Annotated in this window: 41 protein-coding genes, 2 tRNA genes and 1 pseudogene; 25 read left to right on the top strand and 19 right to left on the bottom strand. The window is 50.5% G+C overall.

Going from position 1 to position 44651, the window contains the following annotated elements; genetic code table 11:
* Positions 1-234: 234 nt before the first annotated feature.
* Positions 235-801: a hypothetical protein gene (locus tag BLW97_RS10945; protein ID WP_077218381.1), complete on the bottom strand. Its 567-nt coding sequence runs from the start codon at positions 799-801 to the stop codon at positions 235-237.
* Positions 802-1040: 239 nt separating this feature from the next.
* Here BLW97_RS10945 and BLW97_RS10940 point away from each other — a divergent pair, with 239 nt between their 5' ends.
* Entirely contained in the window at positions 1041-1802 is a 762-nt protein-coding gene (locus BLW97_RS10940) for a 2OG-Fe(II) oxygenase (protein ID WP_075323656.1), read from the top strand.
* Positions 1803-2009: 207 nt separating this feature from the next.
* Here the strand turns inward: BLW97_RS10940 and BLW97_RS10935 are convergent, their stop codons facing one another.
* A complete protein-coding gene (locus BLW97_RS10935; RefSeq protein ID WP_226852578.1) occupies positions 2010-2537 on the bottom strand; it encodes a YfgM family protein in 528 nt (175 codons plus the stop codon).
* Here BLW97_RS10935 and BLW97_RS20215 point away from each other — a divergent pair.
* On the top strand, positions 2493-2624 hold the full coding sequence (locus BLW97_RS20215) for a hypothetical protein (RefSeq protein ID WP_264318633.1): 132 nt from the start codon (positions 2493-2495) through the stop codon (positions 2622-2624). The genes BLW97_RS10935 and BLW97_RS20215 overlap by 45 nt on opposite strands.
* 275 nt (positions 2625-2899) lie before the next feature.
* Positions 2900-3439 (top strand): Slp family lipoprotein, encoded by a 540-nt coding sequence (locus BLW97_RS10930; protein ID WP_075323655.1) that lies wholly within the window; start codon positions 2900-2902, stop codon positions 3437-3439.
* A gap of 389 nt (positions 3440-3828) precedes the next feature.
* On the opposite strand, the gene BLW97_RS10925 is transcribed toward BLW97_RS10930, so the two are convergent.
* A complete protein-coding gene (locus tag BLW97_RS10925; protein ID WP_075323169.1) occupies positions 3829-5310 on the bottom strand; it encodes a trypsin-like peptidase domain-containing protein in 1482 nt (493 codons plus the stop codon).
* An 870-nt stretch (positions 5311-6180) separates the two neighbouring features.
* On the opposite strand from BLW97_RS10925, the gene BLW97_RS10915 reads away from it, so the two are divergent.
* From BLW97_RS10915 to BLW97_RS10895, 5 genes and pseudogenes are all read left to right on the top strand, one after another.
* A complete protein-coding gene (locus BLW97_RS10915; RefSeq protein WP_275077610.1) occupies positions 6181-6993 on the top strand; it encodes a peptidylprolyl isomerase in 813 nt (270 codons plus the stop codon).
* A gap of 116 nt (positions 6994-7109) precedes the next feature.
* Positions 7110-7337, top strand: a complete 228-nt coding sequence (locus BLW97_RS19790; RefSeq protein WP_024894618.1) for a hypothetical protein — start codon at positions 7110-7112, stop codon at positions 7335-7337.
* Between the two features lie 257 nt (positions 7338-7594).
* Complete coding sequence (locus tag BLW97_RS10905) at positions 7595-8062, top strand: phosphate-starvation-inducible PsiE family protein (protein ID WP_024894617.1); 468 nt, start codon at positions 7595-7597, stop codon at positions 8060-8062.
* A gap of 167 nt (positions 8063-8229) precedes the next feature.
* A complete protein-coding gene (locus tag BLW97_RS10900; protein WP_065968042.1) occupies positions 8230-9321 on the top strand; it encodes a L,D-transpeptidase family protein in 1092 nt (363 codons plus the stop codon).
* 139 nt (positions 9322-9460) lie between these two features.
* Positions 9461-9622, top strand: a pseudogene (locus BLW97_RS10895) (IS110 family transposase); the annotation flags it as partial.
* Between the two features lie 529 nt (positions 9623-10151).
* On the opposite strand, the gene sppA reads toward BLW97_RS10895, so the two are convergent.
* Positions 10152-11975: a signal peptide peptidase SppA gene (sppA, locus tag BLW97_RS10885; RefSeq protein ID WP_075323166.1), complete on the bottom strand. Its 1824-nt coding sequence runs from the start codon at positions 11973-11975 to the stop codon at positions 10152-10154.
* Positions 11976-12198: 223 nt separating this feature from the next.
* Between sppA and BLW97_RS10880 the strand changes: the two genes are divergently transcribed.
* Genes BLW97_RS10880 through BLW97_RS10870 form a run of 3 tightly spaced genes read left to right on the top strand, consistent with a single transcriptional unit; the run spans position 12199 to position 14428 of the window.
* Positions 12199-13158, top strand: coding sequence for an AAA family ATPase (locus BLW97_RS10880; RefSeq protein ID WP_024894613.1), 960 nt, complete (start codon positions 12199-12201; stop codon positions 13156-13158).
* Positions 13159-13162: 4 nt separating this feature from the next.
* Positions 13163-13387, top strand: coding sequence for a DUF4224 domain-containing protein (locus BLW97_RS10875; RefSeq protein WP_024894612.1), 225 nt, complete (start codon positions 13163-13165; stop codon positions 13385-13387).
* A 9-nt stretch (positions 13388-13396) separates the two neighbouring features.
* Entirely contained in the window at positions 13397-14428 is a 1032-nt protein-coding gene (locus BLW97_RS10870) for a site-specific integrase (RefSeq protein ID WP_024894611.1), read from the top strand.
* Between the two features lie 47 nt (positions 14429-14475).
* On the opposite strand, the gene BLW97_RS10865 is transcribed toward BLW97_RS10870, so the two are convergent.
* The 7 genes from BLW97_RS10865 to BLW97_RS10835 form a co-directional block, all read right to left on the bottom strand.
* Positions 14476-14552: transfer RNA gene (locus BLW97_RS10865), tRNA-Pro, on the bottom strand.
* 34 nt (positions 14553-14586) lie between these two features.
* Entirely contained in the window at positions 14587-14946 is a 360-nt protein-coding gene (locus BLW97_RS10860) for a YtxH domain-containing protein (protein ID WP_010640391.1), read from the bottom strand.
* Positions 14947-14961: 15 nt separating this feature from the next.
* Positions 14962-16593, bottom strand: coding sequence for an alpha-D-glucose phosphate-specific phosphoglucomutase (locus BLW97_RS10855; RefSeq protein ID WP_075323165.1), 1632 nt, complete (start codon positions 16591-16593; stop codon positions 14962-14964).
* An 8-nt stretch (positions 16594-16601) separates the two neighbouring features.
* A complete protein-coding gene (locus tag BLW97_RS10850; protein WP_075323164.1) occupies positions 16602-16883 on the bottom strand; it encodes a hypothetical protein in 282 nt (93 codons plus the stop codon).
* 30 nt (positions 16884-16913) lie between these two features.
* Entirely contained in the window at positions 16914-17804 is an 891-nt protein-coding gene (locus BLW97_RS10845; protein ID WP_075323163.1) for a diiron oxygenase, read from the bottom strand.
* 18 nt (positions 17805-17822) lie between these two features.
* On the bottom strand, positions 17823-18788 hold the full coding sequence (locus BLW97_RS10840; protein WP_075323162.1) for an NAD-dependent epimerase/dehydratase family protein: 966 nt from the start codon (positions 18786-18788) through the stop codon (positions 17823-17825).
* Complete coding sequence (locus BLW97_RS10835) at positions 18788-19873, bottom strand: LLM class flavin-dependent oxidoreductase (RefSeq protein ID WP_075323161.1); 1086 nt, start codon at positions 19871-19873, stop codon at positions 18788-18790. The genes BLW97_RS10840 and BLW97_RS10835 overlap by 1 nt, the downstream gene beginning before the upstream one ends.
* A gap of 15 nt (positions 19874-19888) precedes the next feature.
* Between BLW97_RS10835 and BLW97_RS10830 the strand changes: the two genes are divergently transcribed.
* Positions 19889-20137 carry a hypothetical protein gene (locus BLW97_RS10830; RefSeq protein WP_010640400.1) on the top strand — a complete coding sequence of 83 codons (249 nt, stop codon included), beginning with the start codon at positions 19889-19891 and terminating at the stop codon, positions 20135-20137.
* Between the two features lie 6 nt (positions 20138-20143).
* Here the strand turns inward: BLW97_RS10830 and orn are convergent, their stop codons facing one another.
* Entirely contained in the window at positions 20144-20707 is a 564-nt protein-coding gene (gene orn / locus BLW97_RS10825; RefSeq protein WP_010640402.1) for an oligoribonuclease, read from the bottom strand.
* A 532-nt stretch (positions 20708-21239) separates the two neighbouring features.
* Between orn and BLW97_RS10820 the strand changes: the two genes are divergently transcribed.
* Together BLW97_RS10820 and BLW97_RS10815 are read left to right on the top strand one after the other, a co-directional pair.
* Complete coding sequence (locus BLW97_RS10820; RefSeq protein WP_075323160.1) at positions 21240-21923, top strand: response regulator; 684 nt, start codon at positions 21240-21242, stop codon at positions 21921-21923.
* Positions 21920-23215 (top strand): sensor histidine kinase, encoded by a 1296-nt coding sequence (locus BLW97_RS10815; protein ID WP_010640407.1) that lies wholly within the window; start codon positions 21920-21922, stop codon positions 23213-23215. The genes BLW97_RS10820 and BLW97_RS10815 overlap by 4 nt, the downstream gene beginning before the upstream one ends.
* A gap of 102 nt (positions 23216-23317) precedes the next feature.
* Here the strand turns inward: BLW97_RS10815 and BLW97_RS10810 are convergent, their stop codons facing one another.
* From BLW97_RS10810 to BLW97_RS10790, 5 genes are all read right to left on the bottom strand, one after another.
* Positions 23318-24697 (bottom strand): alkaline phosphatase D family protein, encoded by a 1380-nt coding sequence (locus tag BLW97_RS10810; RefSeq protein ID WP_010640410.1) that lies wholly within the window; start codon positions 24695-24697, stop codon positions 23318-23320.
* A gap of 98 nt (positions 24698-24795) precedes the next feature.
* A complete protein-coding gene (locus tag BLW97_RS10805) occupies positions 24796-25512 on the bottom strand; it encodes a TonB family protein (protein ID WP_242947797.1) in 717 nt (238 codons plus the stop codon).
* Positions 25509-25904: an ExbD/TolR family protein gene (locus BLW97_RS10800; protein ID WP_075323159.1), complete on the bottom strand. Its 396-nt coding sequence runs from the start codon at positions 25902-25904 to the stop codon at positions 25509-25511. Before BLW97_RS10800 ends, BLW97_RS10805 begins: the two co-directional genes overlap by 4 nt.
* A 3-nt stretch (positions 25905-25907) precedes the next feature.
* Positions 25908-26585, bottom strand: a complete 678-nt coding sequence (locus BLW97_RS10795) for a MotA/TolQ/ExbB proton channel family protein (protein ID WP_024894603.1) — start codon at positions 26583-26585, stop codon at positions 25908-25910.
* A gap of 67 nt (positions 26586-26652) precedes the next feature.
* Positions 26653-28854 (bottom strand): TonB-dependent receptor, encoded by a 2202-nt coding sequence (locus BLW97_RS10790; protein ID WP_143214878.1) that lies wholly within the window; start codon positions 28852-28854, stop codon positions 26653-26655.
* 325 nt (positions 28855-29179) lie between these two features.
* Here BLW97_RS10790 and BLW97_RS10785 point away from each other — a divergent pair.
* From BLW97_RS10785 to BLW97_RS18740, 11 genes are all read left to right on the top strand, one after another.
* Positions 29180-29266 (top strand) — tRNA-Leu (locus BLW97_RS10785).
* A gap of 74 nt (positions 29267-29340) precedes the next feature.
* Positions 29341-29856: a DUF3568 family protein gene (locus BLW97_RS10780; protein ID WP_024895376.1), complete on the top strand. Its 516-nt coding sequence runs from the start codon at positions 29341-29343 to the stop codon at positions 29854-29856.
* Between the two features lie 101 nt (positions 29857-29957).
* Positions 29958-31358: an MFS transporter gene (locus tag BLW97_RS10775; RefSeq protein WP_075323158.1), complete on the top strand. Its 1401-nt coding sequence runs from the start codon at positions 29958-29960 to the stop codon at positions 31356-31358.
* 136 nt (positions 31359-31494) lie between these two features.
* Positions 31495-32304, top strand: coding sequence for a winged helix-turn-helix transcriptional regulator (locus BLW97_RS10770; RefSeq protein ID WP_024895378.1), 810 nt, complete (start codon positions 31495-31497; stop codon positions 32302-32304).
* Positions 32305-32371: 67 nt separating this feature from the next.
* Positions 32372-33055: a MotA/TolQ/ExbB proton channel family protein gene (locus tag BLW97_RS10765; protein WP_031571231.1), complete on the top strand. Its 684-nt coding sequence runs from the start codon at positions 32372-32374 to the stop codon at positions 33053-33055.
* Positions 33055-33453, top strand: coding sequence for an ExbD/TolR family protein (locus BLW97_RS10760; RefSeq protein ID WP_010642344.1), 399 nt, complete (start codon positions 33055-33057; stop codon positions 33451-33453). Before BLW97_RS10765 ends, BLW97_RS10760 begins: the two co-directional genes overlap by 1 nt.
* A gap of 35 nt (positions 33454-33488) precedes the next feature.
* Complete coding sequence (locus tag BLW97_RS10755; RefSeq protein ID WP_075323157.1) at positions 33489-35891, top strand: TonB-dependent receptor; 2403 nt, start codon at positions 33489-33491, stop codon at positions 35889-35891.
* 118 nt (positions 35892-36009) lie between these two features.
* Positions 36010-36747, top strand: coding sequence for an energy transducer TonB (locus tag BLW97_RS10750; RefSeq protein ID WP_075323156.1), 738 nt, complete (start codon positions 36010-36012; stop codon positions 36745-36747).
* A gap of 33 nt (positions 36748-36780) precedes the next feature.
* Entirely contained in the window at positions 36781-37587 is an 807-nt protein-coding gene (locus tag BLW97_RS10745) for a ribonuclease T2 family protein (RefSeq protein WP_075323155.1), read from the top strand.
* A gap of 41 nt (positions 37588-37628) precedes the next feature.
* The gene (locus BLW97_RS10740; protein ID WP_242947796.1) at positions 37629-39203 is read left to right on the top strand and encodes an alkaline phosphatase family protein; all 1575 of its coding nucleotides are present in this window, start codon (positions 37629-37631) and stop codon (positions 39201-39203) included.
* A gap of 171 nt (positions 39204-39374) precedes the next feature.
* Positions 39375-41693, top strand: coding sequence for a TonB-dependent receptor (locus BLW97_RS18740; protein WP_077218379.1), 2319 nt, complete (start codon positions 39375-39377; stop codon positions 41691-41693).
* A 74-nt stretch (positions 41694-41767) separates the two neighbouring features.
* Here BLW97_RS18740 and BLW97_RS10725 read toward each other — a convergent pair whose 3' ends face one another.
* Entirely contained in the window at positions 41768-43645 is a 1878-nt protein-coding gene (locus BLW97_RS10725; protein ID WP_075323153.1) for a DUF3857 domain-containing protein, read from the bottom strand.
* Positions 43646-43662: 17 nt separating this feature from the next.
* Positions 43663-44651: DUF3858 domain-containing protein (locus BLW97_RS10720; protein ID WP_143214918.1), on the bottom strand; the 989-nt coding region annotated here is incomplete at its 5' end.

The following is a 44651-nucleotide window of genomic DNA, read 5'->3' as shown; positions in this document are numbered from 1 at the left end:
ATTACGGTGAGACCAAAAGCAACGTAGTAAATGCACTGGCGACATAAGAGCGTGGACATAGCACCTTCCTGGTATAGGAAAATGCCCCGTGACGTGGGGCTGAATCCGTCAAAACAGCAACGAATTCACGGCAGATGCCTGATTCCAAGATGTCCTTGGAGTATTCGCCGACATCATCTGCTGCTCGTGTTCAGACACCGCGAGCTGGTCTTTGGGGTATATCTCGTAATGCTATCAAATAGGCAATTTAGGATGATCTATTTTCTCAGGATGCTTCCAGCGTACTGACAGGATCTCGTGACTGGCCAAGGGATTTATGGGGGCTGCCAGTACATGGGGTGTCTGAATGGGCGTCCTCATCTCCGTTCCAGGCAAAAACAATCGGGTCATCATGACCGGTTCAGGGAAGTTGAAGGCTGGACCGATGAAAGGACCAAAAGATACCCGCATGAGCTGATTCATTTGAGCGATCTGTCGATCCATTGCCACCTGCATGGAGCGCATCTGCCACAAACTCCGATTGATCAGCGCTTGCGCCTGTACCGGAGAGAGATGGCTGGCAGTCACCTGCAAATGTCCGGGATGACCTTGTGCCCCCCAAGTGACCGTTTGTATTCGGATGACACCACCGGGAATATGAATGGTTTTGTTTTCCGCAGAAACGGGAATCGAATGGCCATCCACTGAAACATAAGCTGTCGCCGCATGGGCGAGGGGTAAGGCCATAGTCGCACCGAGAAGGGGCAAGCTCGCCAAGGCAAGCCACTGGCGTTTTGTTTTCGAGAGAGGGTTTCTTTTCATGGCTATCCTCCTTGCTGTAAAAAACCCTGGGACCAAAACAATCGGATGGAAGTGTCCTTCCATCCGAAAAGACCGGAGTTCCTATCAGAAAGTTCCCTGCCAGTCGGGGTCGAACTTGACGAGGCGATGATTGTTCACGGTTTTGTTTGAAGCCTTTCACTGCAGAATCTCCTGGAATTTGCTAGCGATATAATGGTCTTAGGCGGGTGAGCAATAGCAGATCATTTCGGATGGCATTTATGGATGTAATCAACAAATCGGTTATGGACAGGCTGGGCGCCCAATCCCAAGAATTTCGACATACGCAGCCTTACCCATGGATCCGTATTTCGGATTTTCTTTATCCGGAAAAGTTTGACCAGCTCTGCAAGGATCTTCCTGATCCCGTTCTTTTTGAATCCCAAATGGGTTACAAAAGGGCGCACGGGCAAGCAAGCCATGATCGTCTCGCATTACAATATCGACCAGCGCTGGAGAAAGTCTTGGCACCCAGCTGGAGAAATTTTATTCACGAATTGCACAGTGAGGCTTACAAGGATTTCTGGCGCGAGATGCTCGGTTTAACATCCAGGACACCGGTTATCCTGACCATGCACTGGCATTATGCGCCATCCGGTGCCTCCATTTCACCCCATACGGATGCCCGGCGGAAAATAGGTTCGCATATTTTTTATTTTAATACGCCAGAAGACTGGGAAGAAGCCTGGGGCGGACAGACGCTGGTTCTGGATGATGGTGGCAAATGGCCACGTCATTCGGCGCCGGTCTATACGGATTTGCGCGAGGCCGGGGCCTCACAGGTACTGGGGAACCGGAGTTTTCTCTTTGCGCAAACTGATCATTCCTGGCATGCCGTCAAAGCCGTGCAGTGTCCGTCAGGTCATTTGCGTAAGGTTTTTATTGTCGTTGCCAACCGCCTCACCCCGCAGGTCATCTGGCGACGCGTCCGGGGCAAAGACGCTGACGGCTACCGTCTGGCTGGTGGTGTTCAAAAAAACTAACCGTTAATAGATGATGCATATATTATGCAAGGAGAAATCCTTGCACCCACTTTTTGCTGCCCCGATTACGGATTCTCAGGTGAGGTACCTTGTCCTCAGTAATGTTGCCTTGTCGATCTGATTAACTTCAACTTTGGGATGATGACGCCGGAACACTGTGGCAATTGATTCTATGCAAATTTTCCACGTGGTTTAACATTCTTATTATCATGGCACGACTCCAATATTCGCCTCTTTTAATTGTAGGTAACGGCGATATGGGCTGGTCACCGGAAGTGCGGTGATGGCCGATTTGTAAGCCTGTTCTGCCTTTTCAGGCTGATCCAAAGCGGTATAAGCATCGCCTTGGATTTCATCCGTGATAGCTGCGAAGGCCTTGCTGACCTTTGTTAATAGGATAAGTGCCTTGTGGGGATGATGATGATCCACATAGAGCCTTGCCAGACTCAGGCGGGCCATACTATGCATGCCGAGCGGTACTTCATGATGATCAATAATCGCTTTGAAGGCTTTTTCAGCAACGGCTACCTGTTTGCCTTCCATATCCAGGCGAGCTAGAAAAAAATGCGCAAGCGTTCCATAGGGTGTGTCATTATAGGTATTTATAATGCTTTCCGCACTGGCACGGGCAACGCTATTATTCTTGTGAATCGTAGCGTTTACCAGCTCACTATAGAGCAGCGCGGCCTGTTGCATCTGGTGCTGCTGGTACTTGTTGTAGCCCAAAACAGCCAAGCCAACAAAAAGAAAAAAGAGAACGCCTATAATGAGCAGCGTTCGATGACGATGGAGAAATTCCGTGAGTTCTGGACCAGTCATTAACAACAGAATGGGTAGCAAATGATCTATAATCTTGTATTAAGATCAGCAATAAATCAACCCTACCTCAATTCATTTTCTGCTTCGCCTCGTCAAACCGATAGACCTTTTTGTCTACATGTTCTGTTGATGCGCAGACAATGAACAATTCATTGAACTTGCAGTCTCATACAGGGAAACAGGATCTGGCGGTTTACCGATGGATTTGATGAATTCCTTTTGCTCCGGTTGTTTTATTACCAATGTTCAAACCGATCGATGGAGGTGGTCCGATGTGGATGATAAGAAAGAAATTTCCAGCCATTGCTTTAACAGTATCGGCCCTTCTTTCGGGCTGTGCCACCATCACTCCAGTCAGTGGAAACTTCCCGAAAATTGCGCCTGAACAGGCACAATCGGGTCGGGATGACGGGAAGATCGTACGTTGGGGGGGAAAATTGATTGAAACTCAACCTGAGGAGCACCAAACCTGTTTTACGGTATTGGGTGAACCTTTGCGTCACAATGGCCAGCCCAAATCAGAAAAAGGGGAAGCCCACACGGGCCGTTTTTTGGCATGTACTCCGGGTTTCTATGATCCAATGGTTTACAGCAGCGGACGGAACATCACCTTCGTGGGGCGGGTAGTGGGCGTAGTCCATCATAAAATTGGGCAGTTCAATTATCTCTATCCCAAATTGGAGGCAGGCGCTGTTTATCTTTGGCCTCTTCGACCGATAAAACCGCCTGTCCAGGAACAGTTTTACATGGGGGTTGGGTTCGGCAATTACCCGGGTTGGTGGTACGGACCAGGTTGGGGTTTTTGGCCATACTGGTAGTGTGTTGAATGCACGTTTGATATCGTCCCTGCATAGAGAGACCCAACCGGATATTCAAGATGTTGGATTAATCAGTCGAATGTTTGGAGCGTGTTAAGTCTGTGGCTGGATGGTAGACTTTCAGGGTGTGCTGATCAGGCATATCCACGTCATGTACCAACCAGTAGTGGCCTATCTCAAAAGCGCCCCAATAACACAGAGCGAGGACTATCAGTACTAACCATTGTTTCAATGAGGCCTCCTAATAATGGGTTTGATGGTGAAAAGGTTTAGCAAGGAAGCTCCTGTCCGGAGCTTCCCTTTTGTACGCTCTTCAATGGCCAGGTAACTTGATTGACTGACCCACCCGGATCGATGTGATCTGATTGATCACCGACCAAAACTCAAACTCAACCCGGAAGCGTAATCACGACAAAAAGACTTTCATGATGGCTACGCACCCGCATAGATATCGGGGTGTTTGCCGGAAGCCCTTTTACCAACTGTGCAAATTGCTCAGGACTGTCGACACGCTGCTGGTTGATAGACAGGATAGCCATTCCGCTGTGCAAACCGATAAAAGCTGCCGGTCCCGGGTAGACCGCCTGGATCAACACCCCGTGATGAATACCCAGTGCTTTTTGCTCTTTATGCCCCAAGGTTCCAATGCGCAAGCCCAGCCGACGAATATCCAGACTCTGTTTGCTAATGGCGAGCTGCATGTGTTGAGGCATGGTGCCCACTTTAACCCGCAAGGTGTGGGGTTTACCCTGCTCTAAAACCCCAACCTTGATGCTTCTGCCTGGCGGTGTATCTCCAACCAGTGGGGGAAGTGTACCCACACTATATATGGGATGATGGCCATAGGTGACAATGATTTCACCCGGTTTTAATCCCGCTTTGGCAGCAGGGCTTGAGGGCATGACCTGGGCAACAAGTGCTCCGACGGGCTCAGAGAGATGGAGGGCTTTTGCCAATTGAGGGGTGACGGACTGAATTTCGACACCAAGCCATCCGAACTTCAATTTTTGGTGGCGCTCGAAAGCATGTACCGCACGCATGGCTGTATCGATAGGTATACTGAACGACAAACCCATATACCCGCCATCGTTGGTGTATATTTGATCATTGATGCCAACCACCTGTCCCCGCATGTTGAAGATGGGCCCACCCGAGTTGCCCGGATTAATGGGTACATCACTTTGAATAAATGGGATATATTCATCGTCGTGCGGCAATGAGCGATCCAGCGCGCTCACCACGCCTTGGGTGACGGTATTGTACAGGCCAAATGGCATACCAATAGCCAGGAGCCATTGACCAACCTGAAGATTTTTTGAATTGCCAAGACGCACTATGGGGAGATTGTGTGCATGAATTTTGAGTAATGCGGTGTCGTAACGCACGGATAAGCCCACAACGCGCGCACGATAAGCATGGTGATTAGTCAGGGTGACGACAATATGATGCATACCGCGCACAACGTGACCGGCAGTAAGAATGTAACCATTATGGGAAATGATAAAACCCGAGCCAAGTGCCTTGGTAACCTCTTTCACCGGGGGCGTGTAGTTCGGTAGGCCATGGAAAAAACCAAAAAAGGGACTGTTTTCTGGAAATGGATTGAAAAACCCTTGGTGACCGTGAACAATTTTTGTCGAGGAGTCCGTAATTCTGACAATGGCGTCTCCATACTTTTTCACGATGGGGGTGAAGTCAGGCAGATTTACTATGCGTTCCGCATTAGCGGCTTGTTGAGGGGACGGCAAGGGCGTTATGGTGCCATCCGTCTGCCCGAAAACCAGATCAGACACCCCCACACTGAACCCCAAGGCAAGAGCCACAGCCAGCGTTAGGACATAGCGAGAATTTTTCCGCAGCTTGGTTTTCATCAGTTATCTCCTTGAATTTTGCGGTGTCCCTGACACGGATTTAAATCTGCTGTGCAAAAGGGTCTTGGGATTTTTGCCGGGTTTGGGCGATGTGTTTTTGGCAGTCATAGAGGCCGGATATAGCTGGCATCCTGGAACCAGGTAATCTGGATTGATATCCTGCTCCCGAGCCTGATTGGCTGACTGACAAAGGTAGTGTGCTCCTGCTACAAAGGCCAGATTATGGTGAACATCAGCCATACCTGCACCCGGATGAATGCCCAGCAAAACCAGAATGGTTAGCAATAGCCGCTTTTTCATATCCATTAATCCCATGAATCACATTTGCTCAGCTTTATAGAACGGTGGTACTACCCGATAAATAGACAACTTCCGGGTATGTGACATAAAGAACTCTATGAATTGCCGGGTTGAGCACTATGTATTTTTCTAATGGGAAAGTTTTGCTTAACATTTTAGATCTCCTTGGACTGTAAAACTACAGATTACGTCTCTATTGGATAACATTTATGGGAACAAGTTCTGAGATTTTCAAGTAGTGGATTAGAGTTGAGATATTGATTGGTACACTGTTAGAGAGATAATCCATCAGCGAGCATGACGCCAGGGAACTTTCTGGTCGGTTAAAGGTCAGTTTATCTATCTTGAATTCCGGAGAAAGAAAATGCATATCTATCTTGTTGAGGTGTGATGCGCACACCTTGAAGTGCGATGGTAGCCTTTTTAGAGGGTCGGTATCTGAATGCTAAGTATGGATATAGTTCGCAGTCACGATTATCGGGATAGAATCGCTGTTCTTATGGTCGCTCCGTGTAATATTTCCTCCCGGTTCTGTGGTGTTAGATCACAGATGTATTGAGACTGTCTGTTGTGGATTTCCGCAACGATAAGAAGGTGGTTCACATGAAAAAAGTTCGATTGATTATTCTTGCTACTGTGGTTAGTGCCTATGCCATTCCGTCCTTCGCTGGAACAGTTGCTACGGTTAACGGAAAGCCCATTGACCAGAGCGAAGTGCAAACTATTCTGTCCATGAGCCCAAACCTTGCGAAGACTCCCCACGCCCGGCACCAAGTTGTACAAAATTTAATCAACATGGAGATATTGTCACAATACGCCATCAAACATCACATCAATGAGTCCGCTAATTTTAAGACGCGTTTAGCGTTGGCTCGTGAGCAGATTCTTGCTGATGTAGCGGTGGATCATTATGTCCATGATCATCCTGTAACCGCTTCGGCCCTTCAATCAGCCTACCATAATTTCGTGAAATCCATGGGGAAAAAAGAGTACAAGGTTCGGCAAATTCTGGTAAAAACGAAGGCTGATGCGGAAAATATTTTGAGAGCGCTTAAAAATGGAAAGAAGTTTAAAGGGTTGGCTCAAAAAGATTCGATTATACGGTCCGGTGCGGCGCATGGCGGTGAGCTTGGTTGGATTGTGCCTGCTATGTTTTCTGCGCCCCTGGCCAAAGCCATAGAAACCGGACCGATAGAAAAGCCATTCGGACCTGTAAAGACACAGTATGGCTATCACGTCATGGAGGTTCAGGCAACTCGGGCAATCACTCCACCATCCTTTAACGCGATAAAAGAGCGTCTTAAAGTTCAACTCGCTCAACGAGAAGCGGCCAGATTTGTCGATGATCTTCGCCATCATGCTGATATTAAAATATTTGGCTAGCCGTAGTATGTATAATGGATAACTGTTCGTAAGTACGCTCAAGAATGAAACCATGCGTTCATGGTTGGATGGGAGCTAAATCTCATCTACTTAAATATATCGCATGAATGCTTCTGATGGAGAGGGAGGGAGATGATCTGCTATTTAACCTTGATAGGTATGCTGCGATGAAGGATTATATCATCCTACTGATTTCGGCATTCATGGGTCTTGATTTTGTGTTATCGGGAGCGTTATGGCCGCAGTATTATTGCGCAACATTAATTATTTTTATGACCTTGATAGTCTTACAAATCTATCTGGTGTATGTGTTGCATAAAAATGCTGGTTGGCCTGATGATTGAGTCTATGTAATCTAAAACTTTGATTTCTGGGTACCACTATACCTTAAGGTTAAGGAAATATGTGCACGCAATGCTGCTTTTCCACCACAGCATGTCTCTTAAAACGGTCTTCTGATCCGCTTAAATCACTCATGCTTTGGCTTCGAATAGCTATCTATCAGTACGCGATCTTGGCGCGTTTGCTGGTTCATCGTGAAGCAGGGTTACTGTGACATCTATTATGGATAAAGTAATCTTTACATGTGAAGGTATAAGATATGCCAATCAATCCAAAAATATTCCATAAGCTAAGAGCAAACTGGTCTGTTCTTACGGTTTACGAACGTTTTGAACAGATATTTTCAATCGCCATATCTTTCGTGATAATGGTAGTTATTGTGCTTGCTTTTGGCAGCTTTTTGTCACACGTCGTAAACCTATTGGAAATAAAAATAATTGATATAAATAATCGTACTTTTTCCACTATTTTTGGCTCTATTATGAGCTTGCTGATTGCCCTGGAGTTTAATCATACAATTTTCCACTCCATCAAACATCGTGGACAGATAGTCCGTGTTAAAACGGTGGTTCTGATTGCTATACTGGTAATAGCTAGAGAGTTCGTTTTACTGGATACCGGTAATATCCACAGTGCCACAGTTCTTGCTTATGCCATTTCTGCTGTATGCCTTGGCGTGGTTTACTATATCCTTGATGTGCGAGAACGTATAGGTCAGGATGAGTAACTATAGGAGCGTGAATTATAATACGTATCCGAATCCTCTGGTAAGATCATTTATCTGTCTCTTCGTGAGGAGTTATAAAAGCTGATTTTCGTTAATTTGAGCGTGAGTTTGTCTTATCTTGTTATTGATTTAACTTTATGTTTATGCTTGTTTTCTTGGGGTGCCATATGATTCAGAATAAACAGTCTATCTGGTTGTTACCGATTGTGTTAGGTTGTCTGGTTCTTGGCACAGCACAAGCGAGTGTTTTTGCGTTGCCCAATCAAGGCAATATAGTTGGATCATTGCATGCGGTAACAACGCATCAGGACGATACACTTCTTGATATCGGTAGATTTTATGATCTGGGTTACAATCAGGTCACGCATGCCAATCCAGGCGTTAATCCGTGGCTACCCGGGCAGGCTCGTAAAGTGGTCATCCCCGCCCAGTATGTTTTACCACCCAAACCTTGGGTTGGTATTGTTGTAGATATCCCTGCGCGACGGATTTATTACTTTCCAGCCCATGATCATGTCGTATTTACTTACCCTGTTGGGGTGTTTCTACCCGGCTGGAAAGAAAGCTTGACGACTACTGAAATCATTGCCAAGTACCGGATGCCTGCATGGAATGTTCCGAAGAATATCCATGCCTGGTTCAAGAAGAAATTTCACATGAATATACCATGGTACTGGCCGCCTGGCCCCGAAAATCCTATGGGCGAATTGGCGATGGAAACGGGACTCTCTGGTATTTTTATTCATGGAACATACCATCCATGGGGCGTAGGCATGCGGTCCAGTCAGGGCTGTTTTCAGATGTATCCTGAAAATATCGCGCAATTGTTCCCCATGGTTCCGGTCGGGACTCCGGTTCGCATTATCGACCGGCCCAATTTGGTCGGCATTGATAATGGCCAGCTTTATCTCCAGTCCTATAAGCCCTTGGACGCTTATCATAAAGAGGGATTTTCAGACCTTCAGCGTGCCGTTATGCGCATCAAGCTATTCATGACGAAACATGGAGTTCATGAAAAAATTAACTGGGGCAGGGTGCGTCGCATCGTTGAAGAGCACAATACAGTCGCTTTACCCATAGGCGTTCATTCCCCCAGTTATCAAACACTATCTGCAGCACTTCCAGCCAAGCCATATGCTTACGCCCCTTATGGTCCTGCAGCCAATAGTGCGGCCGTTCCTCCGCCTTTGGCTTTAGCGAAAACCAAAAACCAGGAACACCTACATGTACAGGTTATCCTTAAGGGTCAGAAGGAGTGACTCTTTGAGGGATGGTAAGGATGCCTCCCCCTACAGGACCGGCAGCGGGGCGCTTCAGAAGGGAGTCCCCGCTTGATCCGGACGGCATCAAGGTGCCAAGGTGGAAATTTATCCACGGTAAGGACAAGGAGGACTCGTCATGCAGATTACAACTTATGGACTGGATTTGGCAAAAAAGGTTATGCAGCTGCACTGGGTAGACATGGAGACCGGTGAGATTCATCGCAAACAGATGAAGCGTCGGGCGCTTCTGGAGTTTTTCGCCAATCGGCAACCGGATATCGTGGCCATGGAAGCCTGCATTATTCGCGGTAGAGTCGGGTGCGTCTGTCAAGCAGATCCAGCCCCCCGTAATTCAGGGGAAACGCTAGGATGATACTTTATCAGTATGAAACTGTTTTTCCGCTAACACGTGTACCTTTCCCGATTCGCAGAACAGGCAATTAGTATGTACGGTACGGTTCCAATCAGCAGGGAATTCTGGGGGTTGGAGCAGCCATTTTGCGGGTCTTTGTATTGGGGCGCTGCAAGCTTGGCAGGGGATGATTCTAATTCACAGTAGAAATAGAGTTAATTATGTATTTCCATCCCGCGATGGATTTCACGCGGGTGTGGTCTTCCTCAATGACACATAGACCAACAACAAGCTGGACTTCCAGTGCCTCCAGACTGTCAAAGGCCCGGTTGTGAAAATACTTTCCGCAGAGATCGTCCCAGATTTAGTGGCTCTACGAAATGACGGAATGGAACCAATAGATAGCGAAGTAAATAAGCATGAAAGACAAATTTACTGTGGAAGTATCTGAACAGGCAGGGAGCTTGGTTCATCATTACCGGGGGTTTACGGGTAAATAAGCCATAAGAGCGTATGGACGCGCCTCGTGAAGCAGTAAACGTATCTGGTCCATGGGAACCACTCCAGCGAGCGTGGAGCTTTCTCCCAAAATATCGTCACGCAGACTGGTGAGACCCAACACATTCAACTGTTGGGTAGGTGCAATCGAAGGTGTTGGCTGCGGCAGGTATTTTATCCGATATTGTCCTTTGGAAAGTTTTGCCAGTTTGGCAGCCTCCTGAAGCGCTTGCGGCATACCTCCGAGCGCATTGACCAAGCCTAGGTGATAGGCATCCAGGCCACTCCAGGCGCGACCCTGGGCATCGTGTTCGGCTTTTTTGAATGGGATATGTCTAGCGTTGGCTACCAGTTTCACAAAGTCAGCATAGGTATGGTTTACCATCGCCTGAAGCGCTTTTTGAACATTTTTACCCATGGGTGCATACGGGGACAGCGCATTGGCGTTTTTCGTGGTGGCCACTCCCGAATAGTGAACCCCCAATTTTTTTAGTAGCCCTGCATAGTTCGGGAATAGCGCAAACACACCAATGTCGGCTGTCAGCGTGGTGGGATGGGCATAGATACGATCTGCTGCAGTTGAGAGCCAGTAAGCACCTGATGCGCCGAGGGTACCCATGCTGACGATAACCGGTTTATGCGCCTTGCGTAAGCGGACAATAGCGGCACGAATCGCTTGGGCTGCGCTGACATCGCCACCGGGACTATTCACCTGCAAAACGACGGCCTTCACCGAGGCTTCATGACGGACGCGGTTCAACTGCTTGATCGTGGCTTGGGCCGCGACTACGCCTGGAAGGGGGGTGTCTCCCGTTACAAGCATCCCGTCAATAGGTATGACCGCAATTTGCGCATGGGTGTTAGTGGTTTTTTGGGTTGCTGCCAAAAAGGTATGCAATCCAATCAATTTTACGTGGCCAGGGGATTGTTTCAGCGCGGCGGCAACCGCCTTCCTAAACGCATGCGCATCACCGATATGAGTGATCAGTCCTTGCTTAAGAGCCAGCTCAGCAGCATTGCCTCTATAATTCACCATAAGTTCAGGCAACCGGTTCGCATAATCGGCAATTTGCGAAGGTTTAAGCCCACGACCTTGGGCTACATTGTTGCGATAGGCGTTCCACCATACTTTCAGCCAGGCGGCATTTTCAACCCGAGCAGGCTTGGACATATGCGTCAGGGTAAGGGGTTCCATGGCAGATTTATATTGCCCTTGTCGAAAGGAGTATACCGTGATCCCCAATTTGTCTAGTAGTCCTTTAAAATATAAGCCGCGCGTCGAAAATCCGGTGATCAGGACAGCACCTAACTTGGGCAGGTAAATATGGTTGGCCTGGGCGGCCAATAGATAAGCATCTTGGGAATAGTTGGGTGCATAGACATAAATAGGTTTGCCCTGCGCACGAAATCGCCGTAGGGCCCGTGCTATAGTGTCTAGCTGGGTGATACTGCCCCCACTAAAGTCACTTAGATTTAATTCCAGCAGATGAATGCGCGGATCTGTGGAGGCGCGATCAATCCCATGGACCATCTGCCTAACGGAAGCATCTGCAGCCTTCTGCCCGGCAAGGTGATTCAGCACACGACTTTGCCAGGATTCGCTTTGACTGTAAAATAGGGCACCACGTGGAGCGATAAGCAGAGCGGCCCCATTGGGAACAACAGGATGATAGAATGATTTGTAGGCTATAAAAACAACAAGAAACAAAAGAATAACGAGCGTCAGCAGGTTGAGAATTCCTATGCGCAACCAGTGCATGGCACGGTCCAACCAAATGAAGGGAAGAAGCAATATGCGCATAGCCAATCATCCTAACAGCAGTAATAAACGTGATGTGGAGATTCCATTCGAACCATAAAGCCGTATGCAGACCAGTATACAACATTTGTGAAATTCGAAAAATACTAATGTAGCCAGATAGCAGGCCCGCGTTTGATCAGTCAGATATTTTTAGGAGTTACCATGACCTGTCTGAGAAATCGGCATCACCCCTGTATCAAGTACCGATACAGGAGTTTTTCTGATGATGGATTTGACCCGAACCGGATACCGCCCCAATTCCGAAACCATCCAGGCGCTAAAATCCCTGATGGCCCAGAAGGGGAGTGGGGCGCGGGCCTTGCTCGTGACCGGAGAGGCCGGAACCGGCAAAACGGCGCTCGCAGAAGCGATTGCCGATGCGCTGGAAGCGCGGGAGCGTTACCACTACGTCCAACTGCATTCCTGGACGGACGGCGCAAAGTTTTTCGACTACCAGAGCAGTGCGGGGGCTAGCACCCTGCGAAGGGATTCCGAAAAAGGTTTTTTGACCAAGGTGGCCGAAGCTAGCCAGCAGGAAGGTTGGACCGTCGCCTGCCTGGATGAAATGGATAAGGTTCACGAATCCTTTGAAGCACTCTTTTTGGATTGGCTGCAAACCGGCCGCGTACCGGGCAAGCCCGGCGAACACCTTTATACCAATCTCGACCGATTGCTGGTGTTGGTGACCAGTAACGGAATGCGCGAACATACCGAGCCGTTCATGCGTCGCTGTCGGCGGCTGCGCATGGAACGCATGAGTCATGCGCTGGCGGTGGAGTTGCTTTTATCGCGCACCCAGACCTCGGAAAAAGCCTGTGCACTGACTGTTGATCTGGCCCATGCCTGCGAACGGGTGGATGAAACTGTGATCTCCTTACAGGAAATGACCCACTTCCTGAACGAGGCCCGCCATGTTTGCCGAAGTCTGGATGATCTGAAAGCGGCTACCGTGGCTTGGCTCATGCGTCGCGATGAACCCGAAAATATCCTGCGGTCCTTTGAAGTGCAGCGCATTTTGCCATTGCTCTGGGCGGAAATTGAAAGTTTGCAGGAGGTCCCTCTCGAAACCGACATCACCCTGACAGAAACACCCCTTCTGTCCGTGAGCACCCCGCAAGGGCTTGCACCCTGCGAAGGGCTTGGCAGCCTGCAAAGGGTTTGCTCCCTGCAAGAGGGAGACTGAAAAAATGTTTCTCACGCCAGATGAAATAGAAATACTCACTGGACGCAAACGCTGGACCGCCCAGGCACGATGGCTACGGGAACATGGGTATCATTGCGAAATCAACGCGGTCGGACGGCCTGTCGTCCTGCGGGCGGAAGTCGAACGCAAACTTGGCGGAACAGTCACGGAAAGCAGGCCCCATAAAAAAGCACAACCCAGGCTTGAGATTCTGGATCAGGTCGGCTAAAAACGGGGTATGCCCAGACCGCGTACCGTCAATCGCCATTTGCCGCCCCGTATGCAACGCAAGGGGCGGGTTTATTATTATGTCGCCCGCAAGGACGGGAAAAACGTCTGGATACGCCTTTCTGATCGTTACCCCGAAGCGGTAGCAATGTGGGCAGAAATGGAAGGTAAAGAAAACCGCCATGGGCGCACCGTCAGTGACGCTATCCATCGTTTTCTCGCAGAATGTCTCTCTACCTATTCCGAAAAAACACAAAAAGAATGGCCGCGCATGGCGCAAAAACTCGCTGAAGTGTTTGGTGATGTGGAACTGGCTGACGTAAAGCCCCATCATATTGCCGCTTATCTGGATCGACGCAAGGATAAGTCCGGGAAGCCTGTCCTGGTTATCGCCAATCGGGAGATCGGCCTGCTTTCCACCATCTACAGTTTCGCCATGCGGTGGGGATGGTGTGATATCAACCCTACACGCGGAGTGCGACGCAACAAGGAACAGGCGCGGGATCGCTATATTACCGATGCCGAACTTTTACAGATTCGCCAACACGCAAACCCACAATGGCAAATCATCATTGACCTGGCCTACCTGACCGCCCTGCGACGCGGCGACCTTATGCGTCTCCAATTAACGGATATTCAGGACGATGTTCTCGTTGTACGTCCTTCCAAGACGGCCTACTCCACCCGCAAAAAACTGGCTTTCGAGATCACCCAGGAGTTGCGGGTCGTGCTGGATCGCGCCAAGGCTCTGCGGAGACGTGTTGACAGTTTTTATCTGTTTTCTACCCGCGATGGCCAGCCGTTCTCTGAAAACGGCTGGCTCTGGGCCTGGAAACGACTCTGCCAACGTGCCCAGGTAGAAGATGCCCACTTCCATGATATTCGGGCGAAGGCGCTCACCGACGCCAGCAGACAGGGCGGAAGGGACTACGCCCAAGCCCTAGCCGGTCACGCAGACGGTTCCATGACCGAAACCTATATCCGCGCCAGAGAAACCCAAAAGGTACTCCCTTTGGGTAGGGTTTTAGAAGGCAAAGAGTGATTTAGAAAGCGGCACCCTTGGAAGGTGCCGTAATCTGTTGATTTAATTGGTCGGGGCGATAGGATTCGAACCTACGACATCCTGCTCCCAAAGCAGGCGCGCTACCAAGCTGCGCTACGCCCCGTCGCGGCAGAGAATAGCCGCTTGCTGCTCCGTGGTCAATCTAAACGGGACAGTTTCCGACGCAGGCGGTCCAACTCGCTACGGGCCAGGGCGATGCCATCATTGAGGCGTTGCCGTTCCCGGTCGTTCAGATCTTTACCCTTTTGGACCAGCTCTTCGCTGTAAATGGCGATGGTATCCAGCAACTCTTCCACGCGTTCATTCATCCGTTCACGGGAAGCGACCACTTTGTCCCAGGCACGATTAGCCTGATGGCGAATTTGTTCGCGGGTGCGGTCGCCTGCCTGAGGGGCAAAAAGCAAAGCGGTTACTGCTCCGGCAGCGGCACCCGCCAGCAGGGCAATGCCCAAAGCACTATATCCAAGACCATTACTATCGTTGTCGTAATCCATCATAGTCAGACTCCTTCATCAGGTGATGACAGTGGGGGCCTTGCGGCCCGTAAGTTTTTCAATACGGGTCAGGTCCTTGCCCAAGGCAATCAGTTCACGCAGAACCCGTTGTGGATCCAGTTGCTGGCGCGCAGCATCCTGTTCCAGATGTTCATGATAAATCCGCAGAGTCGCACCCTCGGTTCCGGTTCCGGAAAGACGGAAAACCAGGCGCGCTCCATCGCTGAACAGCAGGCGCAATCCCTGATGGCTGCTAATGCTTCCATCTATCTGATCCGTATAGGCAAAATCATCAGCGGTTTGGATAATTCTTCCCGCCAGCGTTTGCCCTGCCAGCACCGGAAGCTGAGCAGTGAGTGTTGCCATGATTTCTTCCCCGGCGCTGGCAGGTATCCCTTCGTAATCATGACGGGTGTAGTAATGGCGGCCAAATTCCTGCCAGTGCCGGGTCACGATTTCTGCCACGGATTTGCCGGTCGCGGCGATCACCGACAACCAGGCAAGGACCGCCCAGAGCCCATCTTTTTCGCGGACATGATCAGAACCGGTGCCGAAACTTTCCTCGCCACAAAAGGTAATCTTACCGGCATCCAGAAGATTTCCAAAAAATTTCCAGCCGGTCGGCGTTTCATAATGTGGTATGCCCAGTTTTTGTGCTACCACATCAACGGCCTGACTGGTGGGCATGGAGCGTGCTACTCCCTTCAATCCGCCGTGGTAACCGGGAATATGGGTAGCATTGGCAGCCAATACCGCCAGAGAGTCGCTGGGTGTGACAAAAAACTGGCGACCCAGAATCATGTTGCGGTCGCCATCACCGTCGGATGCTGCGCCAAAGTCGGGAGCCTCTTCGCCGAACAGATAATCAGCAAGAGACTTGGCATACACCAGATTCGGATCGGGATGACCACCACCAAAATCCGTCAGGGGAATGCCGTTGACGACCGTGCCGGCAGGGGCACCCAGTTGGTTTTCAAGAATCTCCAGGGCATAAGGACCGGTGATGGCGTGCATGGCGTCAAATCGCATGCGGAAATTGCCATTAAAAAGACGACGCAGCGTTTCAAAGTCAAAAATGCGGGCCATCAGCTCGGCATAGTCCCGGACCGGATCGCAAATTTCAACGGTCATGTCGTCGAGTTGAAAAACACCATCGTGATCGATATCGACATCCGCAGTATCCAGAGTTTGATAGCTCTGGATGCTTTTACTGCCGGCCCAGATGGCATCCGTGATTTTTTCAGGAGCGGGTCCTCCGTTGCTGATGTTGTATTTGATGCCGAAGTCATGATGGGGGCCAGCCGGATTGTGGGAAGCGCTGAGAATAATGCCGCCATGGGCATGGTGGGCCCGAATGATTGCAGAAACAGCGGGGGTAGACAAAAGTCCTCCCCGGCCGACCATGACTTTGCCCCAGCCATTGGCTGCGGCCATCCGCAAAATGATCTGGATGGCTTCGCGATTGAAAAAGCGTCCATCGCCACCAAGAACCAGCGTTTTACCCTTGCGGTCAGGAATCGCTGCAAAGATCGATTGGACAAAATTTTCGAGATAATGAGGCTGCTGAAAAACCGAGACTTTTTTACGCAGTCCCGAGGTGCCGGGGCGTTGATCGGTAAAAGCCTGTGTAGGAATCGTCAGCACCGCCATGGTACACCTCAGTGTTCAAGTGGTAAGTCGATGATGGTCGTTTTTCTGCTGGAATCGGTCCGAATCCAGACCGTATAACCACTGATCTGCCAGGAACTGACTATAACCCCTTCACTCTGGATGGCCTTTTCACTGGCACGCACAACCTCCGGGTCACTGGCTTCGTCCCAATCGGCAGTAACATGACGCCGGAGCAATTCCTGTGGATCCAGCTCGCCAGACTCAAAAATGGCCTGGGCATCCGGGGAAACGTAGATGGATCCGAGTTCAAACAGCATGGTTTTTTTCATGGTTCTCAAATTATAGCAGGAGGAAAAAAATCACAAGGCAAAGCCTTGGGTGCGCAGAAAGTCACGACTGGGGTTTGCACACTGGTTCATCAATGCAATCCGGTGCGGATTGTGACGGGCGCGACGCGCCCAGACCCTGGGATGGCTCAGGCCGGCCGCAGCATAAACTTGTTCTGAGGGGAAAAAGCAGGTGCGCAGAAACTGTCGGAATACTTCGCGCAACACCGGGCTGATGGCCTTTTTTTTCAGGCTATGCATGGCCTGACTGCGCATCTGGATGGTCGTCCGGGCAAAAGCCATATGCCGCGCTTCCTCGCGCATGTGCACATGGGTAATGGCGAGCACGGCAGAAGGAAGATCCTTACGGGCGAAAATCAGGCGGTTCATGCGATCGGGCACATCCTCGCCGATGAGAATAGTCGCCCAAAAAGCCGCAGAACCCTCTGGAGCGTAGCGGGCGAACAGACGTGCCAAGGGCGGACGCTCACTAAGAGGGGTCATAAACGGCAGATGGGAACGCTGCTGGAGCTCCAGAAACATGAGACTATGCCCGACTTCTTCACGCAGTTCGTGGAGCTGGTAATGATAGCCCTGGGGATCGCGATACATCTCGTGCAGGGAATTGGCACTGAGTCGCTGGATGAACAGGGCCTCTAGCCAGAGGCCCAGTTCACAAAAAGAAACAAATTCCACCTGCGAAAGCCGGGTGCGTTCATCCGCGCTGAGCTGCTCGTATTCCGGGAGCCCATAAAGTGAAACCAGGGAATTCGGCAGCCAGGCGCTGTCAGCATCCAGACTTTCCCAGGGGATGGTGCTGACCGGATCCCGGTATTGACTGCTATGTGCAGACAAGCGTTTGACCAGCGCATCATGATGGCGCTGGATACGGGCCTGGACGGGAATGTTGGACGCAAAAGTCATGCGCTATTGTGCCATGGTCTAGGAGACCCTCCAAGCTTTAAGCGGACTGAGACCCTGAGCCTGACGTAGAGAGGACAGTGCTTCGCTGACAGAATAACGTGCCTGCCAGCCAAGTGTCTCTTGAGCGCGGCGGGTATCTACAATAAGCGGATTTTCCAGAGCCTGAAGCCAGCCCGGGTCTCCCAAGGTCCGATTGAAGGGCCGCAGACGGAGATGGATGCGATGTAATTGTCCGGGGCTCAATGGTAAAGACCAGCGTCTTGGAATGTTGGACCACGGGACAGGTTCTGCTGCGGCAATATTGAACACTCCACCATGGGCGTGATCCAGAGCAGCAATGATGGCGCTGGTCGCATCGTTTTCATGCAGGCACTGGATGGGTAGATCTGGGTTCTTCATGCGTACATTAAATGGACTGGTCGCAATGGTATTTACCAGCTTTTGCCCATGGGGCCCGATGATGGCATGAAGACGCAATCGGGTAACTGCCAATGCCGGTTCCTGGGCGGAGAAAGTATCCAGCCAGGATTCCAGTGCTGCCTTGTCTTCACTATAGGCAAAACCGGGTACCGGCCGGCAGGGCCAGTTTTCATTCAGAGGAATGGGATTATCGGGCCAGGCACCGTAAGCGGCAACACTGCTGGTGTAAATGACATGCTTTACGCCGGCGTTGGCCGCTGCTTGAAAAAGATGCTGGCTACCGCGCAGATTGATGTCGCGCATCTCGCTGCGCCAACGGTTTTGTGGCCCCAGATGAGGGCTGAGAACCACAAAAGCCAGGTGAATGATCTGGTCGATGCCTGCCAGCTGCTCTGCAAGACACGGGTCGCGAATATCCATGCTGAAGTAGCGCATTTTGGCAGAGCTAAAAGCGGGCGGGTGAATATCAACAGCAATCACCTGCTGAATATCCGGCCGTTGCACGAGAACCGGAAGTAATGCTGCAGCCGTATGACCAGCAGCACCGGTAACCATGACCCGCATCAGCGAGCTTCCGGCGGGTTCAGGAAAGGAATGACTTCTTCCGCGAGCAGTTGCAGGGAACGCCGGGTAACGGCACTGGGCACCATGCCTGCGCCAACCGCCAGAATCAGGCGATCAACTCCGGCATGTGCATATCTGGAAAGCTTCTTTCGACAGGTTTCCGGATCACCGACCACCACCATGCCCATACTTTCGAGCATGCGTAAACTCAGGCCGCGCCGCAGCAGGGGCTCAAGGAAGCCGAGCCGGTGATAGTATTCATAGCTTTCCCGCAATTGCGCGAGAACCGGCCTGGTCTGATCCAGCAAGCGTTGATAGTACCAGGTAAATCCCTCAGCCAGCCGTCTGGCTTCAGAGGCATCTTCCAGGCAAAGGCAACCAATGGTCATGGCAAATCCATTATTTTGTCCGGCCTGCAAAGGGCCTTGACCATGTTGCTGTTGCCAGCTCTTTTTATAAGCGCGTAAATCCTGTTTGATCATGAACCAGGGCTTGAAGGGTCCGGAGAGTACCCCGATGCCTTCCTGAGCGGCCCACTGAAAGGTGGCGGGACTGACGGCTGCTGTCCACAGGGGGGGGTGAGGTCTCTGGATGGGTTTGGGTAATATATCCAGATTTTCAAACTGATAAAGTTTATCCTTGTGGCTGAAAGCAGGTCCTCCAGCCGCACGAAGAATTTGCAAACCTTCCTGCATATGTTGGCGGCTGTCGGCCATTTGGCTGCCGAAAAGTTGATATTCCTTGGGAGAAAAGCCGCGACCAACGCCGAGCTCCAGACGACCATTGCTGAGAATGTCCAGGGCGGCAACCCGTTCGGCAACCCGGATTATGTGATTATAAGGCAGTACCACAACAGCATGTCCCAAGCGCAATTTGCTGGTACGTTGACTGGCAGCAGCCAGAAAGATTTCGGGGGCGCTGGAATGCGAATACTCGCGCATGAAATGATGCTCTACCAGCCAGGCACCATGAAAACCCAGCTGGTCCGCCAGGCTGAGTTCGTCTAGCGTTTCGTGATAAACTTGGGCTTCGCTGCGGCCCTGATGTTCGGGAACAGCAAGTTCGTAGAAAAGATCTATTTTCACTATTGAGGAGCCTCCGTGACCCAGATTGCATCTACTCCGCGCCAGATTGCCGAACGCTTGCAAATTGCCATACTAACATCAGAACAAATGCGCCTGCACTGGGCGGATGAAAGTACGGGCATTCATTACATGGAAGTCGTCATGCCCCTCGAGTGGCAGGAAAGTCCGGAGGGAGACTACCTGCTTTGCAAGGTTCTGGCAGAAAATCTGGAAGTGCGGGTACGGGTTGAGCTGATCCAGAACCTTCCGGCACCGGTAAAATAACGGGATCTACTTTTCAGGAAACTCCAGAAGCTGCGGAAAGATCTTCTCCCGATAATAAGCCAGTTCGTCAATGGATTCACGGATATCCGCCAGGGCCTCATGTTTTTCTGCCTTGGAAAATTTCGGGAAGCCGGGATACCAGCGGGAAGTCAGCTCTTTGAGCGTGCTGACATCAATCATCCGATAGTGAAAAAAGCGCTCCAGTCGGGGCATCAGTCGAGCCAGAAAACGCCGATCCTGGCAAACACTATTGCCGCAAATGGGCGAAGTTCCGGCAGCAACATGCGCGCTGAGAAAATCCAGGGTCTGGGTTTCCACGGCCTGGGTATCCAGGCGACTTTCTCGCACCCGCTGAATCAGCCCGGATTGACCATGGGTACGCTGATTCCAGTCATCCATTTTAGCCAGCACGGTGTCGGGATGATGCACGGCTAGCACCGGCCCTTCGCAGATAATGCGAAGCTGGTTGTCGGTGACAATACTGGCGATTTCAAGGATTTCATCCTGCTCAGGGTGCAGACCGGTCATTTCAAGATCCACCCAGACTAAGCGTTGGTTTTTGGGGTCCATACGACATCCTTGTTGAACAAGCAACAATAGTGTAGCATGATAACCACGATATAAAAAAAGACGGATCAGAGATCCGTCTAATAGCCGCAAAACAACCGCTACAAAACTGTTTCATACCTAAAGCACTGCGGCCTTCGGGCCGACGGTGCATAAAATTCTTAAAGCGCTCCCTCTTTCTGTGAGGTTTGGGTACGTTGCGCCCTCGCCATGGTTTACATAATACGGACGTTTTGTTTCTGGAATATTTCCGCAAAATACCCTGTTTGATTTTTTTTGAAGGCCCGTTTGCTTGTTCACAGCGCCCATAAAAAAAGACGGATCAAAGATCCGTCTAATAGCCGCAAAACAACCGCTACAAACCTGAAAGCATAACCGTTTTTATTATTTACCGGCTTGCTGAAAAACGCGCTCCACTCTATCTTTTGGTTTGGGTACCGCTGCTGCCTATGGTGTTATAGTAGGCGGTAAATATTTCGGGAATATTTCCTGATGGGGCACTGTGCTTCACAGGGAAGAACAAGCGAGGCAGGTTATGGCGGTCGTGTTGATAGTGGATGATGATCAAAGGCTTGCAGACATGCTACGGGAGTATCTGGTAGCACAGGGACTTGCGGTTTTGTTGGCAGCCAATGGCAAGCAGATGCGTCAACACCTGCTTGCTGGCCCAATAGATGTCATCGTATTGGACTGGATGTTACCAGGACAGGATGGCATCAGTCTGGCCAAAGAGTTACGCAGCAAGGAAGGCGGCCCGCCCATTCTGATGCTTTCGGCCCGGGGGGAGGATGACGAGCGCATTCTGGGTCTCGAAAGTGGGGTGGACGACTATTTGGCCAAGCCTTTTAACGCCAGGGAATTGTTGGCGCGCTTGCGCGTACTGTTACGGCGTAGCGGTAAGGATGAAGGTGCTGACAAGGTAGAGATCGGAGAATTTCACCTGCAGATTTCGGAGCGCCGGCTATATCGAGGCGATGCTGAGGTGGACATCAACCCGGCGGAAATGGATTTATTGCTGGTTTTTGCACAACGACCAAAACGTATTTTGAGCCGGGATTTGCTGTTGCAACTTTTGGGCGGCGAAGAAGATGGACGCTTTGATCGCAGTATTGATGTACGCGTTACCCGCTTACGAAAAATACTGGAAGAAAATCCCCGCCAACCGCGTTTTTTGCAGACAGAGCGTGGCTTGGGCTATCGTTTTGTGCCGGGTCCATGACTTTGCGGCGGGGCAGAAATTTATTTTCACAGACGGCCTGGACGCTGGGGCCGGGTATTGTCATTTTACAGATTCTTACCTTGGTGATAGTTGTTCTGACCGTGCTTTATCCGTTGGCAGAACGATCGGCGGAAGATCTGGCCGGTCTGATTGTGATCAGCGCTAAAACCTACACCGAGCTTTCGCCCGAAAAACGACCGGCTTTTCTGGAAAGCCTGCGTGCCGATAATGGGGTAGAAATTTCGGCGCAACTGGACCGTACAATCAAACATACGCATGGCCATATTTATGGCTGGCTTTTGAGCCAGGCACTCAGTAAACGTCTGGGAAAACCCGTTCCCGTAGATGTGTTGGGTGGCGCGGTACGAACTTTCTGGGTGCCGGTAAACATTTCCGGACAAACCATCTGGGTGCATTTTGATCGGGGGCGCCTCGCTTCATCACTGCCTATCGCCATGATTTTTGTTTTGGTGTTTTCGACCCTGGCGTTGGTGGTTTTGACCATGATTCTGGTACGCAGGGTTTTAAAGCCGCTGGATGTTATCTCTACAGCTCTTCAAAGCTCGCTCAAAGCGCCATTGCCAAGCTTGCCACCCAGCGGAGCCTATGAGTTTCAAAATATTCTCGATATTTTTGCTGAATTACGCACGCGTTTGCAGGCAATGATTAATCATCAGTCTCTTTTATTGACGGGCATTTCCCATGATTTACGTTCGCCTTTGGCCCGATTGCGCATGGCTTGGGAACTGCTTCCGGAAAATACTCCCCGGCATTTGCACGATGGCATGTTGCAGGACATCGAGCGCATGGACGCGCTGCTGGCACAATCGCTGGATCTGGGGCGCGGTATGGCGGCCAAAGTGGCAGATTTCGATTTGATGGTTTTATTGCAAGAAGTTGGCGCCGATTTTGAGCGGGCAGGGGGGCGATGGCATGCCCAGTTACCTCGCCGTTATGCTTTTCGGGGAGATCGGGAAGCTTTACGTCGTTTGTTGTCCAACTTGCTCGATAATGCCATACGCTATGGCGGCGGAGAAGTTCGCGTGGAGTTCAGAAAAATGGCCAACCAGGTTCTGATCCGGCTCTGTGATGCCGGTCCGGGAATTCCGGAAATCGAGATGGAAAAGGTTTTTGAGCCATTTATTCGTCTGGATGATGCCAGAGGGCATGGTGAGGGAAGTGGATTAGGCCTGGCTATTGCTCGCCAGCTGGCCGAAGCACAAGGCATGCGCCTGCGTCTGATGAATGGGGCTGGGGGTGGTTTATGCGCAGAATTATCCTGGCCCGTTTGAGGCTGCGAAATCCAGGATTCCACCAGGAACAACAACGGCGCGGGCCAAAGTCGCGGCAAAGGCTGCAGGCCCAGTGCCGTTAGAAGATGTTGGTTTTTTGGCTCAGATGTAGCCCAGATCGGCGCTGCTGATTTGATGTTCCCAAAGGGTCTTACCCTCGGTGGATTTGCAACTCAGGAGTAGATGACGCCCCGCGCCCTTGCCGAGGAATTCAATGCTGCAGTAGTTTCTGGCTTGTATCAATGTCCCTGGCACTCGATAGGGGTTGGCGTCTCCTTTGGCCGGACTTGAGTTGAGTGGAGAGCTGGTGAGTTCCCAGAGGGGATAATCGTGTTTGCCGGAGTAATGCGGGCGGGGTCGGCGCATTAATTCGCTGATATGCCGATCTCCCGAAAGAAACAATAATCCCCTGATCTGATTATTCTGGAGCCAGTCCATAAAATCCTGACGTTCTTCCGGATATAAATTCCAGCCTTCATAAGCATCGTCATCATTAAAAAGTTGGCCACCTGCGGCAATAATTTTGAAATGCGCACGAGAGCTGAGCAGGGCGTTTTTTAACCAATCCATTTGCGCTTTGCCAAACATTTGCTTGCCGCGTGACAAGTGGGCAGCATCTGCATCGCGATACCAGCGATCATCCAGCAGAAAAAAATCGGCATCATTCAGGGTGCACTGGGTAAATACCCCGGGTATTCCTGGTAGGCCATAAGAGGGATTCGCCCAATAACTCTGAAAAAGGCGGAGTGCACTTTGTTTCAGGACAAAACTGCTGTCGCTGTCATTGGCTCCGTAATCATGATCATCCCAGATAGCTATCTGTCGCGTAGATTGCAAAAACTTTTGCAGAGGCGGAAAGGCGCGATCCGTCCAGTAGCGCATGGCCATTCCTGCAGGACTTTGAATGTCGGCTTCGCGAAAATAAAGATTATCTCCTAACCAGATCATCATATCGGCGGCTTCAGCGGTCATGGGATCATATATTTCGTACCCACCCCCATATGCTTTGCCCGGCCGATCATATTGCGGATCGTTGATGTACGCGCAAGACCCCGTGAGGACTTTGAAATCCGGAGCGGGATGACGCCATTGCCAGAGTTCAGGGGTATGTATTTGCAGATTTTTTCCGCTCCAGGTTTTGCCGTCCAATTGTATTTCAGTTTGGTAGGTTGTATTCGGGGCAAGGTCATCCAAGGTGAGCAAGGCGGTATAAAACTCCCTGGCGCTGGTGCTTATTTCGCTGCTGTTTTCACGTAAATGCGGTTGATGGACGGGCCAATAAGCGATACTCACCCTGGCAGGTCCCAAAGTCTGCATCCAGATGTTGGCTGAGCGTTGCGCCGGATAACCGGTCATGGGCCCGGCATGCAGGCTCGTGGCACGGACCGGCACCGGCATGGCAAAAGCGGTCACGGGCAGGCTGAGACCAAGCCCTAAACCCAGTCCTGAGTGAGTTATAAATTTTCTACGCGAAATGTACATCGGTATTGGCTCCCTCTTGGAATAAGATATTTACCCCGGATATTTTAGCTTCTGTGACTGTGGTCTAAATAGCTGCAATCATCCGGGTCTGTTAAGGATTATTCGTTTTGATCACTAAGTTTGAATTCCACCCAGATGCTCAAATCGAAGATTTTTTCTTTGAGACCTGCGGGGACGGTGGGCAGGCGGGCATTGCGCAAGGCGGCAATGGCGGCGCTATCGAAGGCACTCATGCTTCCTTTTTGCATGATTTTCACCTCACTAATCTGACCGTTATGAAGGAAAAAGTGCAACTGTACCCGTCCATTTTCACCCAGCATTTTTGCAGATTCCGGAAAACGGACCGCTGCCTGAATGGCGCCTTTTACTTGTGCCAGATAGTCCTCGCGCACGGCCGGGCTTACCGGAGCAGGACTCTGCGGGGGAGGCGGTGGTGTCGCTATGACTTTGGGTGCCGGAGCTTGCACCGGGCTGGGCAATGGTGATGGTGGCACCGGAATTTTCTCCTGGGGTTTGGCAACAGGGTGTGGAACCGGCCGTGGCGTTGGTCGTGGAGTCGGTCGCGGTACGGGCTTTGGTTGTACCTTTGGCTTGGGCGTGGGTGGCAACGGTTTGGGCGGAGCGGGTGGCACCAGGCTGATGGTAACGGGGGCATTGATGGCTGCCGGTGGGGGAGTCTGTGTTGCACTTTGCCAGATCAGTACAGCGACAAAAGCCGATTCAATGGCGGCTGCAATCACCAGCGCCTTGAGGTTGCCGTTACCACTTGGTGCCTTGACCAGACTTCCCAGCGGACGCAAATCTGCGGACATCATGACACGGGTTTGGCGGCAAGGCCGATTGCGGTGACGCCGGCATGACGACAGGCATCCATGACTTTTACCAGGGCCTGAATGTCGGCACCTTTATCGGCGGCAATGGTTACCTGGGTTTCTGAGGGGTTCCCCCCCTGGCGCAATTGGGTTTCGAGATCCTGAAGAGTGATGGTTTTGTCCTTGATTTCCAGGCTGCCATCGGCATGTAGGGTCAATACCACTTTGGGTTTGGGTAATTCCTGAGCAGAACTGGAACCGGGAAGGTGCGCTGGTAGTCCTTGGCTGGGAATCATGTGGACGGTGATCATGATGAAGAAAATCAGCAAAAATAGCATGATATCAATCATCGGGATAATCTCGACACGCCCTTTTTTCATTTCGAGGTATTGCATGACTCAGGCCTCTTTCGCCGCATAAATGACAGGCTGGGTCTCGGTAGCATTCAGGGCATGACTATGGTCCAGTCCGGACATACGATTGATGAGCATGCTGCGTAAGGTTTCCATTTGGTGTACAACAAAACGCATCTGGTTTTGCAGACCATTAAAACTGACCAGACCGATAATGGCGATGACCAGACCGGCTGCAGTGGCCATCAGGGCTTCAGCAACACTTCCGGTAATGGCCGTGGGATTGTTGGCCACGTTGTTTAAAATCTGAAAGGCATGAAACATACCGATAATGGTGCCCAGAAGACCCAGTAGGGGGGCCAGGGTAACCGTGGTATCCAGGAGCCAAAGACGCTTATCCAGCAAAGGGACCTGACGCATGACCGCTTCCTGAAGAATCTCAGAAAGCTGCGCGCTGTCCTTGATATTGGGGAAACGGATGGGGATCTGGAGCAATGCGCGGAATGGAAATTCGGCAGAATCCGCCAGAGGACGCAGGCTTTGCTCCTTAATGTCCGGAAGTTGTTCCAGAGTGCTCGCCATTTTTTCGCCGAGGCGACTCATGCGGCTTAAAAACAAAAAACGTTCTATGCTCACCCATAAAACGATCAAAAGGAGTACAGGCATGATATAAAGAATACCGCCGGATTTGGCGGCAATGCTGGCAATAGTTGCAAAGTCCATGTTCGTTTACTCTCTTAAAAGTGACTCTCCAGAATGATCTGGAGAGGTTGTACTGAATAATGACTACTTAAAAAGTGGCATCAATACTCGCATAAACATTGGTGGGAAGGTTGAGCTTCAGATTTGGATTGCTGCTGCTGCCGGTATAGCTCTGTACAAAGCGGCGATCAAACAAATTGTTCAGGTTGAGGCTGGCAGTCACATTTTTGAAGCCCAGGGACTGGCCAAGGGGCGCATTTCTGAAGGTGTAACGTAGAGAAGCGTCCGCAAAGAAACGACTACCCAAAGGCAGAAATTTTCCACCCAGGTTGTAGTACGACTGCCCCATCTCATGTAAGGAAACTATTGCTCTCAGGCCATGGTAACGGGCAATTAACCCCAGTGCCTCGGTATGATGCGGAGCATAGGGAAAAGGCTGATGAGACGAGGTTAAACGGGCGTCGAGGACGCCGAAGTTGGCGTAGGCACTGAAAATATCGTTCAGCACGACGTTATTTTGCCAGGAGAGGCCCTGATTTATGGCCGTACCCGCGTTTGCCAGCACAGTCTGATTCAGCGATCCAACCAGTATGGTCGTACTTAAAATGTAGTTCTGGAAATCGACGCGGAAGGCCTGGAGACTGGAGCTCCAGGGGCCGATGTCCCAGTGTGTACCGAGGCTGTAGGTGTTGGCTTTCTGGGGTTTAAGCTCGGCATTGTAGGTTCCGGTATAAAACTGGTTGTATCCTGGAGGATTGGTATTTTGGGTAAAATTGGCAAATGCATGCCAATTGTCGGTGATGCGCAGATTGGCACCCACAGAAGGTAATACCGAGCCGAAATTCACATTGAATTGACCAGGCTTGTTTTGCGCCAGAGCCACTGTATTTTTAAAATCCCGGGTGACATAAAGATATTTAAAACCGGCAGCCAGGGTAAGTGCATCAACAGGCTTGTAAGTTAAGTTGATATAGGGCTGATAGGTGTTGGTGACCACCGGCTCCGAATAGGAAGATCCAAGATAGGTGTTACTGGCACTGAAATAACGGGAATCGTGCAGTGTATTATTATGATTGAACCAGAAACCCAGTTCTGTGCTGACCGGACCAAGCGGATAGATGATGCGGGCCAGATTCCCCCAGCGATGAGTATTGTTAACGCTATTTCCCAGTAAAACGCCATTCCTTGCAGGAGAAAATCTGCCAATCGTCCCTGCTGGTGTCAGTAGTGTCTGGGTATATGTAGTTGCGCTGGCGCTGAATCCATTTCCGTAGTAATAGTATAATTGATCGGAAAACTTGACCTTGCCAATTTCGCCTTCATATTTGGCGTAGCCCAGCCAGTTCAGGTACTGGTTATAGTTATATCCCGTGTAATTATAATTAGCCTTGCCGTCCGGGAGTAGAGGATTGCTGGTATAACTGTTGTAATCTTGTCCGTATTGGGCAATTTGCGCTGCTGTGGCGCCATTATAATAGTTGAAGCGTTGATTGTTTTGAGAGAAAAATAAAGTCAGGGCACCGGGTCCGATCTGGGTGACAGATTTGAATAAAAACTGATTTTGCAGGGCAGCATTATTTTGAAAGTACCCATCCCGTTGGATTTTATTCACATAGATCCACGCCGAGGTTGGGGCAAAGCTTTTGGCAAAAAGACCGGTGTTGATCAAACCGCCGACATTGTATTTACCAAAAGATCCAGCTCCGACAATAGGCCGCACAAACGGTGATGGCGAAGGCTTGAGGCTGTAGGTTTCTACGGAGCCTCCGAAAGCAGAAAGCCCGGGGATCGCTGCGGATTCAGCGCCGGGATAATATTTGGTGCCGGCTACCAGTACAGAGGGGATAAACTCGTTGGTATAATAGGTATAACTGTCATTATCATTGAGCGGGATACCATCCAAGGTAAAATTGATCAGTGATTTGCCGAATCCGTTGATGTAAACGTCATCGCCATCCATGCTGTCACCACTGCTGACGACCATGGCGTTGGGCATATTGTTCAATACCTGGGTATAGGAGTCGGTGGGTGCCAACATTTCAAATTGCCCCCGGGTGATCAGGGTCTCCTGATTGGTGGCTTTTTTATTGAATTTCTGGATGCGCTGGATGTCGCTTTTGGGCGTTTCTCCGGTATTGACATTAGGACTGCTACCGAAGAAATCGTTGCTGGCTGTAGCCGTTCCGGTTACCGTCCCCAAGGATTCATCAGCTTCTGCATTGATGCCGTAGAGGCTCACAGTGGCGCTAATAATGGCAAGATAAAGTACTTTCTTACGACGATTGATCATGACTGGCTCCCTTCCGTTAGTGTTTGACGCAAAAAACCCTAACAACGCAATTTTCAAGTTTGCATTGCCTTAAACCCTGCCATATCTCATCTGAGCTTACCGTGCGGTCAGAAGAGGGCGGTATTTATTTCAAACAGTTGTTTTGGGCTTACGCTTGGTTATTTAATTGTTGTTCATAATTTACAATGCTAATGTGACAGTATGATGACAGTTCTGTGAACCTTTTATGACAGTGGGTTGGTTTTTCTGGGCTGAAATAGATTGTAGGGCATGGACAGCTCTTGAAGCCTATGGGTTCTGGTGGTATTATCAATAATGTTATTTTGCCGGGATGGCGGAACTGGTAGACGCGCCGGACTCAAAATCCGGTGGTGGTGACATCGTGTCGGTTCGAGTCCGACTCTCGGTACCAAATATGATTTGAACGGCCCGGTTGATCCGGGCTTTTCTGTATTTGGCTTTCAGGTGGTATGGAGGAGCAGGTACATGTTGATTCAAAGACGTTTTACCTATTTGGCTTTGGCTGCTGCGGTCTCCGCCCTTCCCTTGGGGGGGTGCGTTGCTCTCGTGGCTGCCGGTGCTGGTGGTGGCGCTGTAGCCTATGTGCAAAATGGCGGGGTCGCCAATTTTTATGCGTACTATCCAGCTTCCATGAATCGGGTAAGCGCTGCTTCTCAGGCGGCATTTGCAGACATGGGCATACGCTATAATGGTGAAATCCGCAAAAGTCCTTCCAAATATCTGTTAGAAGGGATGACCACGGAAGGAGATACCGTGCGGGTAACCTTGACCTCCATGGCAACGGATGTTACCAAGGCGAATATTCGTATTGGTACCTTGGGTAACAAATCGATGTCCTTGCAGTTTCAGAAGCTGCTTTCCCAGCATTTGGGTTTGGCTGCCAGTGCGACAGCGCCGACGAGTCTCCCGCCTGCGCAAGATAATGTTCCTGCAGAAGCGGCGCCGCAGCAGCCAGCCCAGGAAACCATCCCCCTACAGTAGGGGTTTGGGGAAACTGTCATAAAAGTGTCATAAAAAGTTCATAATACGGTCACAATTGGGGTGTAGCCTTTCGTAAGGTCCAGACTAGAAAGGAGACCACGATGGCAACACCGCAAGGCAGTTCAACACAAAACAATGTGGCAGAGGCACTCAACTCTGTCAGTTTCAGTCCGTTTCATCTGAAAGCCATGTTTGCGTCCGCAATGGGCTTTTTCACTTCTGCTTATGATCTTTTCATTATTGGTACCGCCCTGGTGCTGATCAAGGGTGAGTGGCATTTGGGCGCAGCCGAAGTCGGGTTGATTGGTTCCATTTCGCTCATCGCCACTTTTGTGGGTGCCTACGTATTTGGTACCCTGGCGGATCGGCTGGGCCGCAAGGCCATTTACGGTCTTGAAGCACTGTTGATGACCGTTGGTGCACTACTATCCGCTTTTGCGCCGGATGTGACAGTGCTGCTCATCGCCCGCGTTATTTTAGGCTTGGGGATTGGTGGTGATTATCCGCTCTCCGCTGTGCTGATGAGCGAATATGCAAACGTCAAATCCCGTGGTCGCATGGTCAGTCTGGTTTTTTCAGCCCAGGCCATTGGTTTGGTAACAGGTCCGGTAGTGGCTTTAACGCTGCTGGCGGCGGGTGTGAATCATGACCTGGCCTGGCGTCTGATGCTGGGACTGGGTGCTTTACCGGCGGCCGCCGTTATCTATATTCGTCGTACCCTACCCGAATCTCCGCGCTGGTTGGCCCGCGTCAAAGGCGATGCCGTGGCAGCCGGTAAGCAACTGGCTTCATTCAGCTTGGGAACGGCCACGGTTCAGGACAAAATTGTCAAACAGCCCCTGAGCCGTTACTGGTTGACCCTGCTGGGTACAGCCGGTGGCTGGTTCATGTTCGACTATGCCTATTATGGAAATACCATTTCTACCCCCATGATCATGTCGCATATTGCCCCGCATGCCGACGTGGTGACCAGTACGGCATTGAGTTTGATGGTATTTGCTATTGCTGCTGTCCCCGGTTATTTTCTGGCGGCGTTTACGATTGATCGTGTTGGTCACAAAACTCTGCAGATGCTGGGATTTTTTCTGATGGGATTGATGTTCCTGCTGATTGGTGCGTTCCCGGTACTGACGCAATCTGTGGGTGTATTTCTGGTGCTGTACGGTGTTTCCTACTTTTTTGCGGAATACGGCCCCAATACCACCACCTTTGTTCTGGCCGCCGAACTTTTCCCGGTCAATTTACGGACTACCGGACATGGCCTGTCTGCAGGAACAGCCAAAGTAGGTGCTTTTTTGGGCGCCTTAGTTTTCCCGATCTTGCTGCATGATTATGGTTTGCATGGAACTTTGATGATCACTTTCTTTTTTGCTCTGGCTGGTTTGCTGCTCACGGCTTTTTGCCTCAAAGAGCCTGCTGGTAAATCTCTTGAAGAAGCCAGTGGTGAAGATATTGTAGTGCCGATGCGCAAGAATACCTCTGCAGGGATGACACCTTCCTGAGGTTTTCCTGATGAATCATCAGGCAGGTTTTTTACCTGCCTGATTTATAAATGAATGCCTTTTGCGTAAAAAATGTGCGTAAATTTTTTCCGGAAATTGTGCAGTTATTGATCAATCAAAAAAATCAGGAGCGAATATGTTTTATACCCTGGTCGGTGGGGTGCTTCATCATGCGATCCATCTGACAGATGCCCTGCTATTAATGACGGCTGCTAAAGTGGAAAACATCAATACGCTGGTTGGTTCCAGAATTCTGATTTTTTCTGCTGGTAAGCCAGCCGATAAGATGGCTTTACGGTTACAGCGCTCCGGCGCTTTTGTCAAAGCGTTGAATGGTCAAGAACGTGATGTTTTACCACTCATTAAACGCTGGCATCCGGTTTTGCTGATTATTACGGATTGGACTGTGGATATGGCGCCATGGCTGAATGAATTATTATCCCTTCCGGTTTGTACGCACTTATCCGTTCTGGCATTAGGTGCCGATGACGAAGCTCATGCCATGTCCGCACTGGATGCCGGTGCCAGCGCCTATCTGGCGGATACGGTGACGGAATCTGTTTTACGCGCCCAGATAGGAACCCTGTTAAAAAACGGCCATCATTGGGAGAATACTGAAGTCCGGCAAGATCCTTATATCTGGATCAATCCGGAAAGCAGTCGAATTCGCTTGAATGGTTCTGAAATCAGATTGAGCCGAAGGTTATTCCGGTTTCTGCATTATCTGGCTTTGCACCCGGATCGGACATTTACGGCCTCGGAAATTGCCAATGTCCTCAGTGACGGTCAAAAATTCATTCAGGAAAACTCCGTTGCCGCTCAGGTACACCGATTACGTAAATATATGGAGGCGGCTGGCGCCGGAGAATGGCTCGAAACCGTGCATGGTTTTGGTTATCGGCTGACTTTGCCGCAAAAAATATCATTTGATGTGAAATTGTCATAAAAGGTTCATAAAACTGTCACATTAGTTTGTTAAGGTAGCACCTTCATTGTTACAAGGTGCTTTTCTGATGAACCTCCAATATCTCATTCACCTCGCCAACTATTCGGACGGGGTTCTATACATTCTGGGCCTGATGCTGCTGGTGGAACTGGCCGTGATGGTGGATCGCTTCTGGTACCTGCGGCGGACCATTCTGCGTGGTCTGGTATTCGTGCAAGAACTGGGGCGTCATGGTCGCCTCGATCGCGAAGCTCTCAATACCCTGGCAGAAGATGCGGGCGACCTGCCCGAAGCTGCTCTGCTGCGTACCGCCGCTGCCCATAGTGGTCAGGTGAAAGGCGAAGCCCTCGCCAGCCGCCTGGAAGAAAGCGTGCTGGTCATTGCGCCGAAACTGGACCGTCGCCTGTGGTTGCTGGACACCATTATTACCCTGGCCCCGCTGCTGGGGCTGTTCGGGACCATCATCGGTATGTTTCATGCGTTTTCGGTATTGGCCCAGCCCGGTCATGCGCCCATGCAGGTCACGGGGGGTGTTGCCGATGCGCTGGTATCCACCGCCTCCGGCCTGTTCATCGCCATGCTCGGCTTGTTGACCTTCAATGCCTTCAACAATCAGGTGCGCATGATTCTGCTGCAACTGGACTCAGTGAAAACCATGCTCATCAACCGCATGGATGGTCAGCCGGTCGTGACCTTTGACACCGAAGGCCGCCCCAATGCTGAAGCGGTGGCCGTGGCGAGGGCGGGATAATGGAAAGACGCTATTTCGAGCAGAAAAAGGGTCGGGTCGAAATCATTCCAATGATTGACATCATGCTCTTCCTGCTGGTGTTTTTCATCATGATCACCCTGCAGATGATTCCCGACAAAGGGCTCAATCTGCAGTTGCCCACTTCCAGTGAAGCCCAGAGCCTGCCGCGTCCACATTTCACCATCAATATTCAGAAAGATGGCTCGGTGAACGTCAAGGGTCATCATTACGACCTGGATGGTCTGGAGAAAATGCTCGCCAGCGACGGCGACCCCGGCAAGACCCAGATCACCATCGCCGCTGACAAGGGCGTGCCCTTTCAGGATTTCATTCATGTCATGGACCGCTGCCAGAAGGCGGGGGTGAGTGATATCGGGATAGCGGCAAAAAGTTCTTGAACAAACTTTTTCCTAACATTAAGGAGTTATAAAAAATGTACCGTAAAACAAATATGCGTCCATTAACCCTTGCCTTGGCCGCTACCGGCATCTTGGGCTTGATACCACTGGCCCATGCGGGGGTGACCGCCCAGACGCGCAGCGCACGGGTACGACACAAAACCAATCAGCAAAGCATTGCTGTAGGCGAAGTTTCCAGTAATGTGGTGACACAATCTGCTTATGCGCAGCATACGCCAGAATTACCCAAGCAAAAGCATATTTTCAAGTCAGGCATTTCTTCAAAAGTGTTAGGCAGAAAAGAAATTGAAGCAGCAGGACCAGGTGCCGGCGGTGCGCAAATGCTGAATTTTGCTCCCGGGGTGAGTACCTTGGCCAGTTATGGGACGGGCGCTGCCAAGGCTCAGATCAGCATAGATGGTATTAAACAAGGCTGGGGTAATCCCAAGGGATCTGAGGCCGCACACAGCATTGCCATCTCTTTTGATGGTATCCCCATGAATAATCCGGCTACCGGGTTGTGGCAGTCTCCCCAGGTCAATCAGCCTTCCATGATCCAGGGCATTCATGTCACCTATGGCCCTGGTAATCCTGAGAATCGCTGGTACAACAATATTGGAGGTGGTATTGATTTTGTGCCGATCCAGCCGACCAACAAACCTGGTGCCAGTATTGGTATGAGTTACGGAAGTAATGATTTCAAGAATATTCACTTTGATGTGCGTACCGGTAATTTTGATGGTTTTTCAGCGGTTCTCGCGGGCGGCGTGAGCAGCGGTAACAGTTTCCTTGGCGTACCATCCGGAACCAGTTTACTCAGTCCTTCTGGAGTGGTTTTGCCGAGCAATAGCTATGCCTGGTTCTTCAAGATTCGCAAGCGCTTCCGCCGGGGCGATGACAGTTTCGGAGCCTATTTGGCCAAGGGTTCAGCCTACAAGCCTTATGATATACCGGTATCGGCGGCATCGGGCACGACTATCAACGGTTTCAATAATACTACCGGTAAGCCTATACCGGGCCCGCTGTATAGCCAGCAGACCTCTGGTTTTTACAATGCTGTACCCTACAAAATTGACAGTAACAGCACCTGGATGTTCTACAACAAGCTGAACGTAGATATTGGTGCCGCGACCTGGCTGCATAATGACATCTGGTATCGTTATGGACACCGTTTGCACAATCGTTATGTTTCCTATGGGGTGGGAGCGCCCAATACCAATGAGTATAATGATCCCCACAGTGAAACTTACGGAGATAAGCTCTGGTTTGATAGCAAGTTGCCCTACAACAAGCTGGGATTTGGCGGCTATTTTATTAAATCCAGAGACAACTCTAAAAATGCCTTCTACAGCCAATATGCACCCTACTATGCCACGCGTTTTGTTCCCAACGATAAGTACCGGAGCAACTTTCTGGATGTGACCGATGTGGCGGCTTTCTTCCAGGATAAAATTCATCCGATATCCTCTGTGGATATTACGCCAGGAGTTCGCGTAGAACAATTTCAGATGAATTATACGCCTTTTACAACGGAAACCTTCCCGGAGTCGAGCCAATTATATCCTAAGGGTAATCAGGCTATACTCCCTGCGGATTCTCGCAGCCTGAGTGCGGTGGAACCTTCGGTGAATATCAGCTGGCGTCCTATTCATCATTTGGCGTTGTTTGCAGGTTATAGTGAGGCTTATCAGACACCTGCATTCGGTGGTGGCGGTGGTCCTTTCCAGGCTATCCCAGCCAGTTCGCTTTCGTTGGAAAAGGGACAGAATTATCAGGCTGGCTTCAAGGTCCACGTGGCGCATGATGGTTACCTGCATCATTTTCTGTTTAGTGCCAACTGGTACTTCACCCGCTTCTCCAATCAGTATCTTCCCATTACTTTGACCAATGGTGATGTGATCAATGCCGACGGCACTTCGGATTATGAAGGCGTCAATATTTATGCTGTGGATAATCCACTGTACTGGCTCCACACCTTTGCCAATTTGTCGTTCCAGAAAGCGTATTTCAGTAATTATACCGTGAAAGGTAAAAGTTATGATGGTTTGCCAGTTGCCAATGTCCCGGATGCAACTTTCAATATTGGTGCCTATACCAAAAGTTTCGTTGACGGTATTTTGCTGGAACCGCGTATTTGGGTGCAGTACACCGGACCCCAGTCCCTGTATGACAGTATCACCAAGTCACCCTCAGCTACGGCAAAACTGCCCTCTTATACCTTGCTGAACCTGGCCCTGCATAGCAAGATTCCCATGCACATGGCTTATTTCAGGAATGTGGGCGTGGATGTGGATCTGCTCAATGTGCTTGGAAACCGCTACAACAGTTATGAATATATCAGCAGTGGTGGAACTTACGGACCCAACACCAAGGGCGATCTGATTGGTCTGCCCGGGGCACCGAGAACTTTTTATGTAAGCCTGACGGCTAATTTCTAAGCCGTTATTTGTTCGCGCCGTAACTCTTTTAAAGGATTTGCGGCGCTATTTGAAAGCCATTGCCCGGCATGGTGCTTCGGTACATTTCCGGGCAATGTCATTCGATGAGGGTTAAATGATGAATACCATGGTGACAAATCCTTCCTGGTCGCCCCAAGGGCCTGATAAGTCTGAGGGGCATTTTGGTAAAGCCCTGCTGGTGGGGGCGGTTATGGAAATTGCGCTGCTGGCAGGCCTGCTGTGGATCAGCTCGGCGCCGCCACCGCCCAAGCCGGTGGTGAAAAAAATCATCGCCATTCATATGGTGCATCCGGCACCGCCCAAGCCAAAACCCATTCCGGTTCCGCCGCCGCCCAAACCAGTGGTGCAACCCAAGCCGGTACCGGTGCCGAGGCCCAAACCTATCCCCCAACCGCGTCCAGTGGTCCATCATACTCCGGCGCCCAAGCCGCTGATGGCCAAGACGCCGTTGCCGACTGCTCCAGTCGTACCGCCGGCGCCACCGGTAACACCACCTGCGCCGCCGCCGCCCCCTCCGGCTCCCAGTATGTCGGCGCGGCAGGCAGCATTGGCGCGCTATGCGGCCATGGTACGTGCCCAGGTTCAGGCCGATGCCCATGTGCCTGAGGCCGTGCGCCTGATGCACTTAAGTGGTACGTCAGTCATCACTTTCCGGTTGACCCCTTCCGGACAACTGCTTTGGGCCAAAATCACCCAGTCCAGTGGTGTGCAACCGATTGATAAGGCGGCTCTGCAATCCGTGAAAGAGGGTAACTATCCGCCCTTCACGAAAAACATGCCCAAGCATGCAACCAACTTTACGGTTGAAGTACATTTGTCCAGCCACTCCAGTTAATATGAACACTATTTTTCGGGGAGCATTTTGCCAGTGAATATTTTGCGAGTCATAAAAGCTTCAGTTTTATCTCTCGGTCTTGTTGGGACTGGTCTGTCATCTTCGCTGGCAGCGGCAGACGTTCCCCAGGGTATGCAGAATTTCAACCACTATACTTTTGCGGTCATGTGGCATCCCGGCGTGTGCGCGACCTGGACCAATGCGGGTGCTGCCTGCAAGGATTTGTCCCCGGACGCAAAAATTAACCAGGAGTGGACCATGCATGGGCTGTGGGCGAGCCGCCCCCAATCCCTCATTGCCTCCGGAATGAATGGCCCGACCTGGTGGCATTACGGCTGTTACTGGTATAACCCGGGCCATACCCTGCCAAAGGATAGTTGTGCCAATCCGGCTCTGAATTTACCGGCTGCACTGCATCAGCGTTTGTATGCACACATGCCCATGGCCAATATTTGTCTGGATCGCCATGAGTATTACAAGCATGTCGCCTGCTTCGGCGAATCGCCTGAGCAGTTTTTCCCCAAGGAGCTGGATTTGCTGGATAAACTCAACGCCAGCTCGTTCACGGCCTTTATTCGTGAGCATCGCGGGCAATGGGTGGAGCGCAATGCTATTCTCAAAGCCTTTGCCGAAAGCTTCAAAGTGAAAAATGCGGATGCGCTGGAACTCCGTTGTGAGACGCCCGGCCGTCATACCCATGAACTGGAGCATCAAGGTGATATTTTGACCCAAGCCTGGATTACCATTCACAAAGATAAAGTTAATGATTTCCCTGCCCCGGACAGTCTTGAAAAGGGCCGCAAGGGAAATTGTGCTGAAAAAATTCATATACTGAATTAAACCACCAGAATAACAAACTCTCTCTTTTTGATGAGGAATATATGATGGAGCGTCAGAATCGTCGGCAGTTTTTGAAGCAATTGGGGTTAGGTGGTGCAGCAGTAGTTTCCGCACCCAAATTAATGGGTATAGCCCATGCGGCTGGTGTGGATGAAAAAACCATCCTGCGCAAAAAAATTGAGCATGTGGTTGTCATTTTTCAGGAAAATCGCAGTTTTGATCATTATTTTGGGACTTTTCAACCCAAGAATGGTCAAAAAGTCATTAATCTCTTGGATTCATCAGGAAATCTGGACCCTCGCTTCAATGGTCTCCAGAAAAATCCGGCCGGAATTCCCTATGGTAACTTACCTTTGCCCCTGGATATTCCCGGTTTTCAGAATGTGCAACTGGCTAATAAGCCCTTTCATTTGGCACCATATATTCCAGCCAAGGGCAACGTCAACTGGGATCCAAGGCATCGTTTCTTTCGGATGATGGCAGAAGTCAATAATGGGAAAATGGACCGTTTTGTAGCCCTGGCCGGGGGTAGCAAAACCCATTTGCACCGTGATGAATTCAGGAAAATGTCGGCAGAGCAGATGGCTTTTGATCTGGCCCGTCCCAGTGGCCCTGTTCTGGGGCACTATACGGGAGAAGATCTTCCTTTTTATCATCGCGTGGCGCATAAATACACCTTGTTTGACCATTTTTATCAGGCAATGAGTGGTGGTAGTACGGGCAATGCCCTGTATCTCGTCGCCGCGCGTTCGTGCATCAATCCTCAGGCTACAGCGGATATTTGTGCACCCTTCGATCCGCGTGAAGCCGGTCTGGAACATGGATTTTTCGATTTGCCTTATGATCATCGGAAAATCATGGTGAATGATCTGGCGCCTATTCAAGGTCCTACGGACGCAGGTAGAATGAAAGAGCTGAAAATTTCGCCGCCGCCAGCAGCGCAGACGTATGACAATATTGGTGATCGTTTGGATGCGGCAAAGGTTTCCTGGGCCTGGTACAACGAAAATTGGAACAAGGTAAAGCCCTGGGCACTGAAAACGGCTTTCGGACCGGGAGATGGTTCGGCAGTGATTGATACCAGCCAGTTATATGTTGCCCATCATAATCCTTTCCAGTATTACCCGCGTTGGCCTGATTATGTTAAGGCAGGTCATATTCGGGATAGTGATGATTTTCTGGCGGATGCGCGTGCCGGCAAGTTGCCATCGGTTTCTTTTTTGAAGGCTACGGCATCCCATGATGAACATCCGGCGGATAGTGCGCCCGCTTATGGTATGGAATGGGTGGAGCAACTGGTGCGCGCTGCGGCTGATGGGCCAGCCTGGGATAAAACCGCCATATTTATCACTTATGATGAAGGGGGTGGTTTTTGGGATTCGTTACCTCCGAAAGTGGTGGATGATTACGGATTTGGAACCCGTATTCCCGCCATGTTGATCAGTCCATGGGCGCGGAGTGGCCTGGTTGATCATCATCTGGCCAGTACCGCCAGCATTCTCAAATTTATTGAAACCCGTTTTGGTCTCAATCCCCTCAATCATCGCGATCGGGATGCTTATGATCTGTTGGGTGCCTTTGACTGGGATCAGCAACCCAAGGATTTCAGCGTTTAGTTTTTTCTTCAGTAATTTTTAATGAAGCGCATGATTTTTCATGCGCTTATTTTTTTCTTATTTTGTCAGGAAATTGTCATAAAATCTTCATCATAGTGTCACATTGTGTTGTTAGAATGCTGCAGTGTTGTAAAACACGAATGGATTTTAACTTTCATAGAGGGTCTCCTGATGATAAAACGCGCAACGCTACATTCAGCAATCGTGCTGGCTCTGCTGGGAATGTCTGGCATGGCTTATGCGGATGTCACTGCTTCAACAGTCAGTTCTGTAAATTCTGCCACAGTAACAACCGATAGAGGTAATGCACCGGTAACTATTGGTGAGGTAGAAAAAGAAGCCCCACCGGAAAGAGGTACTGGCTCTTTGAGCAAGGAACTCGTGAAGCATGCCAGTCCCAATGAAAACTTTCAGTCTGTTCTGCGCAATGTTCCCGGCTTTACGGTAACGAGTTCAGGTCCGGGAAATCTGACAACAAATGACAGCACTTTTACTTATCAGGGTTTTAATAGTGATCAGATTGGCGTGAACCTGGATGGCGTACCCTTAATCAATACCTTCCGCGGTGGTACCAATGGTCAGGGTGACGATCATGCCCTGACGCCACTGGGTATGGGGCAGTTTTCCGGAGTTTCCGTATATAGTGGTGCCAATACACCATCAGAAACAGGTATTAATGCTTTGGGTGCTACGCTGGATTACAAACCAAGAATGCCGACATCCAAGTTTTATGCAGAAGTTTCAGGTAGTGGTGGTCTTTACAGTGGCGGAAATGGAAACAGTGCTGCAGGTGGTTTCAGTGTAAACTCCGGCGTGTTGCCTTACACGGGTACCAAGCTTTATGCCAATTACTACTATAGTCCATTTCACAGCTTTCTGGACCATGTATATTCGATCAATAACAACTATTATTTTGCGGCGGTACAACCCTATAATCATGGAATGTCCCAACTTTCATTGATTACCATTTATAACCATGAGATTGCTCAGCAACCCAGTGTTGTACCTTTAGCTTTGTTAAACAAATATGGTAGAAGTTTTCAGTGGGCTCCGGATATTACCAGTAATCACACGACAACCAGATCATACACAACGATTGTGGGCTGGAAATCTATCTTGAACCAGTACATGCTGGCAAAAGCCAAGTTCTTTATTACGCAGAATACGAATGATCGCACGTCCTACGCCAACGCAGCATACAAGGATGGATATGAGGGCTATCCTTTGCCATATGCTCTTGAGAGTTATGCGAATCCGAGCAAAACAGGAAGGCCTGGTAATACTTACAACCCAACTGTATTGTTTGGCAACAGTTATAATGGTACGCAATATCATCGATATATTGATAACTTTGGTAATGCCGGTTTCATGCCCTCGTTGACTTTTTTGTTACCGCATAACACGGTGACTTTGGGCGGCCTTTATATGTTTAGTAAGGATAATTCTGCTGAATACTGGTATGGCGCTCCTGATGTACCAATGATTAATGGCTACAACGACGCCTGGGATGAACATGATACGCGTAATTACGCAGATGTATACATACAAGGCCGTATCAGCCTGTTTAATCATCGCTTGATAATTACCCCGGGTGCCAAATATTACATGGTGGGTACAACTTGTAATGATATTGAAGGTTATTACTACAATTATGGTGGTACTGTCAGTAATACCTTTAACTATTGGGAGCCATCATTTGGTGTAAGCTTCTTGGCTACCAAAAACGCAGATCTCTATTTCCACTATGGCCGGGTTTACAAGGTGCCGAATATTAGTGCCTACTACAGTGTGATAGGCAAAACCCCAACTCCAGGTGCAATGCTTGTAAAGCCTGAGTATGTAGATAGTATTGATACCGGCATACGCTACAATTTTGGCGCTATCAAAACTTCTCTGGCCTATTTCCGGAGAATGTTCAGTAACAAGTTTGGCTATTTTTATAATAATCAAACAGGACAGACATTCCAATACAATGTCGGGAGTGCTTTATATCAAGGCCTGACCGCATCGGTAGATGGCAAATTGCCATACAATATGAATGCATTTATCAACTACAGTCTTACCGATGCTAAATACACGTCCAACTTTGATGCGGCTGATGGTGCTGCAGTAAGTTCCGGTGAGTATGTTGGTGATGTGCCGATGTATAACCTGAATTTTGGCTTGGGTTATCATTATGCAGGTTTCTCGGCAAGAATCACGGATCATGTCATTGGATCCCAGTATATCAACACCAATAAGGGCGCGCCGGCTGGTATTGCCTTGCATCCTTATAACATTACCAACCTCAACCTGGGTTATGTCTGGCGTCCTGATGATATGGGCGTCAAAAAACTAACCTTTGATGTCTATGTCGATAACCTTTTCAACGCAAATTATATTCCTTATGAGTATCTCCAGCTTGAAAGTGCCAAAGATGGCGGAAACTTCATAGCTGCACAGGCTAGTGCTCCAGCCTTTGTTGGTGCGAGCCTTGCGGCTAAGTTCTAGATTAATGATAAACCTACGCTTGTTCAGGTAGGTAAGATTCCATCCCCCGGCACCAAAATTGGTTGCCGGGTTTTTTATTGCCTCTTCACCAGCAGTAATCCCTCGCGGGTACTGCTGGAGCTCAATACCGCCAGTTGGTGCAAGGCCGGGTAGTCCTTAGCGCTGATCACAAACTCCGGCAGCTTCAGCCGCTGATCAATTTTGAGGGTTTTTCCGGACAGTGCGTAGTGAATGCTATAGCTTCCAACGGATGTCTGTACGTCGATATTTTTCGGTAAATAGGCGGGCTGATAACCTTGCGGTAATTTCAGAGAAATATCTGATTGCATATAGCTGGGGTTGATCAAACTCGGTGTTGTGCGGACGCTCTCGGCAGTAAAGGCCTGCAGAGGTTTGGCAATGGACGTATCTGTGGGCATGATCATGGCGACACTATGACCGGGTATAAACAGGCCGTTTTTTACGGCGCTGGTTTTCAGGCCCAGAGGCTGGTCGAGCTTTTTCCGGTTCTGAAAAGCAATGCTTTCCAGTTGCCCCAGATCTCCCTGTTCATAAAAACCGTTGCGCAATCCTTTCATCAACATGCGTCCCTTGCTGCCCATCAGGGCGGAGCGAATATCCTGGGCGGCGTAACCCCGGCGTATTTCGACGGTCTGGTCGTGCATGGTGCCGGAGGCGCTCAGGCGGAGTTGGCTATGTTTGTCGATGAGCGGCAAGCTGAGATCGGGCAAAGGGGTTTGCGTCATGCGTGGATTTTTTCCGGTAATGAGCACCGGTCGGCCCGCATCCTCCAGGGGCAAACTATGGATGCCGGCATAGCGCGAAGTGGGGTCCAGAAACAAATGATAAGCGGGCACATACACCAGAAAATGACCAAAGGCAAAGGGATCCACAGCGGGGTAGGGGTGAAAGCGCGCTGAAGTGGAAATCATGGCCGGTACTGCCTCAATATGGAGGGCGCCTAGCAGGGTGCAGAGCAATACCGCATTGGCATTACTGTCGCCGACTCCGCGTTGCAGGGTGCTGCTCGCGCTGGGTGGCGTAAAGCCGGCATTGGCGTAGTTGATGGATACCGAATGAATGTTTTTTTGCATCCAGTGATAAATGACCTTGACCGCATCCAGCCCCGTCGCCCCATGCGCAAGATGTTCAGCGGCTTTTTGCAATTCCGGGGTCATCTGCATGGCTGGGGTGGCAAGCTGATTGTAAGCCTTGGCGACTTCAGTCCAGTGTTCTGCCGTCGAAATCACCGCCAGGGGCGCATATTGGGTCAGTGCCGGACTACCCAGTGGTGGGTAGGAAACTTTATTGAGGCTGGTTTCAAAAGATCGGCTGGTCGCATCTTTAGCGGGACTGACGGACATGGCATGCCAGGCATCCCCTTGTTGGGCGGCATAGAGTTTTTGCGCGGCAGGGGTGTGCAAAATGATTTGTGCCTTGCTGACGGGCACATTGGGGGCCAGGAGCGTGCTGATGGCGTAGATACCCGGCAAATAGGGATGATCATAGTGGATAGTGTAGCGGATGTGCAGCGTATCTCCGGGCGCTACCGCCGGAAAGACCACACTCTGGATGCGACCATCACTTAAAAAAGGGGCACTCAGGGCATCCGGGCTGGATTGGGTATAAATGGCATCGGCCGGGACGGGATGTTTAACGCCCGAGGCCGTTTCCGTATAGGCTTCGAGTATGTGCACCTGGGCAAAGTTAGCTGGATAGCCAATTTGCATCTGGGATTGTGACTGTACGCCAGCCATGGTCAGCGGTTGAATCACCCGGTCAATGCTGTCGGTATAGGCACCGTTTTTCTGGACGCTCAGTTCCTGACGCAGGAGTAACACCTGATAATTCACCTGGGCGGGTTCCCGGGCAAAAGCCGGGTTGGCGCTGACAGTCAGCAGGATAAAACCGGCAGTCAATAAAGCCGCTTTGGGAGTGAGATGACGGGTCATATGCAGGTTTCCTGAACTCATTGGCGAACAAGGATAATCGGGCTTTGCTGCGCGGCATAATCCAGTTTCAGGAGCGTGCGCAAGGCCGGATATTGCTGAGGGTTGTACACGACCCGCTGGAGTTGCAGTGTGTAGTGTACGATGACGCTGTGTTCTTGCAGGGTGAGGTTATAAGTGAAACTTCCCGCCTGATTATGGAGCTGCTGTGCGGGCGGTAGATATTGCACCTGATAACCAGATGGCAGATGAATAGTCGTTGTCCAGTGAATTCCACCGAGATACGTGGTGACAGGATGTTGACGCTGCAGCGGGCCAATGACCCGGGTCAATGCTTCCATGGGTCGGGCGGTGGCGGAAAGGCCGGGGGTCAGATAGGGGCCGGAGGGAATGGGAAAACTGATATGATCGCCAACATGGGTGTAAGCCACCGTATGCCAATGCGCAGTCACGGCAAAGGGCTGATCGAGAATATCCGGATTGCCTGGCACAAAGGTGCCACTCCCGCCTCCATCCGGCAGCAGCAGGGTATTCATGACCCGGTGATAGGCTGAGGGAGGAATGGAGGCGAAGGTTTGCCGATACATCCAGGCCCACCAGCCTTTGGTCTGCATTTTGGCAATACCGCTCAGGTCACCATTTTGCTGCAGGGTCAGATCGGCTGCATAGTCCAACTGATTGGCATCGGGCTCGGCACCAGGGGTGGTCACTACCCGGGGATGCGGACCGGTGACAATACTGGGCTTGTCGCGTTCACCAATAGCCAGCTGCCCCGGTGTTTCGTAGGTGCCGGTACTGTCCAGAAAAAGATGACGCTGCGGGGCGTAGTCGATGGCGTGATTAAACCAGAAAGGGGTGGGCAGCGGCGGCAGGGTGAACACATTATTCCAGTTGATTAGTGTTGGATAAAGTTTGAAGCCTTTGGCATTGAAAAGCGCCTGCAGCAGAGTGGCGTGGGCCTTGCAGTCTCCATAGCGGGTTTCCAGGGTTTTGCTGGCCGAGATGGGCA

The sequence above is a fragment of the Acidithiobacillus albertensis genome, from assembly GCF_001931655.1.
In the GTDB taxonomy this organism is placed as follows: domain Bacteria; phylum Pseudomonadota; class Gammaproteobacteria; order Acidithiobacillales; family Acidithiobacillaceae; genus Acidithiobacillus; species Acidithiobacillus thiooxidans.
Note: the sequence above shows the minus strand (reverse complement) of the source record. Positions and strands in the feature narration are given on the sequence as shown.

Coding starts and splice junctions, on each gene's coding strand:
- BLW97_RS10905 (WP_024894617.1), top strand. CDS start 7,595: ATGCCAATCAATCCAAAAATATTCCATAAGCTAAGAGCAAACTGGTCT.
- BLW97_RS10770 (WP_024895378.1), top strand. CDS start 31,495: ATGTTTTATACCCTGGTCGGTGGGGTGCTTCATCATGCGATCCATCTG.
- sppA (WP_075323166.1), bottom strand. CDS start 11,975: ATGCGCATATTGCTTCTTCCCTTCATTTGGTTGGACCGTGCCATGCAC.
- BLW97_RS10800 (WP_075323159.1), bottom strand. CDS start 25,904: ATGCAATACCTCGAAATGAAAAAAGGGCGTGTCGAGATTATCCCGATG.
- orn (WP_010640402.1), bottom strand. CDS start 20,707: ATGGACCCCAAAAACCAACGCTTAGTCTGGGTGGATCTTGAAATGACC.
- BLW97_RS10940 (WP_075323656.1), top strand. CDS start 1,041: ATGGATGTAATCAACAAATCGGTTATGGACAGGCTGGGCGCCCAATCC.
- BLW97_RS18740 (WP_077218379.1), top strand. CDS start 39,375: ATGATAAAACGCGCAACGCTACATTCAGCAATCGTGCTGGCTCTGCTG.
- BLW97_RS10795 (WP_024894603.1), bottom strand. CDS start 26,585: ATGGACTTTGCAACTATTGCCAGCATTGCCGCCAAATCCGGCGGTATT.
- BLW97_RS10740 (WP_242947796.1), top strand. CDS start 37,629: ATGATGGAGCGTCAGAATCGTCGGCAGTTTTTGAAGCAATTGGGGTTA.
- BLW97_RS10925 (WP_075323169.1), bottom strand. CDS start 5,310: ATGAAAACCAAGCTGCGGAAAAATTCTCGCTATGTCCTAACGCTGGCT.
- BLW97_RS10900 (WP_065968042.1), top strand. CDS start 8,230: ATGATTCAGAATAAACAGTCTATCTGGTTGTTACCGATTGTGTTAGGT.
- BLW97_RS10775 (WP_075323158.1), top strand. CDS start 29,958: ATGGCAACACCGCAAGGCAGTTCAACACAAAACAATGTGGCAGAGGCA.
- BLW97_RS10860 (WP_010640391.1), bottom strand. CDS start 14,946: ATGATGGATTACGACAACGATAGTAATGGTCTTGGATATAGTGCTTTG.
- BLW97_RS10760 (WP_010642344.1), top strand. CDS start 33,055: ATGGAAAGACGCTATTTCGAGCAGAAAAAGGGTCGGGTCGAAATCATT.
- BLW97_RS10930 (WP_075323655.1), top strand. CDS start 2,900: ATGATAAGAAAGAAATTTCCAGCCATTGCTTTAACAGTATCGGCCCTT.
- BLW97_RS10765 (WP_031571231.1), top strand. CDS start 32,372: ATGAACCTCCAATATCTCATTCACCTCGCCAACTATTCGGACGGGGTT.
- BLW97_RS10815 (WP_010640407.1), top strand. CDS start 21,920: ATGACTTTGCGGCGGGGCAGAAATTTATTTTCACAGACGGCCTGGACG.
- BLW97_RS10850 (WP_075323164.1), bottom strand. CDS start 16,883: ATGAAAAAAACCATGCTGTTTGAACTCGGATCCATCTACGTTTCCCCG.
- BLW97_RS10875 (WP_024894612.1), top strand. CDS start 13,163: ATGTTTCTCACGCCAGATGAAATAGAAATACTCACTGGACGCAAACGC.
- BLW97_RS10755 (WP_075323157.1), top strand. CDS start 33,489: ATGTACCGTAAAACAAATATGCGTCCATTAACCCTTGCCTTGGCCGCT.
- BLW97_RS10820 (WP_075323160.1), top strand. CDS start 21,240: ATGGCGGTCGTGTTGATAGTGGATGATGATCAAAGGCTTGCAGACATG.
- BLW97_RS10750 (WP_075323156.1), top strand. CDS start 36,010: ATGAATACCATGGTGACAAATCCTTCCTGGTCGCCCCAAGGGCCTGAT.
- BLW97_RS10725 (WP_075323153.1), bottom strand. CDS start 43,645: ATGACCCGTCATCTCACTCCCAAAGCGGCTTTATTGACTGCCGGTTTT.
- BLW97_RS10845 (WP_075323163.1), bottom strand. CDS start 17,804: ATGACTTTTGCGTCCAACATTCCCGTCCAGGCCCGTATCCAGCGCCAT.
- BLW97_RS10870 (WP_024894611.1), top strand. CDS start 13,397: ATGCCCAGACCGCGTACCGTCAATCGCCATTTGCCGCCCCGTATGCAA.
- BLW97_RS10810 (WP_010640410.1), bottom strand. CDS start 24,697: ATGTACATTTCGCGTAGAAAATTTATAACTCACTCAGGACTGGGTTTA.
- BLW97_RS10790 (WP_143214878.1), bottom strand. CDS start 28,854: ATGATCAATCGTCGTAAGAAAGTACTTTATCTTGCCATTATTAGCGCC.
- BLW97_RS10840 (WP_075323162.1), bottom strand. CDS start 18,788: ATGCGGGTCATGGTTACCGGTGCTGCTGGTCATACGGCTGCAGCATTA.
- BLW97_RS10855 (WP_075323165.1), bottom strand. CDS start 16,593: ATGGCGGTGCTGACGATTCCTACACAGGCTTTTACCGATCAACGCCCC.
- BLW97_RS10805 (WP_242947797.1), bottom strand. CDS start 25,512: ATGATGTCCGCAGATTTGCGTCCGCTGGGAAGTCTGGTCAAGGCACCA.
- BLW97_RS19790 (WP_024894618.1), top strand. CDS start 7,110: ATGGAGAGGGAGGGAGATGATCTGCTATTTAACCTTGATAGGTATGCT.
- BLW97_RS10880 (WP_024894613.1), top strand. CDS start 12,199: ATGATGGATTTGACCCGAACCGGATACCGCCCCAATTCCGAAACCATC.
- BLW97_RS10945 (WP_077218381.1), bottom strand. CDS start 801: ATGAAAAGAAACCCTCTCTCGAAAACAAAACGCCAGTGGCTTGCCTTG.
- BLW97_RS10780 (WP_024895376.1), top strand. CDS start 29,341: ATGTTGATTCAAAGACGTTTTACCTATTTGGCTTTGGCTGCTGCGGTC.